34 protein-coding genes and 1 pseudogene (1 of these 35 running past the window's edge) are annotated in these 57,671 nt (G+C 44.8%); 17 read left to right on the forward strand and 18 right to left on the reverse strand.

Annotation, left to right across the window (positions count from 1 at the left end):
• Positions 1-151: 151 nt before the first annotated feature.
• From RIC07_RS10045 to RIC07_RS10065, 5 genes and pseudogenes are all read left to right on the forward strand, one after another.
• Positions 152-277, forward strand: a pseudogene (locus RIC07_RS10045) (DUF6798 domain-containing protein); the annotation flags it as partial.
• A 693-nt stretch (positions 278-970) separates the two neighbouring features.
• Entirely contained in the window at positions 971-2,734 is a 1,764-nt protein-coding gene (locus tag RIC07_RS10050; protein WP_446394392.1) for a hypothetical protein, read from the forward strand.
• 279 nt (positions 2,735-3,013) lie between these two features.
• Positions 3,014-4,702, forward strand: coding sequence for a hypothetical protein (locus RIC07_RS10055; protein WP_446394393.1), 1,689 nt, complete (start codon positions 3,014-3,016; stop codon positions 4,700-4,702).
• A gap of 164 nt (positions 4,703-4,866) precedes the next feature.
• The gene (locus RIC07_RS10060) at positions 4,867-6,450 is read left to right on the forward strand and encodes a glycosyltransferase family 39 protein (RefSeq protein WP_446394394.1); all 1,584 of its coding nucleotides are present in this window, start codon (positions 4,867-4,869) and stop codon (positions 6,448-6,450) included.
• A gap of 226 nt (positions 6,451-6,676) precedes the next feature.
• On the forward strand, positions 6,677-8,380 hold the full coding sequence (locus tag RIC07_RS10065; RefSeq protein WP_446394395.1) for a hypothetical protein: 1,704 nt from the start codon (positions 6,677-6,679) through the stop codon (positions 8,378-8,380).
• 225 nt (positions 8,381-8,605) lie between these two features.
• On the opposite strand, the gene RIC07_RS10070 is transcribed toward RIC07_RS10065, so the two are convergent.
• Complete coding sequence (locus RIC07_RS10070) at positions 8,606-10,147, reverse strand: DUF6798 domain-containing protein (protein WP_446394396.1); 1,542 nt, start codon at positions 10,145-10,147, stop codon at positions 8,606-8,608.
• Between the two features lie 93 nt (positions 10,148-10,240).
• On the opposite strand from RIC07_RS10070, the gene RIC07_RS10075 reads away from it, so the two are divergent.
• The gene (locus tag RIC07_RS10075; RefSeq protein ID WP_446394397.1) at positions 10,241-11,854 is read left to right on the forward strand and encodes an ArnT family glycosyltransferase; all 1,614 of its coding nucleotides are present in this window, start codon (positions 10,241-10,243) and stop codon (positions 11,852-11,854) included.
• Between the two features lie 290 nt (positions 11,855-12,144).
• On the opposite strand, the gene RIC07_RS10080 is transcribed toward RIC07_RS10075, so the two are convergent.
• Positions 12,145-12,282: a hypothetical protein gene (locus RIC07_RS10080; protein WP_446394398.1), complete on the reverse strand. Its 138-nt coding sequence runs from the start codon at positions 12,280-12,282 to the stop codon at positions 12,145-12,147.
• A 461-nt stretch (positions 12,283-12,743) separates the two neighbouring features.
• On the opposite strand from RIC07_RS10080, the gene RIC07_RS10085 reads away from it, so the two are divergent.
• The 4 genes from RIC07_RS10085 to RIC07_RS10100 all read left to right on the forward strand — a co-directional run bounded on the left by RIC07_RS10085 (position 12,744) and on the right by RIC07_RS10100 (position 19,325).
• A complete protein-coding gene (locus RIC07_RS10085; protein ID WP_446394399.1) occupies positions 12,744-16,493 on the forward strand; it encodes a PAS domain S-box protein in 3,750 nt (1,249 codons plus the stop codon).
• A gap of 168 nt (positions 16,494-16,661) precedes the next feature.
• The gene (locus RIC07_RS10090) at positions 16,662-18,014 is read left to right on the forward strand and encodes a hybrid sensor histidine kinase/response regulator (protein ID WP_446394400.1); all 1,353 of its coding nucleotides are present in this window, start codon (positions 16,662-16,664) and stop codon (positions 18,012-18,014) included.
• Between the two features lie 341 nt (positions 18,015-18,355).
• Positions 18,356-18,955 (forward strand): hypothetical protein, encoded by a 600-nt coding sequence (locus RIC07_RS10095; RefSeq protein ID WP_446394401.1) that lies wholly within the window; start codon positions 18,356-18,358, stop codon positions 18,953-18,955.
• 211 nt (positions 18,956-19,166) lie between these two features.
• Positions 19,167-19,325: a hypothetical protein gene (locus RIC07_RS10100; protein WP_446394402.1), complete on the forward strand. Its 159-nt coding sequence runs from the start codon at positions 19,167-19,169 to the stop codon at positions 19,323-19,325.
• Between the two features lie 125 nt (positions 19,326-19,450).
• Here RIC07_RS10100 and RIC07_RS10105 read toward each other — a convergent pair whose 3' ends face one another.
• Complete coding sequence (locus RIC07_RS10105; RefSeq protein ID WP_446394403.1) at positions 19,451-20,221, reverse strand: hypothetical protein; 771 nt, start codon at positions 20,219-20,221, stop codon at positions 19,451-19,453.
• Positions 20,222-20,470: 249 nt separating this feature from the next.
• On the opposite strand from RIC07_RS10105, the gene RIC07_RS10110 reads away from it, so the two are divergent.
• Positions 20,471-21,718, forward strand: coding sequence for a DUF3747 domain-containing protein (locus tag RIC07_RS10110; protein ID WP_446394404.1), 1,248 nt, complete (start codon positions 20,471-20,473; stop codon positions 21,716-21,718).
• A 702-nt stretch (positions 21,719-22,420) separates the two neighbouring features.
• On the opposite strand, the gene RIC07_RS10115 is transcribed toward RIC07_RS10110, so the two are convergent.
• A complete protein-coding gene (locus RIC07_RS10115; RefSeq protein ID WP_446394405.1) occupies positions 22,421-23,518 on the reverse strand; it encodes a hybrid sensor histidine kinase/response regulator in 1,098 nt (365 codons plus the stop codon).
• Positions 23,519-23,702: 184 nt separating this feature from the next.
• On the reverse strand, positions 23,703-26,981 hold the full coding sequence (locus tag RIC07_RS10120) for a PAS domain-containing sensor histidine kinase (protein WP_446394406.1): 3,279 nt from the start codon (positions 26,979-26,981) through the stop codon (positions 23,703-23,705).
• Positions 26,982-27,206: 225 nt separating this feature from the next.
• On the opposite strand from RIC07_RS10120, the gene RIC07_RS10125 reads away from it, so the two are divergent.
• Together RIC07_RS10125 and RIC07_RS10130 are read left to right on the forward strand one after the other, a co-directional pair.
• Entirely contained in the window at positions 27,207-27,872 is a 666-nt protein-coding gene (locus tag RIC07_RS10125) for a class I SAM-dependent methyltransferase (protein WP_446394407.1), read from the forward strand.
• A 363-nt stretch (positions 27,873-28,235) separates the two neighbouring features.
• On the forward strand, positions 28,236-29,537 hold the full coding sequence (locus RIC07_RS10130; protein ID WP_446394408.1) for an NAD(P)/FAD-dependent oxidoreductase: 1,302 nt from the start codon (positions 28,236-28,238) through the stop codon (positions 29,535-29,537).
• 756 nt (positions 29,538-30,293) lie between these two features.
• Here RIC07_RS10130 and RIC07_RS10135 read toward each other — a convergent pair.
• The 4 genes from RIC07_RS10135 to RIC07_RS10150 form a co-directional block, all read right to left on the reverse strand.
• The gene (locus RIC07_RS10135) at positions 30,294-34,553 is read right to left on the reverse strand and encodes a CHAT domain-containing protein (RefSeq protein WP_446394409.1); all 4,260 of its coding nucleotides are present in this window, start codon (positions 34,551-34,553) and stop codon (positions 30,294-30,296) included.
• A 329-nt stretch (positions 34,554-34,882) separates the two neighbouring features.
• Positions 34,883-35,839 carry a succinylglutamate desuccinylase/aspartoacylase family protein gene (locus RIC07_RS10140; protein WP_446394410.1) on the reverse strand — a complete coding sequence of 319 codons (957 nt, stop codon included), beginning with the start codon at positions 35,837-35,839 and terminating at the stop codon, positions 34,883-34,885.
• Between the two features lie 270 nt (positions 35,840-36,109).
• Entirely contained in the window at positions 36,110-37,015 is a 906-nt protein-coding gene (rimK, locus tag RIC07_RS10145; RefSeq protein WP_446394411.1) for a 30S ribosomal protein S6--L-glutamate ligase, read from the reverse strand.
• A gap of 7 nt (positions 37,016-37,022) precedes the next feature.
• Positions 37,023-37,487, reverse strand: coding sequence for an ATP-dependent zinc protease family protein (locus RIC07_RS10150; RefSeq protein ID WP_446394412.1), 465 nt, complete (start codon positions 37,485-37,487; stop codon positions 37,023-37,025).
• Positions 37,488-37,871: 384 nt separating this feature from the next.
• Here RIC07_RS10150 and dapB point away from each other — a divergent pair, with 384 nt between their 5' ends.
• Both dapB and RIC07_RS10160 read left to right on the forward strand, forming a co-directional pair.
• A complete protein-coding gene (gene dapB / locus RIC07_RS10155) occupies positions 37,872-38,699 on the forward strand; it encodes a 4-hydroxy-tetrahydrodipicolinate reductase (RefSeq protein WP_446376268.1) in 828 nt (275 codons plus the stop codon).
• Positions 38,700-38,792: 93 nt separating this feature from the next.
• A complete protein-coding gene (locus RIC07_RS10160) occupies positions 38,793-39,491 on the forward strand; it encodes a phosphate ABC transporter permease (protein ID WP_446394413.1) in 699 nt (232 codons plus the stop codon).
• Between the two features lie 214 nt (positions 39,492-39,705).
• Here the strand turns inward: RIC07_RS10160 and RIC07_RS10165 are convergent, their stop codons facing one another.
• From RIC07_RS10165 to RIC07_RS10195, 7 genes are all read right to left on the reverse strand, one after another.
• Entirely contained in the window at positions 39,706-40,335 is a 630-nt protein-coding gene (locus RIC07_RS10165) for a precorrin-8X methylmutase (protein WP_446377989.1), read from the reverse strand.
• Between the two features lie 339 nt (positions 40,336-40,674).
• On the reverse strand, positions 40,675-40,959 hold the full coding sequence (locus RIC07_RS10170; protein ID WP_446394414.1) for a hypothetical protein: 285 nt from the start codon (positions 40,957-40,959) through the stop codon (positions 40,675-40,677).
• A gap of 304 nt (positions 40,960-41,263) precedes the next feature.
• Positions 41,264-41,542, reverse strand: coding sequence for a hypothetical protein (locus RIC07_RS10175; protein WP_446394415.1), 279 nt, complete (start codon positions 41,540-41,542; stop codon positions 41,264-41,266).
• A gap of 193 nt (positions 41,543-41,735) precedes the next feature.
• Positions 41,736-43,886: a PAS domain S-box protein gene (locus RIC07_RS10180; RefSeq protein ID WP_446394416.1), complete on the reverse strand. Its 2,151-nt coding sequence runs from the start codon at positions 43,884-43,886 to the stop codon at positions 41,736-41,738.
• Positions 43,887-43,978: 92 nt separating this feature from the next.
• Positions 43,979-44,374, reverse strand: coding sequence for a response regulator (locus tag RIC07_RS10185; RefSeq protein ID WP_446377999.1), 396 nt, complete (start codon positions 44,372-44,374; stop codon positions 43,979-43,981).
• A 3-nt stretch (positions 44,375-44,377) separates the two neighbouring features.
• Positions 44,378-44,674: a hypothetical protein gene (locus RIC07_RS10190; RefSeq protein WP_446394417.1), complete on the reverse strand. Its 297-nt coding sequence runs from the start codon at positions 44,672-44,674 to the stop codon at positions 44,378-44,380.
• Positions 44,610-50,288 (reverse strand): protein kinase domain-containing protein, encoded by a 5,679-nt coding sequence (locus RIC07_RS10195; protein WP_446394418.1) that lies wholly within the window; start codon positions 50,286-50,288, stop codon positions 44,610-44,612. Before RIC07_RS10195 ends, RIC07_RS10190 begins: the two co-directional genes overlap by 65 nt.
• A gap of 506 nt (positions 50,289-50,794) precedes the next feature.
• On the opposite strand from RIC07_RS10195, the gene RIC07_RS10200 reads away from it, so the two are divergent.
• Together RIC07_RS10200 and RIC07_RS10205 are read left to right on the forward strand one after the other, a co-directional pair.
• The gene (locus RIC07_RS10200; RefSeq protein ID WP_446394419.1) at positions 50,795-52,519 is read left to right on the forward strand and encodes a hypothetical protein; all 1,725 of its coding nucleotides are present in this window, start codon (positions 50,795-50,797) and stop codon (positions 52,517-52,519) included.
• 5 nt (positions 52,520-52,524) lie between these two features.
• Complete coding sequence (locus RIC07_RS10205) at positions 52,525-54,249, forward strand: hypothetical protein (protein ID WP_446394420.1); 1,725 nt, start codon at positions 52,525-52,527, stop codon at positions 54,247-54,249.
• A gap of 525 nt (positions 54,250-54,774) precedes the next feature.
• Here the strand turns inward: RIC07_RS10205 and RIC07_RS10210 are convergent.
• Positions 54,775-55,638: a formylglycine-generating enzyme family protein gene (locus tag RIC07_RS10210; RefSeq protein ID WP_446394421.1), complete on the reverse strand. Its 864-nt coding sequence runs from the start codon at positions 55,636-55,638 to the stop codon at positions 54,775-54,777.
• A 113-nt stretch (positions 55,639-55,751) separates the two neighbouring features.
• Positions 55,752-57,671: the 3' portion of an SAV_2336 N-terminal domain-related protein gene (locus RIC07_RS10215; protein WP_446394422.1), read on the reverse strand. Its footprint extends 1,092 nt past the window's final position; the window shows 1,920 of its 3,012 coding nt (coding positions 1,093-3,012); its start codon lies beyond the right edge, outside the window; the stop codon is at positions 55,752-55,754.

Genomic DNA, 57,671 nt, shown 5'->3' on the forward strand with positions numbered 1-57,671 from the left:
CGAGTTCGTTATCGACAAGAAAAGGAGGTCAACCCGATTGGATTACTGCACACCGATTCACCGTAAGGATGGTTATAGCTATGCATTTTGATTAGGTTTGCGTAGATGTCTATAGAGATTTGGTTACAGTTCTTTACCCCCCGCAGAACTTACCCCCTTTACTTGGGTAGCAGAACGCCCCACTGTCGCCAAATTTAAGTTTATCCCCCCGACGAAGGTGGGAGTGTTGGACTGGTATGAACGTCTCACTGACTTGAGTGGTACACTCAACCCGTAGCCCCAACCGGGTGAACGAGTCACGTTTAGTAAGATGAAGCAGGCGCTGAGGGCTGGTTATAACAGCTTAACCACTGACCAAGCTCAGGCTGTGATGAATAAGTATGGCGCTGATTATCTGCTCACGAGTACCACTCATATCATGTCCTGACGATTACCCATAATTGCAATGCTGTAATAACAAGGTTTTCAGGCGTTTTTATTCGGGGTGTTTGACCGGACATGATATCACTCTCTAGATTTTTCGATCGCGTATCGGAATTCGCGTTATATTCTCTATGCTAAGTCTTCAGATAGGCAATAGGCAATAGGCAATAGTACAGAATGTCTTAACCTGCCTTTGTAAGGCTATAACGGTTTAATTTTAGGCAATGGTTCATGTCGATTTTTCTTGGTTTTTCTGATACCTGATGCAGGGCGATCCGATAAGGTTTATGGGTGAATTGTGTTCATTGTTGCAGCGGGTCGTCCCTACGGTTCAATTGATATCAATAGAATTGATGGGGTATGCCAAATGTGGCGGTAAATAGTCGGACATTGCTTTACACATAAGACGAATGATGTCATGTCCGGTCAAACACCCCTGAATAAAAACGCCTGAAACCCTTATATTTAAGGCATTGCAATTATGGGCAATCGTCAGCACATGATATGACAAATGACCAATGAACCATGAACAATCAACAAATGACGAATGACAATCCCCGCCCTTAACCTTAACTTTTCCCACCTACTTACTGGCAAAGTCTCTCGCACTCAGCAGGTGTTTTGGTTGAGTTTAAGCTTGACTTTTGCTGGTATTTATGCATATCCGGCACTGCAAGAGGCGTTGAGTCATGAGTATATTGTGCAGGATGATGCGCGGCAGCATGTTTTTTGGATGCGTCGGTTTCTCGATTCACAGGTGTTTCCTGGGGATTTAATTGCTGATTATTTTCAATCGGTTGCACCCTGGGGATATGCTACATTCTACCGCATCTTTGCCACGGTAGGAATTGATCCGATGACGTTAAGTAAGATTTTACCGCCAACGTTGGGATTGGTGGCTACCGCCTACTGTTTTGGCATTACTCTACAACTTTTGCCTGTACCCGTGGCGGGATTTATCGCATCGTTGCTATTGAATCAAAATCTCTGGATGAGAGATGATTTAGTATCGGCTACACCTGTCACCTTTGTCTATCCACTATTTCTCGCTTTTGTGTATTATCGGTTGCGACAGTTGTTACTACCAACTCTTGTCGCGATCGCGCTTTTGGGGTTATTTTATCCTCAGTGTGTCTTGATTGTGGCTCTTTTGTTGATTGTTCAGCTAGGGCGGTGGGAACAAGGGCGGTTTCGCTTATCTCCAGTGCGCTCAGATTATTGGTTCTGTGGGTGGGGATTAGGAGTCGCATGTATGGTTCTCTTCCCCTATTTAAATCCGTCAGAATTTGGTTCTGTAATTACGGTAACACAAGCGAGGAGATTATCGGCTTTTTCTGCTGAAGGATGGTCAAGTTTTTTTAATGATGACCCCTGGAATTATTGGGTTTGTGGTAAGCGCAGTGGTATGCTGCCAACGGAATGGTGTCGGTTGATGGCAAAGTATTCGATTCTTTTAGTACCACCACAGGTTTGGGTAAGTTTTTCTTTGCCGTTTTTGTTGAACTATCCCTCGCGGTTTCCTTTAGTTAAACGGGTGAGTAGGGGGATTAGTTTTTTACCTCAGATGCTGCTGGTATCGATGGGTATGTTTGTCGCGGCTCATCTGTTTCTATTTAAGTTACATCTTCCTAATCGCTATACAGAACATAGTTTGCGGATTGTGGTGGCGTTGGCGGCGGCTGTGGCGCTGACTATTTTGTTAGATACGGGTTTACAGGTGGCTCAAACGAAAGGGAAACCGCTTTGGGGGGTTGGGTTTATGGGGGGTTTGGTAGCTATTCTTATGGTTTATCCCAGTCTTTTGCAAGCGAATGATTACCCGTTTCCGATAAGTCGTTACACGGTGGGAACTATGCCAGAACTTTACGAGTTTCTGCAACAACAACCGCAAGATACAGTGATTGCTTCGTTGACGGAGGAAGCGAATAGTTTACCGACGTTTGCCCAGCGCTCGATTTTAGTGGGGGGAGAGGGATATGCGTTGCCTTATCATTTGGATTATTACCATGAAATGTATCAGCGGACGGTTGATTTGATTGAGGCTCAGTATAGTTTAGATGAGGGAGTGGTGCAAGATTTTATTCGGCGGTATGGGGTGGATTTATGGTTAGTGGAACGGGGGGCGTTTACGCCGGAGTATGTGATGGGTAATCGTTGGATTCAAGAGTATGAAACGGCGGCGACAGGGGCGAGGTTGAGTTTGCAAGGAGGAGGGCTTCCGGTTTTGGCGGCAAAGATGGAACGATGTATGGTGTTTGAGGGGGAGGGGTTGGTTGTTTTGTCGGCGAATTGTTTGGGTATTAGTCATTAGTCATTTGTCATTTGTTCTTTGTTAGGTTAGATTTGTTGTCTCATGATTTTATTTTTAACGCAGAGTGACGCAGAGGGAAGCGCAGAGGGGCGCAGAGGTTTTTGCGGGATGTTAATGGGGCGAGTCGCGGTTTTGGGGAGGAGGATGTTCTTAAGGAATATGGCATGTTTTGATGTAGGGGCGGGTTTTATAGCTGTACTCAGGCAGGTTAGGATATTCGTTACTGTTAAATGTTAACTGAAAAATGACGAATGACAAATGACAAATGACAAATGACAAATGACGAATGACAAAGTATCTCGTTCTCAAATTATCGTTTGGTTCAGTCTCAGTTTGACGTTTTCTGTGGTTTATAGTCTTTTGGCACTTCAGCAGGCGTTTAGTAGTGACTATTTGGTGGATAGTGATGCCAGACAGCATGTGTTCTGGATGCAACGGTTTTTAGAGCCACGGCTATTTGCGGATGATTTAATTGCCGATTATCATCAGTCGGTTGCGCCAGTTGGATATGCGACGCTTTACCAGATTATGGCAGGTTTTGGGATTCATCCCCTGGTATTTAATAAGCTGGTGCCGACTATTTTGGGAGTGATTACCACGGGTTACTGTTTTGGTATTGGTTTGGAATTGTTACCTGTGCCAATCGCTGGATTTACGGCGTCTCTATTGCTGAATCAAAATCTTTGGACAACCTATACTCTGATTTCGGGTACGCCGAGAGCGTTTGTTTATCCAATCGTGTTGGCGTTTTTGTACTATTTGCTGCGGCGCTCACTGTTTCCTTGTCTGGGTGCGATCGCGCTTTTGGGGGTATTCTATCCTCAGTATGTGTTGATCTGTGCGGGAATCCTGATTTTGCAGATGGGAAACTGGCAAGGGGGGCGATGGCGGCTTTCGGGGAATCGCCGGGATTATTGGTTGGGTGGGTTGGGATTGGCGGTGGCGATTCTGGTACTGCTACCCTACACTGTACAGTCTAATGAATTTGGACCTGCGATCGCGGCATCTGTGGCGAGAGGGTTACCGGAATTTATGCCTGAGGGGAGAACCCCTTTTTTTGATGCGAATCCTTGGGAGTTTTGGCTGTTTGGTAAGCGTAGTAGTTTTTTGGGCGGATTGTCTCTACCGCCGTTACTCTATCTGGGGTTGCTTTTACCGATACTGTGGCGCTATCCCTCCCGCTTTCGCTTGGTTAAGCAGGTGACGAGGGGTGTGGCGATTTTACCTGAGATGGTGATAACGGCGGGTGTGACGTTTATTCTCGCCCACGTTTTCTTGTTTAGGCTACATCTGCCGATTCGGTATACCACCCATAGCCTGCGAATCGTCATGGCATTGGCGAGTGCGATCGCGTTTGTGGTAGTAGTAGATGCATTGGTTTATTGGGCAAGGGTTACCTCTCACCGATTTAGAAGAGGCTTCGCCTGGGTAGTTACGGCGGTTTTGGGGATGATACTTATTTTCTATCCCTGTTTTGTGAGTTTCCCGTTTACCCGATATAAACAAGGTCAGTATCCCAGTTTATATGAATTTTTAGCTCAACAACCGCAGCCGAGTCTGATTGCTTCCCTTGATGAAGAAGCCAATAATTTACCGACGTTTTCCCAGCAGCCTGTTTTAGTCAGTGAAATGTATGCGATTCCTTATCATGTCGGGTACTATAATCAGATTCGTCAACGGGCGATTGATTTGATTCAGGCTCAGTATAGTCCAGACTTATCCCAGGTACACCAGTTTATTCAACGCTATGGCGTCACCTTTTTTTTAGTGCATCGTGCCGCGTTTACACCCGACTATATTGCAGGGAGTAATTGGTTGATGCAGTATCCCCCAGCGAAAGCCGCGATTGCTCAGTTGCAGGCAGGAATAAATCCTGCCTTGTCTCAGGTTACAGAACAGTGTAGTGTATTCGAGACGGATGCTTTGATAGTTCTAGACGCGCAATGTATTATGGGGGTTGCTGAATAAAGGAAGCAGGGGTGTAGGGGCGGGTTTTACAGATAACTTATGGCAAAAACGTTGTCGGGGCGGGTTTAGTCATATCTGGGTGTAACCCTGAATGATAGTAGTAAAACCTGCCCCTACCTTAAACCCGCCCTTCTCGGGCAGCGGCAGGAAGTTAGGGTGAGAACATGAAAGAAATTCGTCATCAGGTCATAATAGCTTGTGTGGCAATAACAATCATCTTGGGTTTATTTTTTCGCTTCGCTAACCTAGGGAAAAAAGTCTATTGGACGGATGAAATTTATACATCAGTTCGCGTCTCCGGACATACCATTCAAGAGTATAGTCAGGATAACTTCAACGGCGATATAATTCAAGTTAAAGCCTTACAGGATTATCTACAACCTCGCCCCCAAAACGGCTTAAGCGATACGATGAAGGCTTTAGTCAACAAGTCAGAGCATCCACCATTATATTATTTAATGGCTCATTTCTGGGTGCGCTGGTTTGGCAATACTCCCCCTGTCACTCGTAGTTTATCTGCCTTAATTAGTCTATTGGTATTTCCGGCAATATACTGGCTATGTTGGGAGTTATTTGAATCTCCGATAACCGGATGGGTTGTCGTTTCCCTGATTGCCGTTTCTCCGGTTCATATCCTCTACGCCCAAGAAGCACGGCAATATAGTTTGTGGACGGTAACTATTTTACTATCCTGTGCCGCTTTATTCCGAGCAATGCGAATGAAAACCCCAGTAAATTGGGGAATTTATGCCCTAACCCTGTCACTCGCCCTCTATTCTCATTTACTCTCATTCCTGGTGTTAATCGCTCAAGCCATCTACGTCGCCGCCATGAATCGCTGGCGGTTAACTCAACAGTTGAAGGCATATCTGTTCGCGTTAACCGGAGCAATAGTGGTATTCTTACCCTGGTTCGTCTTAATTCGCGAAGTTCGAGCCACAGGTTGGACATCAAAAGATATCCCACTATGGGTTCTATTCAAGCGTTGGATGTTTAATCTAACCGCCGTATTTTTTGATCCGCAAATTAGCTATGATAAGCAACTATTCGATATTCGCTATGGTGTGGATAACGGACTATTTGGGCTTAACTATCCGTTAACCTATCTCGTCATCCCAATTTTACTCCTAGTAGCTTACGCCATCTATTTCCTGATTCGCACCACGCCGAAACGGGTTTGGTTATTTGTCCTGATTTTAATCAGTATCACCGCACTCCCTTTAGCCTTACCCGATTTACTAGGGCGGGGACAACGTTCAACGATTGCCCGTTACCTTATCCCTAGTTTTGTGGGGATTCAGTTAGCGGTGGCTTATTTACTCAGCGTTAAAATAACTCCCAGTTTTGCCAAAGCTGGACAACAGAAGCTATGGCAAGTAGGAACCGTTATATTAATCTCGCTAGGCATTTTATCCAGTGCGGTAAGTTCTCAATCCGAAACCTGGTGGAACAAATACACCAATTACTATGACCCCCAAGTCGCTCGGATTGTCAATCAATCTCCCACCCCTTTAGTGATTAGTAGCAGTGTCGTGAGAACCACATCGCTGAGTTATTGGCTCAACCCCGAAATCCAATTAATGGTAATCGAAGCCCCCCCACTTCCCGACAATCTCAATCAATTTAGTGATGTATTTTTATTTCAACCCACCAATGACTTACGGGCTGAACTCGAACAGCAATCCCCCTATCAAATAAAACCCGTCTATGAATTAGGATGGCTTTGGCAAATCCTGTCCCCTAATTAGGGTGTGCTGTTGTGAGGTGATGGGGTGATGGGGTGATGAGGGAGACACAGAAATTATCATATATATTTTAAAGTTATTGCCTTGATTAACCGCCCCACAACCCCCCTTCTCCCAATACTACCTGAAGCGCTCCCTCTGCGAACCTCTGCGCTTTCCCTCTGCGAACCTCTGCGTTGAAAAAAATCTACTCTTCCCCTCTACAAACCGTTCAAAAACCCGTCTCTCTATGCCGAAAAACCACCCCCAAAAAACCCAACTCTCCCTAATCACGCATCAATCCCAACCCCTGGTAATTTTCTGGTTATCCCTCAGCCTCATCATTGCCACCAGTTATAGCCTGTTAGCCCTACAAAAAGCCTTCAATTCCCCTTATATTGTCCAAGATGACGCCAGACAACACGTCTTTTGGATGCAGCGATATATAGATTCCCAATTATTCCCCAATGATATCATTGCCGATTATTTCCAATCCGTCGTTCCCGTCGGCTATAAAACAATCTACCAACTCATCGCCAACCTAGGAATCGCACCCCTAACCCTGAGTAAACTCCTCCCTCTACTCCTCACCCTAATCACCACAATTTACGCCTTTGCACTCACCCTACAACTCCTCCCCCTACCCATCGCCGGATTTATTAGTTCCCTCCTCGTCAATCAAACCCTGTGGATGCGGGATGATTTAGTCTCCGCCACACCCAGAGCATTTGTCTATCCATTACTCCTGGGATTCTGGTATTATCTAATCAGGCGATCGCTAATTCCCAGTTTAGGTGCGATCGCGCTACAAGGATGGTTCTATCCCCAAAGTGTCCTCATCTCCAGTGGAGTCTTAATTCTCCAGTTGGGGAAATGGCAAAGGGGACAATTACAACTGTCACGGGAAAGGAAGGATTACTACTTCAGCGCGGCGGGTTTAATCGTGGCATTTTGCGTCATGTTACCCTACGCCATCACCACATCCGAGTTTGAGCCAATTATTACCGCCAGCCAAGCCCAACAAATGCCAGAATTCTGGGCGGGGGGGCGAGCCAGCTTTTTTACCGATAATTTCTGGGATTTCTGGTTAAATGGCGATCGCAGTGGTCTTCTCCCTCGACGCCAATCCCTCCCTATCTTACTATACGCCGCCCTCTTCTTACCCTTTTTGGGTAAAATTTCCAAACACTTCCCCCTAACCCGACAGGTAAAACCCTCAATCATCCTCCTCCCTCAAATTCTCCTCATCTCCCTAACTCTCTTTTTTACCGCCCATGTACTACTCTTCCACCTCCATTTACCCAGTCGCTACACTGAACACACCTTACGACTCCTCCTCCCCATCGCCACAGGAATCGCCCTAACCATTTTATGTCATGGACTCTTCCAGAAAACCAAAATCCTCGCCATTGGTTTCGCCACAATCCTCGCCGGAATCATACTATTCTACCCCCTCCTCGTCCCCAACTTTCCCAAAACCGCCTACGAAATCGGAACTGCACCCAAACTCTACCAATTTCTCACCCATCAACCCAAAGACAGCCTGATCGCCTCCCTATCCCCAGAAACCGATAACCTCCCCAGCTTTACCCACCGTTCAATTTTAGTCAGTTGGGAATACGCCATCCCCTATCATCTCAGCTATTACCTCCCCTTGCGCCAACGCGCCATTAACCTAATACGCGCTCAATACAGCCCTGACGCCAACGAGATCAAAACATTCATCCAACACTATAATATCGACCTTTGGCTCATCGACCAATCCGCCTTCACCCCCGACTACATCAGCCACAACAAATGGATACAACAATTTCCAGATATCGCCACAGAAGCCAGCCAAAGACTAAAACAAAGAACCCCCTTAGCCCTCCCCCCCATAATCCGCCAATGTAGCATCTTTCAAACCCCAAAACTCACCATCTTAGACGCCAAATGTCTAGAGCATAATTTGTAGTTGTTTGTAGTTGTTTGTAGTTGCGCTTGTAGTTGCGCTTGTAGTTGCGCTGTCTTCGCCGGTTCATCGTAACGCCATCCACATAAACCCCATGCCTTATAGACCAACTTAGCCAACTTAAACTAACACATCCTCCCAACCCAAACCAAACCTAAAGCCCTAACCACTAAAATAAACCAGCTAAAACAGCCGAACAGACTTTACCCTTAAAACAGGCGCAAAACCTTACCCCCCAAAAACACGATACACCCCATAATACTGATCACGAAACAACTCCTCCAACCCCTCACAGCCCCAATCAAACTGTTCGCGCTCCAAAACAACATGAGAAATCCCATACCTATCCCGTAACTCCCCCAAAACCCCACACCCCTCTCCATAAAACCCTCGAGCCAACTGCAGCCGACTATACCACTCAATCACCTCCCTATCCTTATACGGATGAGACTTAAAATTAACCAAAATCGGCGCCCCCGTAAACAACCGAAACTTACGTAACCGCTTACTATCCGGCATCACCAAATAAACGTCCCCCGATACCCTCGTCTGCTTAACAAACTCCATCATCGGCGTCGTCTTATCCTTCCCATAAAACGAAATAGCCTGCTCCACCGCCCCCGCCAAAACCAAAACCGATAGAACAAATAACGTCACCCGCGCTACCAACCGCCGATGCTTAAACACAAAATCACCATACTTTCTCAACCCTCCAGCCACCAAACCCGCACCGACAATACAACTCGATAACGGCACCAAAAAGACAGACAATCGCCAAGGCGCAATAAACGCCAACGTATCAGAATTCAACTGAATTTCAGCCACCGTTAACCCTATCGCCATCATCCAAGGTAACAGCAACACCAGAAACAGCCTCGTTTTCCGCACCAAATAAACCGCCAGCGCCACTATCCCCGCCTGAATATAAGGCACCTGATCATCCAACCAAACCTCAGGTAACGAATGATGTGGCGTTCTAAACTCAACAATAATTTCCTGCGCCTTGCGCCAAATCTCCGGATTCGTAGCGCTGAAGGTGAAATACATATAACAAAAAACAGGTAAAACCAAAATCAACGATAAAACACCAACCGATAACGCCTTCCGACACTTCCGCTCCTCCCTTAAAATAACCCCCATATACGATAACGTCAGGATAGCCGCACTCAGCAAATACGTCGGATGAAACGTCGTCGCCAACGCTAACGACGATACCGCCCAAAACGGTTTCCCACTCAGAAACAGCCAAATCGACAACAGGATAAACGCGCCAAAATTACAGGGCTGAAAAACTTGTCCCAGAATAAATTGATCCGCCACACCCGCATGAAAATGCCAACCCGTATCAAAATTGCCCACTTTAATATGTACCGTGTGCAGCGCCACAAACACCGTAAAAAACACCCAATACTTCAACCCGGAATAGCCAATCTTGTAGACATGATTAACAATCCCCAAAATACTATAAGCATACACCCCAAAAATAAGGATATAATACCCATAAAACATCCATTCCGGATGAATATACTGATACGTAAACTGGACTAAAAAACTAAAAGCCGGCAACGGATCAATCGTATTCGCCAGCCAGTCTTCCGACAACAACCCATGACCCGCTTTCGCCAAACCTTGTAAAAACTTAGTATTCTGATTATCGGGTGAATTATAGATAGGATCTTGAGTATAAGCGATACCAAAAACCAGAGCAACCGCCAGAAACCGGGCGATGGATGAACATGACTGGATAGGAGAGACTGTTTTAACCTTCATACTAAAATTGATGACTCAGCCTGTAGGAATAGATCTTTAGCAATCCTATATTATAATGACCCAAATGGAAATCACGACAGGGAGGATAATCCGTTGAAGAGTGCTGTACCCTCAAAAACTATCGATAGAGCCTTTTGCGCCTTAGTGATTTTTAGTCTATTGATTAACCTTTGGGGAATCAACTGGGGGTTACCCAGTTTTAACGGCTGGGCGGCGGACGAACTCACGCCGATACGAGTGTTGGAAGCCATTGAACAAGGATTTGCCAATAGATGGCATTATAAGTATCCACCGTTTCATTTCTACCTGCTTACGCTTTTCTATTCCCCTGTCTTGCTCCTCCATCAATTGGGTGTGGTAAATGTCTATAGTTTACCCACCTATACCCTTTTATTTTATATCGGCAGAGTTCTCAGTCTGATTATGGCAGCCGGGATTTTAGGGATTGTCTATAAAATTGGACAAGAAATCTATGATCAACAGTCAGCCTTCTTTGCCTCCGTCATCGCCAGCTTAAATTTACCCTTTATTTATTATGCCAAAACTATTAACCTTGATATCCCCTATTTATTCTGGTTCATGTTATCATTACTCTTTTATATCCGCATCTTAAAAAAGCAACAAACCAGGGATTATCTATTATTTGCAGCGACAGCCGCGATTGCGGTTGCCACGAAAGACCAAGCGTATGCCTTCTATATCCTAACCCCTGGCTTTATTGTATGGCAGCACTATCGGTATTTGCAGCATCATGATTCATCCGTCACCCTAAAAAACGCCCTGAAAGACCGAAAAATTTTGCTTTCCTTAGGCGTAGGACTTGCGCTCTTCCTCGCTATGCATAACGTTATATTTAACTTAAATGGCTTCTTTGCTCATGTCAATGATATTACATCAGGGGGCGCTACCATCAGTCCTCGATTTGAGCGAAATATATTGGGACACCTGACCATGTTTTGGCAAAGCTTGAGGCATATCCGAGTGTCTTTTGGCTGGTTTTTATACGGAATCTGCATACTGGGTTTGCTCAAGGCTGTTTGGCAACGGAAACATTATTATCTCCTCTATTTACTGATTCCGATTGTCTCGTATTATTTATTTTTTGTCAGCATTGTCATGTATAACGCCCTGCGTTTTCTGCTTCCCGTATGTCTAATTTTGGCGTTTTTTGGTGGCAAGTTAATCGGGGATTTTCTCTCCCAATCTGCCCAGCTAGTTCGCGTTAAATCATTATCGATTATTGCTGTATTTATTTATACCTTTTTTTACACCACATCCGTCAATGTATTAATCACCCATGATTCCCGATACATTGTTGAACAATGGATGACAAAAACCATTACCTCCAACGATTTTATTTTAGGTGCTGGTGACGCTAAATATTTACCCCGATTAGAAAAATTTAGCTCAGAAAGTCTCAAGCGCCCGACTCTGGAAACTCTCAAACAGAAAAATCCAGATTATATTATTGGCACGAGTGCCTACGATAGTCGTCGCTTTGAAGCAGGCACACCTAAGTATGAATTTTTCTCTAAACTAGAAACAGAAGAACTCGACTACGATTTAGTTTTTCAGTATAAAGCTGACCCCCAATGGGATTTACTAAATCATCAAGAATTAGGTTATCGACATATCAATCGCATGTACGTTTACTCCAACTTCGATAAAATTAACCCCCAAATCAAAATTTATAAAAAGAGGAGTTAGAGGGAACAGGGAACAGAGAACAGGGAACAGGGAACAGTAAATACCTAAACCAGCAAGCCTTCATCTTTTAAGTTAAACGTCAACAAGCAAAATGCTTTCATGAAAATGACTAAATTTTTAGCGGAGTCAACCCTTTGTTCTGATCCCCCTCAGTCCGATAAAACCTGAACACTTAGGCGATGCTTAAACAATTATTTTAAATTCGAGATAATTATTTCGCCTAAGCTGAACATTTTTTGAGCGAGTGGGTTAAAGTTTTGCTGATTTTACAAAGAGATTTAATTAACGACCTAGACAACATGGCACAGTTGAGGAACTTGGGTCACTTGTTTGCGTTGGCTACTGCCAACTTTATAAGATTTTACAACAGAAAGCTCGAAAAGCTGGGAGGCATTCAGCCGTGAGTAGGGTTCAAGGGATTCAGGCATGGCTTGGTAACAATGGGGACAGAACCAGTAGACTTGGTGAGAGCGAATGTGCCTGAGTAAGGTGTGTGAACAACAAAGACAAGTATGACTAAACATCTTTTTCCTTCCTATTTGCAGTAGAGTTCAATTCAATTCCGGTACGATACCGTTATTGGCGTGGTTTGACGAGACTGTAGAGTGTGATACAATCTACGACAACTCTGCTTTATCTCTAGACTAAAACCGAAATCTGAGGAAATTCTGAGGATAAAAATCTGTTTCAAAAGTTTAGAGTTTCTGGACTGTGGTGAATCGGGTAAGAGTATTAAAAGAGTATTAAATAAAAGCTATTCAATTTATTTTTGTGGTAGGCAATCAGGCGGATCAGGTGTCACCGTGTCAAACTGGGGCGTCAAAATAGGGATTCGATGACGATCGCACTGTAGATAGGAGTATGCCCCAACCGAGGATCTGCCGCATCAATGGCGGAATACCGGGTTTGGGCAAACCTCACGCACGCGATCGCAAAAAATAGTATGGTTATCTATCAGCAGGCTAGCAACCCCAGTCAAAGCCAACCCGCCAACCCGACGTCATGCCCGTTTCACGAACAAAAGCGGGATTCTGAGGCTTGTGCATTTCTAGCCATCTTCAATGACTCCCTGGATGCTATGGTTGTTGCTGATAGTCAGGGAAAATTACTCCGAGTCAATCGGGCGGCGGGTGAATTATTTAAATTGTCTAAGGATCAACTCCTGCATCACACGATATTGGAAACTACTCCAATTAGTCTTCACCACTGGCATTCCTTTCTCGCCCAAGGGCGAATCACCCACAACTTTTGTCTCTGGCGTGCCGATGGCACTCAACGCGATGTAGAGTTAGAAGGTACCGCCAATATGTTGCCAGATCATCATCTATTAGTGTTGCGAGATGTAACTGAACATCAGCAAGCGGAAAAGGCATTGCGGCAATCCCAGAATGTGATTGAACAAATTAGTCAATCCATTTCCGCTATTGTTTATATTTACGACATCATCGAACAGCGTAATATCTATAGTAATCGCACCATTACTGAAATTCTGGGCTATTCTCCGGAAACAGTACAAGCCATGGGAGAAAGTCTGTTCCCTCAACTGATGCACCCGGACGATTTAGACAAATTATCGTCACGAATTGAACGCTTGGCGACAGCTTCCGATCGAGAAATTATCGAAACCGAATACCGAATGCGTCGTGCCAATGGGGAATGGTGCTGGCTTTATAGCCGAGATACAGTGTTTGCCAAAACTCCCGATGGCAAACCTCAACAAATTTTAGGTGTCGCCACCGATATTACCACGATAAAATTAGCCGAAGCCAAAATATTAAGCTTGAATGCTGAATTAGAACAACGGGTGAAAGAACGCACCGAAGCCTTACAGCAAGCCAATGAAGAACTCAAACGAGAAATTCGCGATCGCCAACAGGCTGAAAAAACGTTACGAGAGAGTGAAGAACAATTCCGGTCTATTTTTGAGAATGTCTCGGTGGGAATTGCCCTACTGGATCTCGACGGGTATATTCTGACCGCAAACGAAGCCAATTGTCGGTTTCTAGGCTACTCCCCCGATGAAATCATCGGAATGCATTTTTCTCTGTTGACTCACCCGGAAGACTTGTCTCTGGATACCGACTTATTTGATTCAATCGTGTGCGGAAAACGCACAAACTACACCATCGATAAACGCTATCTGCGCCAAGATGGTGCTTGTGTTTGGGGTCGGATCACAGTATCGATGATTAAAGATGAAGAGAGTTCACCCCGATATATAGCCGTCGTTTGTGAGGATATCAATGATCGCAAACAAATGGAAGAGGTATTGCGAGAAAGTCAGCAGAAATATAAAACCCTGTTTCAAATCTTTCCGATTGGTATTTCCATTACGGATAAAGGGGGAAATATTATTGAAGCCAATTCCGCCAGTGAGGAAATTTTAGGACTATCCTATCAAGAACACACCAGTCGCACTTATGATGCTCCCAATTGGCAAATTATTCGACTCGATGGTACTCCTATGCCAGCCTCTGAATTTGCCAGTGTTCGCGCTTTAACCGAAAACCGAGTCATTGAAAATATGGAAATGGGAATCGTCAAAGCCAAGGATAAAATCACTTGGATTAGCGTCACCGCCGCCCCCATTCCTCTCGCTGATTATGGCGTTGCTATTGCCTACATTGATATTAGCGATCGCAAGCGCATGGAAAAGGCATTACGGGAAAGCCAACAAAAATATAAAACCCTGTTTCAAATCTTACCCATTGGGATTTCAATCACCGATAAACAGGGGGATTTGATTGAAGCGAATGCGGCGAGTGAGAAAATTTTAGGCTTATCGGTTTCTGACCGAATTAATGCTAAATATGTGACGCCACAATTGAACGTGATCCGACCCGATGGCACAGTAATGCCCCGATCCGAATTTGCTAATGTCAAAGCGTTAATTCAAAACCAAGTGATCAAAAACCATGAAGCTGGAATCGTTAAGCCAGATGGAAAAATTACCTGGATTAGTGCGACAGCTTCACCGATTCCGTTACGGGATTCAGGCGTCGTTGTTGCCTATTTAGATATTACCGAACGCAAGCAAGCCGAAGAAGCCCTCCAGCAAGCGAAAGAAGTGGCAGTTCGAGAAGCCAAACGCAGCGAAATTGCCAACCGTGCCAAAAGCGAATTCTTGACCAATATGAGTCATGAACTCCGCACGCCGCTGAATGGTATTTTAGGGTATGCTCAACTGCTCAAACAAGACACAACGTTAACCAATCCACAGCACCATAATTTGAATATTATTTATCAATGTGGTGAACATCTGCTCACGTTAATTAATGACATTCTCGACCTAGCTAAGATTGAAGCGCAAAAGATGGAACTCTATCCCACAGAGTTTCACTTGCCCAACTTTCTCCATAGTCTGGCTGATTTGTTTCAGTTACGTGCCCAACAAAAAGATATTATCTTTACCTATCAAGTGCTTTCACCCCTTCCTAATGGGGTGATTGCAGATAACAAACGACTGCGACAGGTTCTGTGTAATTTACTCAGTAATGCGATTAAGTTTACGGATCGGGGTGAGGTGACATTTACAGTGAGTGTTGTCAACCGAACCGATGTAAAATCAGCGTCTACAAATTATGCCGTTGAATCAAACCAGGGCGGGTTTTGTACAAACGTTACCAGCAATAGTCAAAATCAAGTCCCTAAACCCGCCCCGACAAACCCGGTTTACTCGAGGGTGGCGAAGGGTCAACACTGTAAAACAATTCGTTTTCAAATTAAAGATACAGGTGTGGGGATTGATTTGAGTCAATTAACCAAAATCTTTTTACCCTTCCATCAAGTCAGTGATCATAGCCATGCGACTGAAGGAACGGGATTGGGATTGGCGATTAGCCAGAAATTAATTCAACTGATGGGGAGTGAAATTAAAGTTAAGAGTATTCCCGGTAAGGGGAGTACATTCTGGTTTGATATTAATTTACCCTTAGTCTCAGGATGGCACGAACCCAATCCTTCTACCAAACGACGGATTACAGGCTTCAAAGGGGACAAACGGAAATTAATGATTGTGGATGATAATAGAGTGAATCGTACTCTATTGCGGGCGATGCTAAAGCCTTTAGGGTTTGAAATAATAGAGGCGGTTGATGGTCTAGACTGTTTGCAGAAGGTTGTCGAATGTTATCCCGATCTAATTTTAATCGACTTAGTGATGCCAGAGATGGATGGATTGGAAACCACACGCCGAATGCTAGCATTACCCCAACTTCAGGATAAAGATATCGTCGCGATCGCGCTTTCTGCCAGTGTCTACCCCCAGATTCAGCAGGAGAGTCTCGCCGCCGGGTGTCGGGGTTTTCTCGCCAAGCCTGTGGAAAGCCAGCAACTTCTCGACGCGATCGCACTCCATTTAAACCTAGAATGGATTTATTCCCTACCCCAATCTCTCTCCCCAACGAAGGCGGCTACTCTGACGCAGACGCCGATTATTTCCCTACCCGCATCAGAAATTACAGCATTAGCTGATTTAGTTAAAATGGGGGATATCCAAGGCATTATCGAACGCGCTGAATCTCTAGCCCAACAAAATTCGCAATTTGAACCCTTAACCAGCCAAATTTGTCAGTTAGCGAGAGGGTTTCGATTGAAACAACTGCGGGAACTGATTCAAGATCATCTTGTTGATGGTTGATAGTTCATGGTTCATGGTTCATTGTATTCCTTCTCCTCTAAGGCAATCCATTATTCAGCCGTCAGGGATATTCCAGGAATTCTTGATTCCATCTTTCTAGCCAAACCATTACCCTATTAATCACTATATGTCTTGGTTGGTTGCTTGTTTCATCATTTATCATTCCTTATGACCCTTCAAGTTCCGGAGAAAAGTAAACTGCTGATTGTCGATGATAACCCCACCAATTTAGGGTTTCTCTTTGAGTATTTAACTCAATCTGACTTCAAAGTCTTAGTCGCCTTAGATGGAGAAAGTGCGATTGAACAAGTGCAATATGCCCAGCCAGATCTGATTTTATTAGATGTAATGATGCCGGGATTGGATGGATTTACAACCTGTAAATGCCTAAAATCTGATCCATCGACTCAAGATATTCCCGTAATTTTTATGACCGCACTCTCCGATACCGTCGATAAAGTCCAAGGCTTTAAAATTGGTGCAGTTGATTATATTACCAAACCCCTACAACCGGAAGAAGTATTGTGTCGCGTCCAAACCCATCTTGCCTTGAGAAATCTGCAAAAGCGACTCATTAACCAAAATAAAAAACTATTGGATTCACAAGATAAAGAACGGCAAAGATCCTTAGAACTTGAGCAGGCATTAAAAAAATTACAACAAACCCAACTTCAACTCATTCAATCCGAAAAAATGTCAAGTTTGGGTCGGATGGTTGCCGGAATCGCCCACGAGATTAATAATCCGTTGAATTTTATCTACAGTAATGCCTCGATTACAAAAACTTATCTAGAAGAACTCTTACATTTACTTCATTCTTATCAACGTACCTACAACAATCCCAGCCCCGAAATTGTTGCAGAAACTGAAGCCATTGACTTGGATTTTTTGCAGTCAGATTTACCCAAAATCCTCAACTCAATGCAAGTGGGGGCGGAACGAATATGTCAGATTATTCTGTTGTTGCGGAGTTTTTCCCATTTAGATGAATCAGATTTTAAATTAACGGATATTCATCAAGGAATTAATAATACACTGTTTTTGTTACAGCACTGTCTTAAGTCTCAGTCAGACCGACCCGCTATTCGAGTGATTAAAGAATATAGCGATCTGCCTAAAATTGGCTGTTATGGTGGTCAGCTTAACCAAGTGTTTACGTCTATTATCACCAATGCCATTGAAGCCATTGATCAGGAGAAAGCGAAATGGAGAACAGGCAACAATGGGTTTGAATCGAATCCGCCAATACCAACGATTTGGATTTGTACGGAAATTAAAGACAATACCAATGTGGTGATTAAAATTGCCGATAATGGTTCAGGGATGAATGATCAGGTCAAACGCCAAATCTTTGATCCCTTTTTTACGACAAAGCCTGTGGGTTCAGGAACAGGTTTAGGTTTGGCGATTAGTTATCAGATTATTGTCGAAAAGCATAAAGGTCAGTTACAGATGAATAGTCAACTGGGGAAAGGGACAGAATTTGTGATTGAGATTCCTCTAGATTTGAAGGAAGAGTAGAAATAAATTCCATTAAATCCCACCTCGTTACACCGCCTTGAAATCAATTTCAAGGCTTATAGCTAAAGTCCGTTAAAACGGACTGGGACAAGTTATAGCAGATTTCACGTTGATCAGGTACAGCCTTAAGCAAGATCCCCGACTTCTTGGAGAAGTCGGGGATCTGTCTGTGAATTCTCCCCCTCACCATAATTATGGGTATTCAACCGGACATGATATTATTAATTTTTACGGAGATCGTCATTTGTCATTTGTCATTTGTAAGGGTTTGAGGCTTGTTTACAAAACTTAGTACAGTGCCGTTTTCTTTTGTCCGACTACTTATGACAAATGAATAACCTATGTCCTACAGCCAGTTTACCCTTGCCAAAGCCGTGGCAGAGTTTAATCTCGTCTTGGTTGAGGTTCCGCAATTTCTGCCGGAGGTGACTCCGGTTACACCGTCACCCATATTAACGGAATTCCTAGAAACGAGTCTACCTTTAACCGCCACAGGGAGTGAAAAGGCACGATCTGAGGGTATTATTTACCCAATTCTCTGGGAAGTCAAACGCCTTTTATTTTCTCAAGTTAGCTTGTTTTCAGGAGAAGAGTTTGATGTCGATCGCACTGTTGGGTTAAATGGGGTGTGTGATTTTATTTTGTCTCGTTCAGTTGAGCAACTTTTTATTCAAGCCCCAGTGGTTATATTAACGGAAGCGAAGAAGGCAGATATTCGCACGGGATTAGGTCAATGTGTGGCGGAAATGGTAGCGGCGCAACGGTTTAATGCGGCGGCGGAACGTTCGATTACAACGGTGTATGGCTGTGTCACCAGTGGTACACAGTGGCGGTTTCTGAAGCTGGAGGGACAAACGGTAACGATCGCGCTAACCGATTACCCGTTACCCCCAGTTGATCAGATTCTCGGATTTCTAATTTGGATGGTGAGGGAAGGTTAATTGTAGGGGCGGGTTTAGCCGTTTAATTGACGGGCGTACCAATAACTTATCAACAAAACCCGCCCTCTTTTTGTTTCGATTCAGGGGAAGCTGGACAAACGGTAACGATCGCGCTAACTGATTATCCGTTACCCCCAGTTGATCAGATTCTCGGATTTCTAATTTGGATGGTTAGAGACGGTTAATTGTAGGGGCGGGTTTAGCCGTTTAATTGACGGGTGTACCAATAACCTATCAACAAAACCCGCCCTCTTGTCGTTTCGATTCAGGGGAAGCTGGAGAAATGGTAACGATCGCGCTAACTGATTATCCGTTACCCCCAGTTGATCAGATTCTGGGATTTCTAATTTGGATGATTAGAGACGGTTAATTGTAGGGGCGGGTTTAGCCGTTTAATTGACGGGTTTACCAATAACTTATCAACAAAACCCGCCCTCTTGTCGTTTCGATTTGAGCTAAATTACAAATGACAAAGGACATAAGACGAATGACAAATTACGCTGTCTTGAAAAAGCGGATAATTTCGCGAACGTGATCCAGGAATTGACTATCTGTGGTTAATTGCGCGATCGCTTGTTGGGCTTCCCGGGCTAAACGCCTGTGTTCAGCCTCATTCTGGGCTTCGAGTTGATCAAAAGAAGCGCGGAGTCGGGCGACATCTTTGCGCGTTTCTTCCCAGTTACGATTCTGTATCGCTACCCAAGACTGCTGATTTTGGGGATCGAGTTGGGGTTGAATCTGTCTGATATCCTGTTCTAAGTTTGAGACGCGATCGCGCAATTGGTACACATCCTCACGGGGATACTTAAACTCCCGGCGAATCATCGCTAAACGGGCGGCTAAATACTCATAGAGTCGAATCGCTGGGCGTAAGGCGGTTAACAACAATGCTGCACCCGAACTAACATACCCTACCGCACTAATCCCCATAGCCGCTAGCGTGTAAAGCCCAATCGCAGATAGAATATGTAAGGCTATCGCCACCCAGAGCGATCGCGTTGCTACCACTTGAGCATAATTCACCTGTTTGGTGTCAATCTGTATCCCCTTTTCCGCCGATTGCGCCGCATCTGCCAAAACCGACTTGGCTTCAAAGTGGACATTCCAGGGAACTGTCACAACCACCAACAGCCACCAAAAACTGGCAACTCCAATCACCCAATCCAGAAAATGTCCGGCGCTGATATGCAACCATTGCAGGATGCCAAATATCAGCAGGGTGATGATTCCCAATGCGCCACTCCATCCGATAAAGTTGAATAACATATCCTGTGACCTGTAAGTGTGAAACGTTTTCCCCGATCATGGGTAAGGGTTCCAGGAACAGGGGTTCAGCTTGTGATAGTTTCTCTTGTTTCACAGGGGTACACCTGATCCGGTTGATTGTTACGAGATATTAAATAAACGCTAAGTACCGAGGAATCTGGGAAACTTTTATATGTCTAAGTCATCACAGACTTTGTGCAGAGGAAAGTTTTGAAGGACTATAAACCTACAAGGATTGAAGCGGACAAGATGAGAAAGCGTGCATTTTTTACACAAGTAGCCACCCTAGCCACAATCGCCCTATCTAGCCTAATCGCCAATAAATCCGTGGCGGCGACATTTGAGCAAATTCCGGTTGAGCAAAATAAATTTATTGCGGTTGCTGCACCTTTTGGCGAGAGTTCCCATCAACTGCTGATTATTGAACAAAAAAACAATGCGCGGCAGTGTTGGAGTGAAAGTGGCAGTAATCCGGTTATCGTTGATCCCCTATTATTAAACTTTGACTTTAGTGGGATTTGCGGACGTAGCACCGATAGTAATGGCTATTCAATCCGCATGGCGGGTGAAGATTTGGGCTTAGATTATTTACTCAGAATCGTTGAACGCAATGGTGAGTTAGTATTGGTGGGAACCAATAGCCGCGATCGCAGCGCCCCAGAGGTTATAGTGGGTAGAACCCAAGGATTAGCGAATGGGTTTGTCAAGATCGTTTTAGAACCCGGTTGGGACTTTGCCCGACGTTCCTATCAAGGTAAACCATTGGGTCATATTTATCTGGCAAATAGTCAACCCTTAAGCAGTATTGGTACAGGTGGCGGTTCCGGTACAGGTTCTAACCCAGGTACAGGTTCCGGTACAGGTTCTAACCCAGGCACAGGTTCAGGCACTGGCAATCCAACGGTGACATTTCCTGATGTTGCCAATGACATTTATGCCAATGAAATTCAGCAAGCCGTAGCAATGGGATTTATTGCTGGATTCAGAGAAGATAACACATTCAGACCCCAAGCGGCTTTAACTCGTGAACAATTGGTTTCGATTATTTTTGAGGCACTGAATCAACTTCCCAACGCTGATTTAGAACTTCCTAATCAAGTTACCTTTGCCCCTTATCCTGATGTTAATCCCTCCCGATGGAGTGCGGCAAAAATTCAATGGGCGCGGGATAATAATATTATCAGTGGTTATGCGGATGGAAAGTTTCGACCCACCCAACCTGTGACTCGTGCTGAACTGATGGCAATGGAACGACGGGCGGCGGAGTTTGCGTTAACCCTTCAAGGTCAGCAACCCACGCTGACAGCCAATCAGTCTGCTTTACAGTTTAGCGATATTCAGGGTCATTGGGCAGATGCGCTGATTACCCAAATGTCGGCTTATTGTCGAGTGGCGTCTCCGTTGAATGAAAGGGGAAGTGCTTTTTCTCCCAATAGCCAAGCCCAACGGAATTATGCGGCGGCGGCGACGGTGCGAATGCTTAATTGTGTGAAATGATTGGTCATTCGTCATTCGTCATTTGTCTTATGTGTAAAACCATTTCCGACTAATTACCGTCACATTTGACATACCCCATTAATTCTATCGATATCAATTGAACGGTAGGGGCGACCCGCTGCAAAAATGAACACAATCGACCTATAAATTTTATCGGGTCGCCCTGCATTAGGTATCAGAAAAACCCAGGAAAATCGACATGAACCATTGCCTAAAATCAACCCATTAATTTTCCCTACATAACCCTGAATCGCCTAGGATTAATTATCGGAAACTGCCCCATCAATTCTATCGATATCAATTGAATGGTAGGGGCAACTGGAATACTGCTCCCCTATTGCTCCCCTCTTGCTCCCTTCTTGCTCCCCTCTCCCACGCTTGGGAGAGGGGCTGGGGGTGAGGGCTGGCGTATCAACGGTGATGTCACGGTAAAGGTTGTGCGGTCTGGGCGGGTTTAGTTACATCTGGGTGAAGTGAAAAACGATAATAGTGAAACCCGCCCCTACACAGACACCTTCATCAAAGGTATGGCTCAACACCATCAACCATCAAAACTATTTCAACGGTGATGTCACGGTAAAGGTTGTGCGGTCTGGGCGGGTTTAGTTACATCTGGGTGAAGTGAAAAACGATAATAGTGAAACCCGCCCCTACACAGACACCTTCATCAAAGGTATAGCTCAACACCATCAACCATCAAAACTATTTCAACGGCAAGGTAACAGTAAAGGTTGTGCCGACATTAACTTCACTGTCTACGCTAATTTCACCGCCATGAATATCCACGCAGCGCTTGACGATGGAAAGTCCTAATCCTGTTCCTTTAATTGTGCCGACATTGCTGGCACGATGGAAGGATTCAAACAGGTTCTTTTGTGCCTCTGGAGGAATGCCAATTCCACTGTCTTGAATCTGGAACGTGACACGGGTATCGCTACTGAATAAATTAAACGTGACGACGCCGCCTTGGGGGGAGTATTTGACCGCATTCGCTAGTAAATTAGAGAGGATGGGGCGCAATAGGTTAACGTCTAGACAAGCCTCGCTGACTTCACCTTGGTGGTTAAAGATAATTTGGTATTGTTCCCCAGCATTGGTCTGGATTTCTTCGACTAAGTTATGACAAAATTCAACTAAATTGATGGGAATGGGTTGCAGTTCAACTTTTCCAGACTCGGCTCTACCAATCAGTAAAACGTCATCCAATAACTGAATCATCTGGTTTACAGATAGTTTAATTTGCCGCAAATGCTTTTCTTTTTTAGCATCCATACTATCTCGACAATACCGTTCCAGCAGATCATTTGAGGAACTAATTGTGGTGAGGGGGGTGCGGAATTCATGGGAGGTGATGGCGATAAACTGACTTTTCAGTTGGTTTAATTCTTTTTCTTTGGCTAAGGCTAACCGCAGCCGTTCTTCGGACTGATGGCGCGAGATAGCAATTTCAATCGTGGTTTGCAGTTCGTCTTCTTGGAAGGGTTTGAGCAGATAACCAAAGGGGGCGGTTATTTTAGCTCGCTTTAAGGTAGGCTGATCAGCATGGGCAGTCAGATAGACGACGGGAATATTCAGACGTTGACTAATCTCCTTGGCGGCTTCAACTCCATCCAGTTTTCCGGGGAGTCGAATATCCATGAGAACTAAGTCAGGTTTAGTTTGAGTCGCTGTGGCGATCGCCTCTTCTCCCGTCGTCACTATCCCCACAACTTCATACCCTAATGCCTGCAAAGTGGTTTCAATATCAAAAGCCACAATTTCTTCATCTTCTACAATTAGCAGCCTCGCATTCGATGTCATGATGATTGTTTCCTTGCTAATAGAGAGTGGGTTGGGTTAGCTCAAACTTGAACGTCCTAGACAATTTTATATCGTTATGGCTATATTTTATGGAATGCTCTTAATGAATAACAACAAATAACCAATGTATTAAAAGATACCGAGCATGGAGCAAGTCAGGCGAGTTCAATGTTGTCTGGGAGGATTAGCAACTCCGGTTAAATACAATTATAAATCGAGTTCCCTGTTTGCGATCGAGTATTATCTCACCTTGTAGTTGCTTAGTCAACCGACACACAAGCTGTAAGCCTAGGGATGAGGTTTGCCTAAAATCCACGTCCTCTGGGAAACCAATGCCATTATCACCGATGGTTAAGTATAACTGTTTTTGGGGAACAGAGGATAGAGAGTCTGAAGTGGCGTTTGTTAAGTTGTTTTCCCCATCTCCTCTATCTCCAATGCCACTGACTTTAGAGTTTGTAGTCAACGCTTCAGCGCTTATGGCACTAAAGTGCCTACTACGAACCCAGCTTAAGTCAGCGACATTCCCCCTATCTCCCTGATCCTCCCCTTCGCCTTCATGAGTTCCTCCTCTCGTCTGGAGAGTGATGCCAATCTCACCATTGCGGGAGTTGGGAAAGGCATATTTTAAGGAATTGGATACTAATTCATTAATAATTAATCCACAGGGAATGGCGGTATCAATTGACAGCGAGACGGGAGCAATCGTCAGATTAAAGGTAATTCCTTTTTGCCTTGCTCCATAGCAGCGAGAGAGAGAGTCAACCAGACTTTGAATATAAGCGCCAAAGTTAATCTGGGATAAATTCTCAGACTGATACAGTTTTTCGTGAATCAGTGCCATTGCTTGCACTCGATTTTGACTTTCTTGCAAAAGGTCTAAGATTTCGGGTGCTTTCAGTTTTCTTGCCTGTAAGCGCAACAAGCTGGAGATAATTTGTAGATTATTCTTGACCCGATGATGAATTTCTTTGAGCAGGGTTTCTTTTTCGATTAAGGACGCTTTAATTTGAGACTCTGCCTGCTTACGTTGGGTAATATTGCGCCAAGTTATGGCTAACCCCTCATCGAAACGAACAGCACGAACATCGAAGGCTTGCCTCAAGTCTTGTGGATGGGATAAATCATCATAGAAGAGTAATTCTTTCACCAACGGTTGACCCGTTGCCATAACCTGACAGTAGGCATCGAATAACTCATCTTGATAAGCAGGGGGCAAAACCGAGTAAATTCGTTGACCTCTTTGTACGGGTTGAGTAAAACAGTGATACTGATTAGTAGCGGCATTGAAATACTCAAGGACAAAATCAATAATTTGACCTGAATCATTGCGAATAGGTTCATACAAAGCAAAGCAATCTAATATACTATCCAGCGAAGTTTGGAATCGGTGTTCACTTTGGGTTAATTCGTCTTGTAACTGTTGCTGGTGAGTAATATCTTCGATCATGGCAACACAAAATACAGGTTCGCCAATCAAGTCGCGCAGCACCGCAACGGTTAGATTTGCCCGGACAATCTCACCATTCTTTTTCAAATAGCGCTTCGGCATCCGGAAACTATTAATTTTCCCCTGATCAATTTGTTCCATGTAGTGTAAATCATGCCCTATATCATCAGGATGGGTAAAATCGTCAAAGGTAAGCGACATGATTTCTGACTCAGAATATCCCAGCATCTGATAATAAGCAGGATTGACTTGAATAAACTGATGGGTATGAAAGTTGATCAGGGACATACCAATGGGAGCATGATCAAAAATTTGCCGGAATTGTTGTTCTCTTTTTTGTAAGGCGGCTTCTGTTTGTTTACGCTCTGTGATATCCTGAGCAATTCCGGCAATGCGGTACATCTCACCCGATTCATTGTAGATGGGAAAGGCGCGATCGCGAATCCAACGCATTTCCCCATCGGGTCGTAGTATCCGATACTCTTCATCATACTCGCCTAACACCTCTTTGATAAGCGCAATGTGAATGCGATCGCGATCATCGGGGTGAATCATATCCAACCATGATAGGCAATCAGTATACCAAGAAGCACAGGGTTTACCCCAAATTGTTTCGTAAGCTGGACTAATGTAAATATTTTGGGTTTTCTCTACATTTGTCATCCAGAAAACATCCTGAATATTCTCGGCAAACTGACGGAATGTTTCTTCGCTTTGGCGTAATGCTGCTTCAGTTTGCTTGAGGTTCGTGATATCGAGAATTGTGCCAAATACACCAATCATCTGGTTGTCTAAGTTTAAAATCGGTTTCCCTTTAGCGAAAATGTGGCGAATTGAACCATCAGGACGAATCAATCGATAGTTTAATTGGTAGGGTTGCTTATATTGGATACTATGGGCAACCGTTTGAGTAAAATGTTTGCGGTCATCGGGATGAGTAATCTGGTGTACCAGTTGAGCATAAGTTGGTTCACCGTGATGGGGATCTCGACCAAAAATCCGGAATGTTTCGGCTGACCAAGTAATTTTATGAGTCGCCATATCATAATGCCAATGACCCAGATGGGCTAGTTCTTCGGCTTCTGCAAGTTTAGCTTGACTTTGGCGTAAATTTTCCTCAACTTGCTTGCGATCGGTGATATCTTCAGCAATTCCTACATTACGGTTAACTTGTCCAAAGTCATCGAGAATTGGCAAGGTACGCGCCCAAATCCAACGCTGTTCACCATTGGGTTGAATAATCCGATATTCTTGCTCAAAGGGTTTGTCCCAGACATGAGTTTGCCATTCAGTCATCACGCGATCGCGATCCTCCGGATGAACGACATCTTGCCAAGAATTTGGCTGTTGATAGAGGGAGTCACAAGAGAGTCCCCAGATTTTTTCGTAAGCTGGACTAACATAAATCATCTGGTCAACCGTGCGGATAAATAAGACTTCCCGCAGGGTTTCGGCAATTTGGCGCAAGTTCTGTTCGCTTTCTTTTAATTTAGTGTTGACGTGCTGACAAGATTGAATTTCTTCGATCAGTTTTTGACTGGTTTGACGTAAATCAAAGGTGCGCCGATTTAGATTAGATATCAGTATTTTGTTGAAAAAATGAGAGAGATTAACTTCTGCTTTTCTGCGTTCGCTAATGTCCAGGCTACTACTAATTAACCGATAAATTCGCGACTCTTGATTGTACAAAGGTGTGAGCGTGGTTAACCACCAACTATCCTGAGATTGGCAATAGGTTTCATAGACAATCGGATGTCCCTCCTGAACGCATCGGGTATAGTTATCCACGATAGCGGCGGCTTCATCCGCCGGAAAAACCTGTTCCGGGGATTTGTCTTTTACTTCCTCTAAACCTTTACCCATCCATTGTTCAGATGCCGGATTCATCTCCACGACACGAAATTCACCAGAGGGTAAAACATCAATTACCGTAATCGGATGAACGACGCCTTGATAAATACTCTCTAAGAATTGTTGTCGTTGTTGAAGTTTGGCGTAGGTTGGTGATTCCATTTTTCACTAAAGTAGCTAGGGTGTAGGGGCGGGTTTGACTACTATTGTGTCTTATCTCACCCCAATGTAACTAAACCCGCCCTGACTTGACCCTTAGGTAGATTGGCACGTATTGGAAAATGTGCTAAAAGTCAACATAACAGAGTTAGATCGGATAGATATCAATATCTGCATCTTGCGATCGCGGCTACCCCAGCCTCCCTGCTTCCCTGTTTCCTATTGCCTATGTCTAACAAAACCCTAGGTTTAGATACTCCACTGTATAAATACCTATTATCGGTGTCCTTGCGAGAACCCGATATCCTGCAAAAATTACGGCAAGAAACCGCCACTCATCCAGATAGCGCCATGCAAATCGCCCCGGAACAAGGGCAGTTTATGGCATTGTTGGTTCAGCTAATAGGTGCTAAGAAAACTTTAGAAATTGGCGTATTTACAGGTTATAGTGCCTTAGCTGTCGCCTTAGCCTTACCTGAGGATGGCAAGATTGTCGCCTGTGATGTGAGTGAAAATTATACCGCCATTGCCCGCCGTTATTGGGACGCCGCCGGAGTCTCGGATAAAATAGATTTGCGATTAGCGCCTGCTTTGGAGACATTAGACGAATTATTGGCAGCAGGGCAAGCGGGAACGTTTGATTTTGCGTTTATCGATGCCGACAAAGTAAATTATCTGGCATACTATGAGCGATCGCTGCAATTAATTCGTCCGGGAGGTTTAATTGCTATTGATAATGTCCTGTGGGGGGGACGAGTGGCTGATCCTCAGATTCAAGATAAAAATACCGCCGCGATTCGGGCATTTAATCAAGCCATTAGTCAAGATGAACAGGTTATTTTAAGTTTAGTTCCTATTGCCGATGGATTAACCTTGGCATTGAAGCGGCGTTAGATTTGCCTGATATTTTGCACCTTTGTCAGTAAATCCTGACATCCGCCAAGCCAAGAACTCAAGTTCTTGGCTAAAAGCTTAAACCCGTTAAAACGGGTTGAATATCTTATCCGGTGGGCTTAGGCTTGCTTTAGCGGAAATAGCACGCTCCTGAAGCATTTTTGGCTCGCCAAAACATTGGATATCCTGTAGGGTGGGCATCGCCCACCAGCCTTAGTTTAATACCATTCTACTGGAGCGTTGGTTCTTGGGTTTTAACCCAAGGCAGTTGATGAGATTGGTGCAAGATGTGCGTTACAGGAGATACAACCAAGGACAAATGATGACATATAATTTTGTCAATTGAGTTAGGAAAGACAACTAATGGTTAATGCCGCAATTGATAATCAATCCCCTAAACATGTAGTAATTATAGGCGGTGGGTTTGGTGGACTTTATGCCGCCCAATCGCTGGCAAGGGCATCGATTCAGGTAACGTTAATTGATAAACGTAATTTTCATTTATTTCAGCCTCTATTGTACCAAGTGGCTACAGGTGGTTTATCTCCTGGCGATATTTCTTCTCCTTTACGCGCCGTACTGAAGCGTCAGAAAAATACTCAGGTATTGATGGGAGAGGTGATGGATATCAATCCTCAAGATGGCTTGATTAAACTTAAGGATGGTAACACAATTAAATATGATACTTTAATTGTAGCGACAGGTGTAAGTCATCACTATTTCGGCAACGATCAATGGGCAGAGAAAGCACCTGGATTGAAAACTATTGAAGATGCGTTAGAAATGCGGCGACGCATTTTATCGGCATTTGAAACCGCAGAGAAAGAAGCTGATCCTGATCAACGTCGGGCGTGGTTAACCTTTGTGATTGCCGGCGGTGGACCTACAGGAGTAGAATTGGCAGGGGCATTAGCAGAACTGGCTCATAGTACATTAAACCAGGATTTCCGCCACATTGACACAACAGAAACTAAGATTATTTTATTAGAAGGAATGGAGCGAGTATTGCCTCCTTATCCGCCCCAATTATCCGCCGAAGCGCAAGCGGAACTTGAGCATTTGGGGGTTCAGGTACAGACAAAGACACTGGTTACCAATATAGACGAGGATCAGGTGACGATTAAAAGCGGCGATCGCACTGAACAGATTACCGCAAAAACCATCCTCTGGGCTGCTGGGATGAAAGCCTCCCCCATCGGAGAGGTACTGGCTAAGGCTACAGGGGTAGAGTGCGATCGCGCTGGACGAGTAATAGTTAATCCTGATCTCACTGTACCAGGACATGCCAATATTTTTGTCATCGGTGACTTAGCCAATTTTCCCCACCAATACGACGACGGCAAACCTTTACCCGGTGTCGCCCCCGTTGCCATGCAAGAGGGGCAATATGTAGCCAATTTAATCCAAAAACGTCTCAAAGGAGAAACATTACCCCCGTTTCATTACACCGACTACGGCAGTTTAGCCGTGATTGGACGCAATGCGGCGGTTGTTAATTTAGGATTTGTCAAATTCTCCGGCTTTTTGGCATGGTTAACCTGGATTTTTGTGCATATCTTTTTCCTAATTGAATTTGATAATAAAATCATCGTTATGGTGCAATGGGCATGGAGTTATTTCACCCGTAATCGTGGCACTCGGTTGATTACTAATCCAGAGGAGTAATCGTCATTCGTCTTATGTAAGTAGGTGGACACAATTAAAGTTAGCGGTGGAGATTAGGGAACAGGGAACAGGGAACAGGGAACAGTAAGGGTTTTGAGGCTTGTTTACATAACTTAATCTAGTTAAGTTTATTTTCACCAACCTACTTATAGCACTACGCATTAAGGTTAGGACATATCAAGAAAAATTTAAATCGCTTTGACCCTGAGCGAAGTCGAAGGGTCAATCCCTTGTCAGGTAAGCGTTTTTCTTCACTATTGCCTATTGCCTATTGCCTAGCGCGTAGCGCTATATAAAACCATGTCCGACTAATTACCGTCACATTTGACATACCCCATCAATTCTCTCGATATCAATTGAATGGTAGGGGCGACCCGCTGCAAAAATGAACACAATTGACCTATAAAATTTATCGGGTCGCCCTGCATCAGGTATCAGAAAAACCAAGAAAAATCGACATGAACCATTGCCTAAAATTAAACCGTCACTTTTCTCTATGTAACCCTAAATTGCGTATAATTAATTATCGTAAACTACCACATTTGGCAGGGCGAGTCGAGAGCAGTTAATCCTAACACCACCCCATTTAAGCAGCGACTCGCCCCTACAGGTGATCACCGACGATCGCTTGAGACAAGCGAAGGGTCAAAACTCAGAGGTTGAATTGGGGTCTTTCGTAGTTAGTGTGCTAAATTGTTAGTTTGATTTGCCTTAATATTAGACAGCAATAGAGCTTAGCGACGGTTCAACACTCTCTCACCACGGACTTCCAACTAAAGTAAACGCACTCCAATAATAAGGATGAGTGAGTTCCTTTTTGGACAAATTAGCTAATTCTGGTGGTAAAGCAATCCGGCGATTTGGCGTAATCAAATAACCCTCTTCCAATCGCACTTGTCCGCGAATCATGGCTAATTGTGCCTGTCGCAAAGCTTCCGCTTTCAGAGGCGATTGCTGTAATTGTTCATAAAAACCTGTCATTAATCCTAACGTGCCTTCATCGCTCACATACCATAAACTCCCCAGGGCAGATTTAACCCCAGCTTGTACCGCTAACCCAGTAAATCCTAACTCCGCTTCTTCATTTCCTAAAGCCGTCCGACAGGCACTTAATACCATCAGTTCCACGGTGGGGTCATGTAATCCCAATTCGCGGATATCACTCAGTTTGAGTTTACGATCCCAAAACTGAATATAAGAAGAACTGGGTTGACCCGATTTAAATTCACCATGGGTGGCTAAATGGATAATTCCAAAGGGTTGAGATGCCCTCGCTGTTTTCAAATTAGCGGCGGTAAAGGTTTCATTCAAGAACGATTTCCCCTGCCATAATTGAGTCGCGATCGCGGCTAATTCAGTGGGTACAGCAGGCAAGGGGTTTTGGTCAGTAAATTGGGACGCACCCATGGCTAAAACCTGTAAATCTCTCACATCTCGATAGCGGGTATCAGTGAGGGAAAGACTAGGCATGAAACCGATACTATATTGTTCAATTATAAATTTATTCCCATCATGCAAAACAGCCAGGGGTAGGGAACGCAATCCCTGATCCATAATGAAAGCTAGATTATTAATCTCTTGCGTCTTTAATTCTGTCTCTAAGGGTGCAATTAGCCATTGATAAAACTGTTGGGCATAACGTTGATAGGGACGAGGAATGCGAGTATCCGTAACGGCGCGACGCAATTTGTTAGCGGTATCCATTACTTTTTCGCGGGTTGCACCAGGTATCGAGCGGCGTATGAGTTCCCCATTCGCGGTGACGAGGATAATTTCGAGTTGATCACTATCTCGTAAGGGAGACTCCTTGGCTGAAGATTGACTGTCTTGGCTGCGAGTTTGGGGCGCTACTGTGGTGGGTACAAAAACGGCGTAGATAAGTGCAGGTTTAGCCCCTGTAGCTTGTTCGATACGATGTAAAGTTGCCCGGGCATCTGCCAGAGTCAAAATGGTAGTATCTTGGAGTCCTAAATAGGTTTCATAGTCACGGGTTAACGATTCCTCCCATTTGGCAACCTGGGTGTCAATTTCGATTTCCGGCGGTTCGTCTTTGTCGGGAGGTAAAGTGGGTTCAGTCAAAGGTTTGAGTAAGTTAACAGGATTGATAGCAGCGTTAGTTTCTGAAGTGGGGGACTCCGGAATCAAAATTGGTGGCGTTACCAGAATCGGAAACTCTGTATCCGGAGTCGGGGGCGTTACCGGAATGGGCGGGGAATCAACGCTGATAATTTGAATATTACCCACCTGATGAGTAAATAGAAAAGATTGAGTTTGGGAAATCGTGAAATCGCCACTGGTAATCGTTCCCCTTGTGCCATTGGTTGTGCCATCACCCACGATAAAGGGAATATCACCATTTCCACCATGTCTGATCGTAATAGAATCTCCACCCAATCCCCCAGCCGTAGAGATGCTGGCGCTAATCCCATCTCGGTCAATAAATGTTCCCGTAGCGCGGAAAAATTGACCGGCGGTGATATCAACTTGACCGCCTTGACCATTATTTCCGCCTTGGGCGTTAATCAATGTCACTTGGATATCGCCAATGGGGTCTAACGTCACATTACCACCATCGCTAATCGTACCGCTACTATTAATTTTTCCGGTTGTAATTGCTGTCGCCGCATCAATTAAAATATCACCGCCACTGAATCCAGAACTGTTGAGATCATTAGTGGTAATTTCTCCATCACGACTGGTTAACGTAATGTTTGCCCCTTGACCATTTCCACCGGAACTGGCATCAATATTTCCCGTGGTAATATCTTGAACAGCGCTTAAACTAATCGTTCCCCCATTGCTGGTTTGAGCATGACTATCGAGGATGCCGCTACGAGTATCAATTGACCCGTTACTGGTTAAAGTAATTGCCCGACCTGGATTAATAATTGTACCTGTCGTAATCCGTTGATTCGCTTGCAGTGTAATCGTGGCATCTTGAGTGCCAGTCAGGGTAAAACCTGTGGTATCAATTGCCCCTGAACCAAAAGGCGATCGCAAAATTACCGGAACCTTAAAGGTGATGTCATCTGCCAACGTAATTTTACCCTGATTATCTTCCCCACCAATCACAACTTGCTCAAATCCATCTTGGAATAGATTCAGTTTCTCGGTATCCAGATTCCAGGTATTACTATTACTATTCGTTGTCTCTCCAATCGTCATATCGACAGTTGGGTCAAAAGGAGATAACGCCACCGTTCCTGTCCCTTGGACTTGTGGCGTTTTCGGGAAATTCGGATCATCAATCACCTGAATTTGATCTGCAATCAAAGTCGTCGTACTCTCTCCCGTTCCTCTAGCTTGAATAAAACCATCTTGCACATTAATTCCGGCTGCACCATTGGCACCGATTCCCTCCAGGGTCATAGTTCCCCCACCTGTTTTCTCTACACCACCCCCTCTTAAATCAATGCCATAGTTATTGTCTCCTGTTCCCTTACCCACACCAATTAGAGTAATCGCGCCATCCCTGGCGGTAATTCGAGAGGGATTAGTCTGGTTAGGATCTATTTCCTGAATCCTAATCCCGTGATTTTCCGTTATTCCCGCGCCAGCAATTCCCTCAATCGTAATATTTCCAGTTCCTGTCGCCTCAACAGTAGAACCCCGAAATAGTTCAACCCCATGATTAAATTGATCGGGTTCAGTTCCCCCCTCACCAATAAACTGAATATCCCCATCTCTGGTACTAACCAAACCCCCTTGGTCAAGTTTGATTCCTTGACTCCCATGTAACGTCCCTTCTCCTCCATTCCCTCCAGTCCCCTCAACAATAATTGTTCCTGTTCCTGTTGACTGGACACTTCCCCCCTGATTACCAATAGAAACCCCATAATGTAAACCATTATCCCCAGAACCTCCGGTACCGATGAGATGAATGGTGCCATCTTGGGAAGACACCGTAGCGTTATTAATCGAGATTCCCCGATTTCCTCGATTATTATCTTCGCTGAAAATTCCCCCGCTTCCTCCTATACCGTTGAGAGTAATTGTTCCTTGTCCAATTGCTTCGACACGGCTACCCTGACTAATTTGAATACCGGGAATACCTGAAGTAGTATTCTCTTCGGTTCCGCCCCTACCGATAATCGAAATATGACCTGTACCTGACTCAACTTTTCCTGACGCGATCGCAACCCCAACCTGATTCGGTATAATTCCCCCAGAATCCGTCTGTATCTCTCCTGATGCCGTTACCTCTACCCCAGTTTCTACCGTATTCCCCGAACCCGTTAACAAAGTCGCTAAATCCAGAGGATTTGTCGGTAACGCTAATCCCCCATTACTCCTCGGTAACTCTACCTCGAAACTTAACACCTGTCCCGGTTGAGAGACTTTCACCAAACGAGAATTCGGCACAGCCGTGATAATAATCGTTCCCCCGGATGACGTCAGCGTTCCTGTATTCATGACTTGTCCACCCAGTAGCGCTAAATCCCGTCCGGGTTCAACTACCAATTCCCCCGCATTAATAATGATTCCTCCTTGGGATAAGTCAAAGGCAAATTGACTGGGATCTCCGACCAAGTTCTGATAATTATTGTCGCCCAATGCATTAAACCAGTTATTGCCAAATCCAATTCCTGTCGCCGTCGTTGCGGTAAAATCAGCCGGGACATTGAGTTGAGCATTCGCCCCAAAAACAATTCCCGCCGGATTCATTAAATATAAATTGGCTGTTCCCCCGGTCACCTGAATTAACCCATCAATAATGGAAGGATTTTCGCCAATCACTCGTCCCAGAATGTTTCTCAAATCCGGAGTTGCCAAAAAATTAGCAACTTGATCTGAATCAATGCCAAATTCTTGGAAACTGTGGAATAAATTCGTTCCATCATTCGACAAACTGCCACCTTGAATATCAAAGTTGTCGCCATTTTGAGTGACAGTTGTACCCGTACCGTCATCGGCTTCGATAATGGATTGAGCCAAAACTGGAGCCGCTGTTACCAGTCTTACCGTTCCAGCTAAGAGAGTCAACAGGCAGATTTTGCACCACTGAGTAGATTTCATCAGGTTAATTGTTCCTGGCACAGACCAACTGAATTTTATCCCAGTGTGCGGCTTTATTTTTCCTCTAGCAACAAAAATCTAAAAAACGCTAACTTGTGTAATCTTTCGGTTGGTGGAAATAAACTCAACCCGATTCAAGGCTGTAAATATTTCTCAAACTCTTACATAAGACAGATGACACAAGACCTAAGATGAATGTCACTGACTTAAGGCTGGTGGGCAATGCCCACCCTACTAAAAAACGCTAAAACCGTTTATTATAATGTAACGGTTTTAAATGAGTTGTGTAATATTTTATTGCCTATTGCCTATTGCCTAATCCCTGTTCCCTAATCACTCAAAACCGCTAAATGCAAAATCCCATCCCCCTGATTCACCAACGGATTCTGCGTGTGACCAATCACTAAGCCATCAAAGGGTGCATACGCTTTAATGCTATTCTCACCAAAGGCATCGGAAATAATGCATAAAACTTGCTTTTTGTCAACTCTCTGACCCAATTTAACAGTGAGGCGCAAAATCCCACTCCGGGGCGCTCGTACCCACTTACTTTGCTTAACTTCTAGTGATGGGTGCAAAGACTCAGGGAACGCCAACTCAATCATATTTAATCCCACCATCATTCGTAGAATACCTTCGACACCAATTGCGATCGCATCCGGGTCAAATCGCAACGCCTCACCCCCCTCATACAAGAGGATTGGGATACCTCGCTTCGTCGCAGCTTGGCGCAACGATCCATCACGCACCATTGAATGCATCAGCAGGGGTGCAGCAAACGCTTTAGCACAGTAATAGGTTTCTGAGTCATCTAAATTCGCCCGTATTTGTGGTAAATTTGTGCGATGTTGAGCCGCCGTGTGCAAATCAATCCCATGGGTACAGCGACTCACTATTTCTGTCATAAACAAATCTGCCAACCGAGAGGCTAAAGAACCACGAGAGGAACCGGGAAACGAACGATTTAAATCTCTGCGATCGGGCAAATAACGGGATTGTTCAATAAAGCCAAAAACATTAACAATTGGCACCGCAATCAGGACACCATGAAGCTGAAACGGATTAATCCGTTCCAAGACTTGGCGAATAATGTCCACCCCATTAATTTCATCACCATGAATCGCCGCACTCATCCACAGTCGTGGACCCGCCTCCACACCATTAATCACAGTAATCGGTAACGAGAGTAGCGTTTGCGTTGGCAGACGGGCAACCGGAATTTCTGTGCGCTTCCGTTCTCCGGGTGCAATACGAATTCCACCAATTGTTATAGATTCATGATTCACAGTTGAGTTTTGAATTTTGATCCTTCACTGCATTTGAGGTAACCGAGTTCGTAGGGGCGGGTTTAGGGACTTACGTTTCGCTATTGATGATAACGTTTGCACAAAACCCGCCCTTTCCAAATGTAGGCGCAGGTTTCACGATTATCATTTCTTCCCTCACCCAGATGAAACTAAACCCGCCCCGACTTGACCCTTCGCGTCGCTATTTAACAAAGGACAAAGGACAAAGGACAAATGACCAATGACAAATGACCAATGACAAATGACCCATTAATACTGAATGCGATCGCGCGTTTTTCCGGATGCTGCATTTTTCTGCAAAAACTCAATAATTTTTCCCGCCACATCCACACCTGTAGCATTTTCAATCCCTTCTAAACCAGGAGAAGAGTTAACTTCCATCACCACCGGACCATGATTAGATCGCAACAAATCCACACCCGCCACCCTCAATCCCATCGCTTTCGCCGCCCGTACCGCCGTACTACGTTCTTCTGGAGTTAACTTAATTTGTTCAGCATTACCACCTCGATGCAGATTAGACCGAAATTCCCCCGGTGCGCCTTGTCGCTTCATCGACGCCACCACTTTGTTATCAATCACAAAGCAGCGAATATCCATACCCGCCGCTTCTTTAATAAACTCCTGCACTAAGATATTGGCATCTAAACCGCGAAACGCTTCAATCACCGACTTCGCCGCTTGATGGGTTTCTGCGAGAACCACACCAATCCCTTGAGTCCCTTCCAGCAATTTAATCACCAGTGGCGCACCACCCACAATTTCAATTAACCCATCAATATCTTGAGTGGAATTAGCAAACCCCGTCACCGGAAGTCCCACACCTTCACGAGAAAGAATCTGAAGACAGCGTAACTTATCGCGGGAACGAGAAATGGCTTGGGATTCATTCGCCGCGAACACCCCCATCACTTCAAATTGGCGCACCACAGCCGTTCCATAGAACGTTTTAGACGCACCGATGCGAGGAATAATCGCATCCAACTCTTCCAAAACTTTCCCCTGATACACCACTTTGGGCTTATGAGACGTAATATTCATATAACAACGCAGGTAATTAATCACCCGCATATCATGACCCCGCGCTTCCCCCGCTTCCTTGAGGCGTCGCGTGGAATATAGCGAAGCATCTTGGGACAAGATAGCTATTTTCATAAAAGGACTATAGAATCATTTGCTTAATTGTGCGCTTCCTGGTTGAACTTTGGACAAAAGACCGACCCGCATCGACTAAAAAGCGTTTACGGACGGCTTGACGCCCTAACAGCATCCGGAATCCCATAACATCTCGGTTCGTCAGGGTAAGTTCAATCAACCAGCGCTCCCCGTTTAGTTCTACCATAGTTTGGATAACAGGTCGTAACTGGGCGTGACCCCCAGAATTGCGAACCTGTCGCTGGTCAATCAGTTCAGCTTCAGCGGAGACTGTGCGATGGGTATCTCGTTGATAGGGATGGACTTTAAACCGAACCATAGTTTTGTCATCCCGTGAGAAGGGTTCGACATCAAAGGCGTGTAAGGCGGAGGAACGCGCCCCGGTGTCAATTTTAGCTTTAATCTGGGCAATTCCTAGATCCGGCAAGGCGACTCGTTCCCGCCAGCCGATAATGGATAAGGACTTGGACATAAATTTTGTTTACGCTTGTTAAAAATTTGGACACTCCTGTGCCTAAAGGTGAGAGGCTCAAGGAGATCAATTGGGCGGTTGAAACCGCAGCTACACAAACGAAACCCGCCTTCGCGGGTTCTCATATCATGTCTTAACGATTGCCCATAATTGCAATGCTGCAATAACAGGGGTTTCAGGCGTTTTTATTAGGGGTGTTTGACCGGACATGATATCAAACCCGTAATTTTTCATGAGTCCGCGTAGGCGGACTTTGTTTGTTTAGCCGCGATTTTAATCGCCACAGCTCAAGCGTAAGTCTTAGAGACATTGCAGGCAACGTCTCTACAACCCTGCAAAAGAAGCTAAAATTCCCTTGACGAGTCTCAAGGATAGAGCAAAACCATGACAAATGCATCTCCCATCCCCGTGGTTGTCAACGGTGCGGCGGGTAAAATGGGTCGTGAAGTGATTAAGGCGGTCAGTCAAGCCGAAGATATGACCTTGATTGGTGCCGTTGATCATAACCCGAACTATATGGGTCAAGATGTTGGCGAAGTCGCAGGTTGTGGTGCATTGGAAATTCCGATTCTGAATGACCTGCAAGCCACGCTAGTCATGGCGACTCAGGAACAAGTGCAAGGGGTGATGGTGGATTTTACCCACCCTGACAGCGTTTATGAGAATGTTCGTACCGCTATTGCCTATGGGGTTCGTCCAGTTGTCGGTACCACGGGACTCACGAGTGATCAAATCAAAGACTTGGGCGAATTTGCCGAAAAAGCCAGCACAGGTGCTTTAATTATTCCCAATTTTTCCATTGGCATGGTCTTATTGCAACAAGCCGCCATCCAAGCTTCCCAATACTTTGACCACGTTGAAATTATCGAACTCCATCACAATCAAAAAGCTGACGCCCCAAGCGGTACAGCGATTCAAACCGCTCAACAATTAGCTGGATTGGGCAAAACCTATAATCCCGCTAAGGTAGAAGAAACCGAAAAACTGGCGGGGGCTAGGGGAAGTGTCGCCAATGACAACATTCGCATTCACAGTGTCCGCTTACCCGGTTTAATCGCTCACCAAGAAGTCATCTTTGGTGCTACCGGTCAAATCTACACCCTACGTCATGATACTAGCGATCGCTCTTGTTATATGCCAGGTGTCTTGCTTGCCATTCGCAAAGTGACTCAGCTCAAATCTCTCTTCTACGGATTAGATAAAATATTGTAATAAATGACGAATTCCCCGTTCCCTATTCCCTATTCCCTGTTCCCTGTTCCCTGTTCCCTGTTCCCTGCCACAAATGACCAATGACTAAAACCCATGCTAGTACCACTTACCCGCCAGAGCTTTGAGCAACTCATTCCGGTAATTGCCACAAGTTCCCAGTATGCTTACTACTGGGGAAAATTCCCCGACTTTTTGAAGCGATTACTGATTTCGGTTGTTGCTGTTGTCGTCGTCTTGCTCTTAAAATTCTTTTTGGGTGATGGGTTTGATCCCTTGCTCTTTCTCTTAGGTATTATCGCCGGGTTGTATTGGTTTTGGAGTCCGGTCTACTGGGCAAGTCGGCGTAATATTGAGATACGCCGCTATAAATATAGTGGCTTCTGGCAAGGTCGAGTCTTGGATGTCTTCGTCACTGAAGAATTAATTGGTACTGAAGAAAATGTCAACAATCGGGGCGAGTTGGTGATTGTGGAAAATCGGGAGCGACGCCTGAATGTAGAAGTCGGTGACGAGAGCGGATTTACCACACTGCTACAAGTCCCTCTGCGCCGCACTCACAAAGGTATTGTTCCCGGTCAAATTGCCCAGATGGTGGTGATGTCGAATCAGCCGGATTTATCCCGTATTGCCACCAATAGTGATATTTATATTCCTCGCTTGAATATCTGGGTAAGTGACTATCCTTACGTACAGCGCACTGTGTTTAATCAGGTTAGTCGCCAGCTAACTCAAGCGGAGGAGGATGATTATCCAGCTAACCGTGTGGTCAAAACTCGGCGTCGTCGGCGTTGAGGAGATGGGGAAGCAGGGGAAGCGGGGGAAGCAGGGGAAGCAGGGGAAGCGGGGGAAGCGGGGGAAGCAGGGGAAGCAGGGGAAGCAGGGGAAGCAGGGGAAGCGGGGGAGGTTTGAGCTGTTCCATGATTTCTGCCAAGCTGTATTAGTCAGGGCGGGTTTTGTACAAACGTTATCATTAAACCCGCCCCTACAACCCATACCCTCGAAAGATTCAACTTACACTGGTACTATCCTGCCCATACGCCTGCCATGCTAAGTCTACCAGTCCATTAACAATAGCCGCCGCGACAACCGATGAACCTTTGCGCCCTTCGATGCGAATATGAGGCACTAAGGAATCTTCCAGTCGAGATTTGGCAACATCTACTTCAACAAATCCTGAAGGTGTGCCAATGACTAAGGCGGGGCGGATTTCTTCAGCTTCAATCAGTTCCACCAAAGCTGTTAGCGCCGTTTGCGCTTGCCCCACCACAAAAATTCCCTCTGGGTAACGTTTGGCTAGGGTTTGAATTCCCCAAGCCGCCTTCGTCTTTTCTTTTTGCGGGCGCGTGATAGCTTCCATGCTGCAATAGACGGGATTGGCAAAGGTTTCCTGGATGTGAGGTGTAATTCCCACCTGTACCATCGGCACATCTACCACAATCGTCGTCCGAGCCGCTAACGCCGCCGCGCCTGCTTGTAACGCACGTTCGGAAAACCGAATCAGCTTTTGATACTCAAAGTCGGCTGTTGCATAAATCACCCGGCGCACAATTTCGTATTCGGCGGGTGAAAAGGTATGAGCGCCAATTTCGCGATCGATAATTGCCAAACTTTGAGCATCTGTTCCGTGCCATTCCATGGTGTCTCTCAATGCCAACCCGATTTTTGAGCCGTGAAAACTTTAGGACTGACCCTAGGTCAGCTTCCTAGATAGCTTATCAGACTATTCTTACATTCAGTAGACTGAAACGGCTTGCGATCGCGCATTTTGCCTCTGAGGGATAATGTAGGGTGTAATACAAATTAGTCAGACCTGTAGGGGCGACCCGCTTGCATTAATTAACACTACCAATCCACTCAATGGGATCGGGTCGCCCTTTCTCTGGAGTTGGTTCATCCTCTGCTTGTATTTTAAACCGCTTCTAACCCCTAGTAAAGACGTAGCCTGATCCGTCTCTACATCACCGCCTGTTACCAATCAACCCGATAGAGACGGTTTGGTTAGATGGGAACAATAACTATCCTCAACAATTTTAGATTTAGAGGACATCTTTATCGATTTATGGTGCGAGGTTTGGGAAACAACCTCTTTTTCCGGATGGATAGTAATCCGCTTACAAACCAAGTGCTGGCTTCCAGGACGCACAAAACCCCAGGTATACACTTGGGAATCAGAGGGTGTTGCTTGCGCTGGAGCTAGTCGGAACGCAGTCAATAATACTAGCTCTGCCACTACTAGAACTACAACTACGATTTTCAGCATCGTTTTCTTTGGGTTGATAGATTAAATTAATCTTGCCACCTGGGATGTCGTCTTGGCAATAACCCAGAAACGATAAACTTGTATCCCAGAGTCAGCAACCGTTCCCGACTAATAGGACACATCTGAACATCAATGAAAAACCTGTAGGGGCGACCCGCCTGCATCAATGAACAATACCAATCCACTTAATGGGATCGGGTCGCCCTTTCTATAGAGTCAGGTTATCCTCTGCTTGTGATTTGAATCACGAGTAAAGACGTAGCCTGATCCATCTCTACATCCCTTGCTATTAAACCAACCAACGCTATAGAGATGGTTTGGTTAAATGGGAACAATAGCGATCCTCAACAATTGTCGATCGAGAGGACATCTTTACCGATTTATGATGCGAGGCTGGGGAAACCACCTCTTTTTCTGGATGAATCGTAATCTGCTTACAAACTAATTGCTGACTTCCGGGACGCACAAACCCCCAGGTATACACTTGGGAATCAGGGGTTGTCGCTTGCGCTGGAGCTAGTCGGATTGTGGTTGATAATACTAGCCCTAAAATAAATAAAACGACAAGTACGGGTTTCCGCATTTATTTCTCTCAGTTGACTGAGTTCAAATTAATTTTGCTCTCTACTCTTTATTATACGAAAAAAATTCAAGTGACATTACAGTCCAATAAGGTATCGGATAAGCTCTATTGACTGTTTTCTCCCTCATCTTCCCCATCTCCCTCATCTCCCCCAGCTCCCCCAGCTTCCCCAGCTCCCTCTGCTTCCCCAGCTTCATCCCTCATCCCTCATCGTCAAAAAAAATTCGTCGTGCTGGAGTTGCGCCAGGGAACGGTTAAGATAGATTTGGGCGATCGTATCTTGGGGATTAATCCTCAACACCTCTTCAAACCGCTGTTTCGCTTGACCAAAGGCTTGCTTGGCGTAGAGGAACAACCCTTCTTCAAAGATGGAGATCGTAGCTAACTTGCCCTCCTTAATCTTGAGCGGATCTCCATCAAACACTTCAAACACCGCTACCGCTTTTGACTTACCCTTAACCTTAACCTGCTCCACAAACCGGAGACTATACTCGGTTGGATTATGTAAACGAGTTAACGTCTGTCCCGAAATTAATAACGACACCTTATACTGTTTCGTTAGTCCCTCCAAACGAGCCGCTAAATTCACATCATCACTAATCACCGTACTGTCTATTCGGTGTTTTCCCCCAACTGTACCCAGCATCAACGAGCCAGTATTAATGCCAATGCCAATTTTGATGGGGGTATACCCTGATTGCAGACGACATAGATTATACTCATACAACCGCTGAACCATAGCAATTCCGGCTTTAAGCGCATCATCAGCAATCCCGCTAAAGAGTGCCATAATCGCATCGCCCATATATTTATCGATAAAGCCTTTATGTTCAATAATCGCTGGCTCCATCCGCTTTAAAAAGGCGTTAATAAATTTGAAATTTTCTTGGGGGGTCATCCGTTCCGAGAGAGTAGTGAAATCCCGAATATCTGAGAAAAGGACAGACATTTCCTGCTGAACTTGGTCGCCTAATTCTACATCAACCACACTTTGCTTATTTAAAATCTGTAAGAATTGACTGGGGACAAAGCGAGAAAAGGATTGATTCAGTTGGAACAGTTCATTCGTGAACTTGATTCGCTCCGCTTCTGCTTGTTTGCGAGAGGTAATATCTTCCACAAACCCCTGATAATAAAGTGGAGTTCCCAACGCATCATATACAGTGCGAGCATTCTCACTAATCCAGATAATTGTGCCATCTTTGCGACAGATCATCGACTCAAACTCGCACACAACACCATGCTGCTGCATCCGTGTCATGAATTCCGGACGCCGACGGGGGTCAACGTAGAGTTGATAGTGAATACTATTAATGATTGTTAGCAATTCTTCCGGGGAATCGTAGCCGTAGATGTGCGCTAAAGCGGGGTTAGCACTCAGATAACTCCCATCCAGCGCAATCTGAAAGATTCCTTCTTGGGCGTTTTCAAAGATAGAGCGATACTTTTGTTCGGCTTTCACCAGTGCCGCTTCAGCTTGTTTGCGTAAACGCAACTCATTATAGACATCGCTAATATCTCGACCTTCGATAATCAAAAACTCAATGCTTCCCTTGTCATTAATAATCGGTTTAATCGAAAAATCAATTGTCGCAATGCGTTGTTGTGCGCCTAAGATATCCACTTCATACCGGATAAACTTACCGCTAGCCGCTTGAGCAATGGCGGATTGTAACTGAGCTTGGGTTTTGCTGGAAATAGTCCACCAGTAACAGTCCCACAAGGGTTTTCCTGCCACATCCTCTAAATGCAATTCACCAAAATTCAGGGCAGTTTGGTTGACTTCTAAGACAATTCCGTCAACACTCAGCATTCCCGTCAACTGAAACGTCTGATTGAAAATCGCCCGAAATTTTAACTCACTAGCACTGAGGGATTTAATCGATTGTTGTAGGTCTCGATTTAAACATTTAAGTTTGGCGTTTTGTTCATCTAACTTTTTTGCTTGCAGATAACTATTAACGGCTTCTTTGACCGTCAAACTCAAGTCTGACGCCTGCCATGGCTTGGCGATATAACGATAGAGTTTGGCATACTTAATCGCATTGCCTACCGCTTCAATATCTGCTTGCCCAGTGAGCATAATTTTCAGCGTTTTCGGTGACAACTCATGGACACGCTTTAAGAGTTCATCCCCTTTCATCCCTGGCATGATATGGTCAGAGATAACCAAAAGAATCTCATAGTTCTCGTCTAAGAGTTCTGCAACTAACTCTAATGCCTCTTCTCCCGCTTCGGCAATTTCGATCAGGTAATTTTTGCCAATCGCTTCCTTAAGCTCAGCTTTTAGACTTCTGAGTACTGTTTTCTCATCATCGACACAAATAATTACCTGTTTAGTCATAGTAGATTGCCCGTAGGATTACGCCGAAGTCACAAGGATTTTGGATGGGGTTGAAATCATCGGATTGAGTGGGTAATTTTCCAATTAGTAGGTTAGAGTTGAGATAATGCTAGTTTAATAGCTTCCACTAATTCCGCTTCTGACCAGGGTTTGTATAAGCAGTGATGCAGCTTTGCTTCCTGTTTGGCGCGTTCAATTGCCTCCTCATCCGCTTGACCGGTCAGCAGAATTTTAATGATATGGGGAAATTTATGATGCACCTGAACCAGAAACTCATCCCCTTTCATTCCCGGCATTAACCAATCCGATACAATCAGAATAATACTGACATTTTCTTCCACAAGTTCATCTATTAATTCTAACGCTTCATCAGCCGCTTCTGCCAGTTCATAGGTATAAGCATCGCCAAAGGCTTCTTTGAGTTGAGTCTTGAGACTTTTGAGAACAACTTTTTCATCATCAACACACAAAATAACGGGTTTAGTCATTGGTTATTTATTAGGGAACAGGGAACAGGGAACGGGGAATAGGGAACAGGGAATGGGGAACGGGGAACAGGGAACGGGGAACAGGGAACAGGGAACAGGGAACAGGGAACAGGGAACGGGGAATAGGGAACAGGGAACAGGGAACAGGGAACGGGGAATAGGGAACGGGGAATAGGGAACAGAAAGTTCTAATCTTATTTTTATCTCATTATCGTATCCTTCTCCTTTGCTTTCTCTAGCCTTCCGTTGTCCGCAAAGGCAGTGAAACAGTAAAAGTAGTTTTACCGGGAACAGATTCAACGTCAATTTTTCCCTGATGCTTTTCAATAATCTTTTTCACAATATCGAGTCCTAATCCACTTCCTTCTCCGGCTGACTTGGTTGTAAAAAATGGCTGAAATATCTTAGCTTTAATTTCTGGAGGGATTCCTTTGCCACTATCGGTAATGCTAACGTTGATCTGTTGGTCTTGCTGCTTGACATCAAGGGTTAATGTTCCTTTATTATCCATTGCCTGTAACGCATTATGAATCAGATTCGTCCAGACTTGATTCAGTTCATCTGCATAACATAATATCGGTGGTAACTCGTCATAGTTGCGGATGACATTAATTCCATGTTTGAGTTGATTCTGATACAGGGTTAGCACGGTTTCAATTCCTGCTGTTAGGTTTGCCGGAATCATTTCCCCCGATTCGTCATAACGGGAGTATGTTTTTAAAGCAAACACTACTTTAGAGGCGCGTTCAGTTGCTGTGTTGATGGTTTGAGTTCCCCGTTGTAATCCCGATAGTTTGTACGCTGTTTCTAAGAGGTGCGAACTATCGGGGCGTTTCAGTAGAGGGAAAAACGCTTCAATGTTGTCATAAATTCCCATATCAACCAACGTATCCGCTAGGGTATCCGCATCCTGAATCTCTTCCGCCTCCAATTGGCGAACTAAGGTTCGCCGCCGTTTGCGTTCTTCTTTTGCGGTTAAATCCGATTCGTTTTGGAGTGAACGTTGTAACATTTTCAGAAAATCGTGTCCTTCTTCTGGCGATAAGGATTGAAACAGAGTGGGTAATTGTTCCAGGGTTTGACTTAAAAACTTAGAAATATTTCCGGCGGAGGAACGAATCGCCCCCAAGGGTGTATTAATTTCATGGGCAATCCCAGCAATTAATTGTCCCAAGGCTGCCATCTTTTCCGATTGAATCAGTTCATCTTGGGTAGCTTTGAGAGAGTCGAGGGTATTTTTTAACTCTTGGGTGCGAGCAGCAACATTTTGTTCTAGAGTGTTATAAAGTCGGGCATTGTCGATCGCGATCGCGGCTTGTCCGGATAGGATTTGTAAGACTTCTAACCTGTCTGGCGTAAAGGTGTCTGTAGCCAGGTTATTTTCCAGATAAACGATACCACTGAGTTGACCTTGATTCAGTAGCGGCGCACACAAAACGGATTGGGTTTGATGGGCTTGAATATAAGGATCGTTGGTAAACTTGCCAATTTTAGCCGCATTGGTTTTAACCACGGTTTCTTGGGTGTGAGTGACATAGTTAATAATCGAGAGAGGGAGGTGATTCGCTACGGGGAGAGATTGCAACACAGTGACGTGATTCGTCTCTACATTCAGCGACGCCTCAATCACCCATTCTCCCGATTGATTTAAAACCAAAACTCCCGTTTGCGCCCCCGTATTTTCGATTAAAATTTTCATCAACGCCGCCAGTAACTTATTCAGTGCAATTTCACTACCAATGGCTTGCGAGGCTTTCATCAGTGTGGCAAAATCTAACACCGAAGCCGACTGATTTCTCTGAGACACACTACTCACCGTTGTACGGCTGTCTGTGAGATAACTGACAGGAGATGATGGCGCAAAAAGCTGGGAATATTGGGCTTCTAAATCTCTAACTTTCGCCGTCGCCCCCCAGCGGGTGTAAGTATAATGTGCCTCTTTAAGATACGTATCAGCAACCTTGTCCATCCCCCTATTCTGATAAAACATGGCAGCTAAATTGTAGGCTAAGGCTTCCTCTTGAATATAACCATTATCCCTCGCCCCTTTAATCGCTTGTTCATACAACTCCATCGCTGTCATCAATTCTCCCAAAACTCGCGCTTTTTCAGCGGCGACTAAATCTAATTTATGCTGCTGATTCATCGCACCATGGTTTGCCCAGATCTGCATTTTTTCTTGATTAGCGTTCACTCGATCAATTAGAATCTGTTTTTCGCTTGGTGTCACCTCAGGAACAATAGCGAGATGGGCAAGAGAATCATAAAAATAGAATAGTGGAATCACGATCATTGCCGTAACTCCATTTAAATACTGTTCCGCTAAAACTGCATGTTCTACCGCTTGCTCAACCTCACCAAATAGATAACAGAGAATCAGCTTATTTAAATAGAATAAATGCAGTTCGGTGCGGTCATTCGCCGCCAGCGCCCGGGGTAAGGATGTTTCTTCATTATATGCCTTACCCATTAACTGGGTGGGATTTTCTCCTTGATCCTGTAAATTCTGCACCGCCTGTAAAAAAATCGCCGTCCAATTAAATGGACTTTCCCGGCGAATTTGCCGCACCGCCTGATTATAGGTGGCGATTTCTTGTTCAACTTGAGTCAGTTCAACTCCACTAAAATAGAGATGATCGCAGGTATAAAAGGCACAATACCCAGCAAACTCAAAATCCCCCGTTTCTACACCACTGTGATAGCCCTCAATTAAAATAGGCAGAGTTTGACTAAAATGCTCTTTCCAATGCAAGATATGAGCGCCCAGCACCTCAAATACCTTACATTTGACTTGCTGGGCATTAAACCGATTCACCAAACTCAGTGCCAATTTACCAAATTGATATCCCGCCTCAAAATTGTGCTGACGATCTAATAAAATAAATCCATAACAGGCATAGCCAAATGCCGACAATGGCGCGTTCCCATACTTGACTGATAACTGAACCATTGATGAGGCAATCAGAACAAAAAGATCAGGTGCAGCGATATAGGCGGCGGCAATTAAATTAGAGAGAATTAGTACAGCAGCTAGGGGTTCGGCGGCAATCATTTCCGGTAGGTTAATTAAGTCTTCAATCTCATGTCCTGCCAATAGTGTAGCCGTTTCATCGAGTCCATTTTGCCACTCTGCCATGCTGGGTTCTTCAGGTAAACATATTCCCAATAAATTCAGCACTTGCAGTCCAAGATGAATCGCTTCCTTGAGATTATTTTGCGACGCGATCGCTTGAATCTTAACTTCATACACATTAACTTTTTCCAGCACCGTTTTAGCCTGGGCGAAGAGAACCTCAGTCAATTCTTCCATTGCCGTAAACTTGCCACCTAAATAGGCGGCTTGGGCGGCTTCTTCATATAAGGCTAAGGTTAAGTCATAGTCCCATTGCCAACTGTCTGCACCCAGAAGTTCTCGTCCCACAGTTAAATAGTTTAGCGCCGCACCATAAGCGGCTGATCCTTTGGCTTTTTGACCCGCGATTAAATTCAACTGGGCGATTTGATGGCGTTCATCTTGACTAATTTCTCCTGATGTGTGATCACAATTATCACTAATTCCTTGATTCAGATGATCAACGATTGCAAATATTTTATCTAATAAGGTTTCCGAATCCGTACTTTGCCAAAGTAGGCGACCAATTTGTAAGTGAACCGCTTTCTTTTGGCACTCATCAATTAAAGCATACGCTGCTTGTTGTACTCGGTCATGTAGAAATTTATACTCGTGAACCAGCAAGTCTGGATTGAGTTCCGATAGGGGAACGATTAATTCCGATTGAACCGCTGTGACTAAGTTCGCGAAAATCACATCCTCTGGTTGTTCACAGACAATTGCCAGCGTGGATAAGTTGAAATTAGCACCGATACAAGCAGCTAACTGTAAGACATGCTGGGTTGAATCCGGCAGCTTTTTTAACCGATTTGTCATCAACTCGACGACGTTATCGGTAATGTTTTTCTCCTTGATTTTATTAATATCCCACTGCCATTGATGATTTTGCAGATTGAAAGTGATTAAGTTTTCCGCATAGAGATTCCTTAAAAACTGATTCACGAAAAATGGATTACCTGCCGTTTTGCTCATCACCAGTTCGGCTAAATGCTGGGCAGATTCTTGTGGGGATTTTAAGGTGTCACAAATAATTTGGCGAATATGGTCTAATTTTAAAGGAGATAAGGTAATACAGTTAACCGTCGCGCCTTGTTTTTGTAATCCATCTACTGTCATCATTAACGGATGAGTAGGGTTGACTTCATTATCCCGATAGGCACCGATTAAAAATAGATAATGGATCTCACTATCGGTCATAATCAGTTGAATCAACTTCAGCGTCGCCAAATCTACCCACTGCAAATCATCGAGAAACATCACTAAAGGATGTTCGGGTGAGCAAAATGCCCGCATGAATTTTTTGAAGACGATATTAAACCGATTTTGGGCTTCTTGTGACCCTAATTCTGGCACCGTAGGCTGTTGACCGACAATTCGTTCCACTTCCGGGATAACATCAATAATCACCTGACCATTTGTTCCCAAAGCGGCTAATAATTTTTCTCGCCACTGATTGAGTTGGGCTTCGCTTTCAGTTAAAATTTGCTGCACTAATTCCTTAAAAGCGTTGACAATCGCTGAGTAGGGAACGTTTCGTTGAAACTGGTCAAATTTGCCGGAGATAAAGTAGCCGCGTAGTCGTGTATTTGGTTTATGAATTTCGGCAACTAAACACGATTTACCAATACCGGAATACCCCGCCACCAGCATCATCTCGATGGGCGAATGAGACGTGGGGAGTGAACCATCGACGGAAGAATCTGCCGATTTCTGAATGTCCTGATCCTCTCGATTCGCCACGCGATCAAAGGCAGCGAGTAAGGTGTCCACTTCCGCCTCTCGCCCATAAAGTTTTTGGGGAATGTGGAAGTGTTCGGAGATATCTTGAGAACCCAGCGGAAAGTCTTCAATTGTTCCCGTTTTGGCTAATTGTCTCTGACAGTTTTGCAAATCAGCTACCAGTCCCCAAGCACTTTGATACCGTTCTTCAGCCGTTTTTGCCATCAGTTTCATGACAATATTGGAAACGGTTGGCGGAATGGTTTTTCCGCGCTGCGCCCCGGCAATTTCTGGGGAAGGTGTCGGCATACCATTCTCCAGACGTTCCACCGGAACGTCTCTACAAGCTTCCTCACCCAGAAGATGGGGAGGTGTCGGGACTTTGGCAATATGACAATGGACTAATTCTATGGCATCGTTTGTCTCAAAAGGTAGCGTTCCGGTTAGGAGTTCATAGAAGGTGACACCTAGGGAATAAAAGTCGGTGCGATAGTCGAGAGAACGATTCATCCGCCCCGTTTGTTCGGGGGAAATATAGGCTAATGTTCCTTCTAAGACATGAGGATTTTTGAGTGCCGGATTTTCGCGGGTAAGCTGGGTGGAGATGCCAAAGTCAATGATTTTGAGTTGTCCGGTTTCGGGGTTGAAGACAATATTGCTGGGGTTAATATCTTTGTGAATGACATCAACGGCGTGAATCTGGGCGAGAATTTCGGCTATCTTGATGGCAATGTTGAGAAAGTCCTGTAGAGGTAGAGGTGAGGAGAGTTTTGTCGGCTGACTCATCCACTGCTTTAAGGATTCACCGCCAAAATCCTCTAAGATGATTACTAAGGTTCTCTGATAGGGTTGGATAGTATACGCCTTAACTACGCTATCAATCGTCAGATTGTGCGTAATTTCATACTCTTGTCGATATCGAGTTAACTCTTGTGGAGTGGGATAGTCTTGTTTGAGAAGTTTGAGGATGACGGGTCGGTGTTCCCCTTCCTGAATACCGCGATAAACTAAGGTGTTGGCACTTTCGTAGAGTTGGGACAAAATGCGGTAGTTAGCAATTTTTAAGGTAGTGTTATTCGTCATTTGTCATTTATTCGTTATTTATCGAAAAGAAGCACTTCTTCCCAAGAAGTTAGCGAAGGGAACCTGTTAGAGACAGCACAAACTGTTCTCGTAGGTTGGGTATAGCGTCAGCGAAACCCAACAGGCTAACGATGACGTTGGGTTTTGTTCCTCAACCCAACCTACAAAGGTGATATACTCCCATCAGCGACAGCCAACAGTCTCCACGTTGGCTATAGAGAGCGATCGCGAAACCCACCTGGCAAAGGTAACGGTAAATGACACCCGAAAATGAAGCGTTAGCGTTGCTTACCCCTATGTGGCACAGTTTTATGTAATTATACTCTGTTAATACTTTATTGGACTCTTAAATCAAGCTTAAGTTTAATTTTTTGATATCATACATTTATATTACTTGTCATACAGTAACCTTGAACTCTTGTCCGTCTAGATGCCAGATGTTGCATCTGCACTGGCTTCCCTGTAGCCTATAAAGGCAGAAAGCAGAAATCCTAGTCCAAATAAATATGTGGGTACACTACCTGTGGCAGTTTCTCTCTGCCACGACTGACAAAAAATCTAGTCCTAAGGTGATCTTTTGGTTTACCCTTAGCCTAACCTTTGCGGCGCTTTACAGTATTTTGGCACTGCAACAAGTCTTCAGGGGTGAGTATGTTGTGCAGGACGATGCGCGACAGCATGTTTTCTGGATGCGGCGGTTTTTAGACCCAGAGTTGTTTCCCCAGGATTTAATTGCCGATTACTTCCAATCAGTTTCCCCTCTAGGCTATACCACTGTTTACAAGCTAATGGCAGGGGTTGGTATTGATCCAATTTGGTTTAGTAAATTGCTGCCCGTGATATTAGGATTGATTACCACAGGTTACTGTTTCGGTGTTTGTTTACAATTATTACCTGTGCCAATGGCAGGTTTTATCGCCTCATTATTGCTCAATCAAAGCTTATGGATGCAAGACGATCTAGGCTCAGCAACACCAAGAGCTTTTTTGTATCCACTGTTTTTTATGTTTTTATACTATTTGTTGAAAAAATCATCAGTTTTAGTCAATCTAAGCTTGGCTCTAATAGGATTGTTTTATCCATCATTTGTATTCATTGCTGTGGGAATATTAGTATTGCGGTTGTGGGATTGGGAGAGTTGGCAGCCTCGCCTTAGTTCTAATCGCCACGATTACCTGTTATGTGCCACAGGCATTGGTGTTGCTTTGCTAGTGTTATTACCTTATGCCCTCAGTTCTTCAGAATTTGGACCGGTGATTACCGTAGCTGAAGCCAGGACATTACCAGAGTTTGAAGCTGGAGGACGTGCCAGCTTTTTTCACGACGATAAATTTTGGCGGTTTTGGTTCAGTGCTCGCAATAGTGGCATTCGGTTATCATTAAATCCAGCTAGTTTAGGAGCTAGTTTTTTGTTGTTTATGATACCGCTATATCCGCGCCAGTTCCCCTTAGTTAAACAAGTAAACCGTGAAGTTAGATTATTGCTTCAAATCCTGGTGTGTTCCCTGATCATGTTTTTTATTGCCCACGCGCTTCTATTCAAGCTTCATCTTCCCAGTCGTTATACAATGCACAGCTTGAGAATTGTACTTCCCCTCGCAGCTGCACTAGCGCTGACTTTAATACTAGATGGGCTTCTCTACGCTGGCTTAAATAAAAAGCGTTCGTTGTTAGCTGTAGTAATCGTAGCGATAATCAGCACTGTAACCGTTTTTTACCCCAGTTTGTTTTGGCAAAAATACTTTCCTAACCCCGGTTACAGAATTGGTACAGTATCACCTTTGTATGAGTTTTTTCAGCAGCAGCCTAAAGATATTTTGATTGCTTCTCTAGCCGAAGAAGTCAATAATCTACCTGTTTTTTCTCAACGATCCATCTTAGTCGGTAGCGAATATGCTATTCCCTATCATATAGGTTACTATCGCCCATTCCGCCGAAGAGTGTTTGAGCTGATTCAAGCTCAATACAGTCAAGACTTGGCAGACGTATCGAATTTTATTCAAAAGTATGATATTGATTTCTGGGTGTTAGAGCAAGGAACATTTACAGCCAAGTACATTGCTGATCTGCGCTGGTTCAGAGAATTTCCGCCCACCCAAGACGCATTGGCAAATCTTACACAGGGAATAACTCCCGCCTTGTCAAAGGTAATTGATAAGTGTTCAGTTTATGAGACAGGAAGGTTCACTGTGCTACAGGCAGATTGTATTTTGAAAACGCCACCCAATTAGGAACGATGCGTTTTGAGCAATTTCTTGCTGATATGATAACTTATAAGTCAAGCAATACTATCCGATTTTGGTTGACTCTAAGCCTTCTCGTTGCTACACTTTACGGCACGTTAGCCTTTCAACCCGCCTTCAGCAGCGAGTACGTGGTGCAGGATGATGCGAGACAACACGTCTTCTGGATGCGGCGATTTTTAGATCCAGAGTTATTTCCGAATGATATAATTGCCGATTATTTCCAATCGGTTGCACCGTTAGGATATCGCGCCCTGTATCATTTCATGGCAAAAATCGGGATTGATCCGATTGTTTTGAGTAAAGTTTTGCCTTTGGTTTTGGGATTAGTTACCACGGGTTACTGTTTTGGCGTGGCGGTGCAATTGTTACCCATACCTCTGACTGGATTTATCGCCTCTGTACTCCTCAACCAAAATCTGTGGATGCAAGATGGGTTGATATCGGGAACACCCAAGGCGTTTATTTATCCTATCCTGTTGGCGTTTTTGTATTATGGGATGCGCCAGTCACTCATAGGCACAGGAATCGCGATCGCGCTGTTAGGATTATTCTATCCATCATTAGTGCTAGTCTGTGCGGCGTTTCTGATTTTGCAGTTATGGCGGTTTAACCGGAAATTTCCCTCTCTGTCTCAAAGTCGCCGCGATTATGTATTCTGTTGCACGGGTTTGGCGGTGGCGTTTGCGGTGTTATTACCCTACACGATGAGTCTGTCAGAATTTGCCCCAGTGATCACGGCTGCACAAGCCAAAGGTTTACCCGATTTCTTATCGCAAGGGCGAACCCGATTTTTTGTCAACGACGCTTGGTCATTCTGGTTTAATGGACGCAGTGGTATCCGCATTGATACCGCCTTAGCGCCGCCTCTGAGTTATTTGGGGTTGCTATTACCTGTTGTGTTATGCTTTCCCTCTCGCTTTCCCCTCGCCAAGCAGATAACTGGGAAGATGGGAGTCTTAGTCAAGTTCTTAGTCGCGTCAGCTATTTTATTTTTAGCCGCCCATGCCCTGCTGTTCAAACTGCACCTACCCAGCCGTTATACTCAGCATAGCTTACGGATTGCGATCGCGCTGGCGGCGGCAATCGTTATTACCCTACTCCTAGACGCTGTTTTCGCGTGTAGAGACGCGCCATGGCGCATCTCTACGGTCAAATTGGGATCAGTTTTTGCATTAGGTTTAACCAGTTTAATCGGAATTACTCTTGTGGGATATCCTCACTTGGTTCTGAATACATTTCCCTGGACGGCTTATATTGGTGGCAATGTGCCGACGTTATATGAGTTTTTTCAACAGCAACCGAAGGACATTAAAATTGCCTCCTTAGTGGAAGAAGCCAATAATTTACCCACGTTTGCTCAACGGTCAATTTTAGTGGGTCGCGAATATGCAATTCCCTATCATTGGGGCTATTATCGCCAATTTCGCCAGCGGATGTCGGATTTAATTGAAGCCCAATATAGTCCAGATTTGGCAATTGTTCAGGAGTTTATCCAAACATACGGGATTGATTTTTGGCTGCTACCGACTACACCGTTAACAGCCGAATCGATTGCGAATGATTCTTGGTTGATGCAGTACCAACCTGCGGCAAATCAAGCCATCGCTCAACTTAAAGCTGGGAAACAACCTGTTTTGGATTTGTTGAGAAGCGATTGTGCGGTTTGGGAAAAGCCGGGATTGATGGTTTTAGAGGCAGAGTGTATTTTACAATAAAGCATCATTTTTAATAGGGCGGTTTCAACCGCATCTACACAAACAAAACCCGCCTGGCCTTCGGCAAGCTTCGCTAACGCGGGTTCCAAAACTCTTAATTTTTATCGATTTCCGCGTTAACTTTAGATTTTATGTAGGGTGGGCAATATCTATAAACCTTAAATCTTTATATTATCATTTGTTGCTATTGCCAACCACACGGTAACTTGGGATTGATTACAAATGTTGCCAGATCTCAGTTAGGATTTACTTCTAACAGTATTAAACTTAAAGCCACTGACGACGACATTAACGCGATCGCAGTTTTATCAACTGTGTGTAGCCAACCCTGATGTACCATTATAGCGTTCGCCCCAGGGATAGTTAATTATCATCAAGATGTGGAAGTTGTGGCGATGCCTATTGTATTGTCAGGGGAGGAAGTATTGCCCGGGTTTAGTTTATAAATTCTGTAGGGGCGGGTTTAGGGATTCAATAAACGATATCACCGATAACTTTTCAACAAAACCCGCCCTTTCCCTAGTGTCAAGGGGGCAAAGGAGTCCACACCGCACCACAGACGACCCGACACCCGACGGTGTTGTTCCCGTAGTCTGGGGTATTCCTGAGGCGATACGCACAACGGCATTCCTGTGGAGTGATGTACCACGAACCACCGCGCAACAGTCGAGAATGATTCTCATTTTTATTATCATCTACTAGCCAAGCTTGACCATCCGACGGCGCACTTTCATAACTATCATGCCAATGATCAGCACACCATTCCCACACATTTCCATGCATGTCGAATAAGCCAAAGGCGTTCGCTACCTGAAAACTCCCGACTGGGGTAGTCTCCTCACGATACTTACCCTTAGCCCCCGCCGCATAAGTATAGTTGCCGTCGTAATTAGCTAAATCCGTAGTAATCGTTTCGCCACAATGAAAAGGAGTAGTAGTTCGAGCACGACAGGCATATTCCCACTCGGCTTCACTGGGAAGTCGGTAGTCTCGTCCTGTGTACTGTGACAGACGCGCACAAAACTCCAGACAATCATACCACGATACTTGTTCAACCGGTCGATCTGATCCTTTAAAATTAGACGGGTCAGGGTCAAGTTCTTGATCAATTTGAGGCAAATTAGCAACCGCCTGCCATTGCGCCTGAGTCACCGGGTATTTCCCCATGAAAAAGGATTGAACTGTTACTGGATGCTGGGGACTTTCATCATCAGAATGCCCCTCTTCTGTCTCTGGGGAACCCATCAGGAATGTCCCTCCTGGAATCGCCACCATATCCATCGTGATGCCATTGCCCAAGTCTTCGCTGAAATATTGAGCCTGTCGCTGCCGACGCTTAACAATAAACCTAGTCTGCTGTCCTTGATTACTGATTGGCGGTGTTGCCATAGTTTTGTCACCTTAGATTCAATATGCTTAATAGTTGAACAACAGAGGCAAGAAAATTTAGCTAACGCTACGTATAAGTAAGAAGGACAATAAAAGGGCAAAGATTACAAACTCTACTCGGCGGCGCATACAACTCGAAAACCCATAACGGGGACGTTCCTGTCATTTGAAGAATAATGGAAGCGACACGCGCAACGGCAGTTTACAGGAAAGTCAAACCAGGAACCGCCCCGCAATACCCGATGCTCATTATCATGATCATTATCATCCTTCCACACCCTGCCATCTGTTGGCGCACCTTCATAGTTTTCGTGCCAAGGGTCAGCACACCATTCCCATACATTCCCATGCATATCGTAGAGTCCAAAATCATTAGCCACCTTAAAGCTACCTACAGGAGTTGTTTCTTGACGATCAATCCCTTTGGGACTTTGACCATAGGAACCTGACCAACCCCTTCTTTTGTCATCCGTACCTCGGTAATTCGCCAAGTCGATTGTAATCGTTTCTCCAAAATGAAATGGGGTGGTTGTTCCCGCACGACAGGCATACTCCCACTCGGCTTCACTGGGTAGGCGATAGAGTCGTCCAGTTTTCTGAGAAAGGCGATCGCAAAATTCCATAGCATCATACCAGGACACATTCTCTACAGGGCGGTTTGCACTTTTAAACTCAGATGGATCAGGTTCAAGTTCACGATTAACTCGCGGTAGATCAGCTACGATTTGCCATTGTGCCTGGGTTATGGTGTATTTACCCATAAAAAAGGAATTAACTGTGACCGTATGCTGAGGAGATTCAGAGTTTTCCCGTCCAGTTTCGTCCTCTGGTGCCCCCCTGACAAAGCTACCTTCGGGAATGGCTACCATCTCTAGTTGAATTCCTTTACCTAAATCCTCGGTAAAACTCCAAGCTTGTTGCTGAAAATGGTGAATCGTTAATCCCTTGCCTAACACAGCATTCAGATTAGTTTTACTAACTTTTTGATTCAACGCTTCTGTCAGTAATTTCCATAACTTAGCGCCTATAGATTTCACATACACTGAGCTGTATAATCCTGAAACCGCTATTTCTTCGTAGGTTTTATTTTTTAATGCTCCTCTTAGGATACCTTTTTGAATATCGTTAAATGATCGTCCTGTCATAGCAAAAACGGCTTCCTCAGCAGTTTTAACAGCATTCTGTATCTGTATCTTTGCCACTTTAAAATCAAATGCTTGCAGATCAAGGGCGGTTTCTGTCTCAGCTTTAAGGGAGATAGTTACCTCTTCAAGCGTAAAGGTTTGTAAGGGAGGAAACCCAGAAACCGCATCATCTGAGATATCAGGAATAACCGGAGAACGTCGTTCCAACTGCTCCGCTAACGCTGCATACTCTCCTCCCAACCGCCGCAGCACCTGACGGGTAACCTGAGCGAAGGGCGCAATCTGTTTTTGCACTGTTTCATCCCATTTAGCATAAGGCGATAGGAATGCGGTAAAACTCTTAATCGAAACCCCGGCTTTACGGGCGATAAACTGAGACACTTGTTCCAACACTTCATCGGTATCGGAAATGGGAATAGAATCCAGCAACAATTCCCGCACTCCGGGTTGAAAATCATAGTAAATAGGTTCAGATTGATGGGAAAAACTTAACCCCCCAGCCCCCTTTCCTGCGTAGCTTGCTTCCACGAAGGGGTAGGAAGGGGAAGCATTCAAAGCCTCTCTCCTTGCAGGAGAGAGGTTTGGAGAGAGGTTTTCCCCATCTGGTGAATTACCATTCCCTTCTAAAATGGGACGCAATAACCCACTCATAAACACTTCAGCAATATGAATCTGCCCCGATTCTGGCAGCATGGTTTCCTGAATCAGACGCACCACAGGCAAGGTTACCGGAATCGCCGCCATTAACCCTGCCAAGCGTCGGGCGGTGGAAGACGCCGTTGCCCGAAAGTGCTGGACTAACTCTGATGCTGAACGTGAGGCGATTGTCTGTTCCATCTCCTCAGCCATCGCCTCCATTAACGCCGGATCAAATAATACTCCCGGCAT

The organism is Coleofasciculus sp. E1-EBD-02, from assembly GCF_040218245.1.
Taxonomy (GTDB): Bacteria; Cyanobacteriota; Cyanobacteriia; order Cyanobacteriales; family Coleofasciculaceae; genus Coleofasciculus.

What these genes read in the sequence shown, in the direction of transcription:
- RIC07_RS10050 (WP_446394392.1), top strand. Translation starts at nt 971, where the DNA reads ATGACAATCCCCGCCCTTAACCTTAACTTTTCCCACCTACTTACTGGC.
- RIC07_RS10055 (WP_446394393.1), top strand. Translation starts at nt 3,014, where the DNA reads ATGACGAATGACAAAGTATCTCGTTCTCAAATTATCGTTTGGTTCAGT.
- RIC07_RS10060 (WP_446394394.1), top strand. Translation starts at nt 4,867, where the DNA reads ATGAAAGAAATTCGTCATCAGGTCATAATAGCTTGTGTGGCAATAACA.
- RIC07_RS10065 (WP_446394395.1), top strand. Translation starts at nt 6,677, where the DNA reads ATGCCGAAAAACCACCCCCAAAAAACCCAACTCTCCCTAATCACGCAT.
- RIC07_RS10070 (WP_446394396.1), bottom strand. Translation starts at nt 10,147, where the DNA reads ATGAAGGTTAAAACAGTCTCTCCTATCCAGTCATGTTCATCCATCGCC.
- RIC07_RS10080 (WP_446394398.1), bottom strand. Translation starts at nt 12,282, where the DNA reads ATGCCTGAATCCCTTGAACCCTACTCACGGCTGAATGCCTCCCAGCTT.
- RIC07_RS10085 (WP_446394399.1), top strand. Translation starts at nt 12,744, where the DNA reads ATGGCGGAATACCGGGTTTGGGCAAACCTCACGCACGCGATCGCAAAA.
- RIC07_RS10090 (WP_446394400.1), top strand. Translation starts at nt 16,662, where the DNA reads ATGACCCTTCAAGTTCCGGAGAAAAGTAAACTGCTGATTGTCGATGAT.
- RIC07_RS10095 (WP_446394401.1), top strand. Translation starts at nt 18,356, where the DNA reads ATGTCCTACAGCCAGTTTACCCTTGCCAAAGCCGTGGCAGAGTTTAAT.
- RIC07_RS10105 (WP_446394403.1), bottom strand. Translation starts at nt 20,221, where the DNA reads ATGTTATTCAACTTTATCGGATGGAGTGGCGCATTGGGAATCATCACC.
- RIC07_RS10110 (WP_446394404.1), top strand. Translation starts at nt 20,471, where the DNA reads ATGAGAAAGCGTGCATTTTTTACACAAGTAGCCACCCTAGCCACAATC.
- RIC07_RS10115 (WP_446394405.1), bottom strand. Translation starts at nt 23,518, where the DNA reads ATGACATCGAATGCGAGGCTGCTAATTGTAGAAGATGAAGAAATTGTG.
- RIC07_RS10120 (WP_446394406.1), bottom strand. Translation starts at nt 26,981, where the DNA reads ATGGAATCACCAACCTACGCCAAACTTCAACAACGACAACAATTCTTA.
- RIC07_RS10125 (WP_446394407.1), top strand. Translation starts at nt 27,207, where the DNA reads ATGTCTAACAAAACCCTAGGTTTAGATACTCCACTGTATAAATACCTA.
- RIC07_RS10130 (WP_446394408.1), top strand. Translation starts at nt 28,236, where the DNA reads ATGGTTAATGCCGCAATTGATAATCAATCCCCTAAACATGTAGTAATT.
- RIC07_RS10135 (WP_446394409.1), bottom strand. Translation starts at nt 34,553, where the DNA reads ATGAAATCTACTCAGTGGTGCAAAATCTGCCTGTTGACTCTCTTAGCT.
- rimK (WP_446394411.1), bottom strand. Translation starts at nt 37,015, where the DNA reads ATGAAAATAGCTATCTTGTCCCAAGATGCTTCGCTATATTCCACGCGA.
- RIC07_RS10150 (WP_446394412.1), bottom strand. Translation starts at nt 37,487, where the DNA reads ATGTCCAAGTCCTTATCCATTATCGGCTGGCGGGAACGAGTCGCCTTG.
- dapB (WP_446376268.1), top strand. Translation starts at nt 37,872, where the DNA reads ATGACAAATGCATCTCCCATCCCCGTGGTTGTCAACGGTGCGGCGGGT.
- RIC07_RS10160 (WP_446394413.1), top strand. Translation starts at nt 38,793, where the DNA reads ATGCTAGTACCACTTACCCGCCAGAGCTTTGAGCAACTCATTCCGGTA.
- RIC07_RS10165 (WP_446377989.1), bottom strand. Translation starts at nt 40,335, where the DNA reads ATGGAATGGCACGGAACAGATGCTCAAAGTTTGGCAATTATCGATCGC.
- RIC07_RS10170 (WP_446394414.1), bottom strand. Translation starts at nt 40,959, where the DNA reads ATGCTGAAAATCGTAGTTGTAGTTCTAGTAGTGGCAGAGCTAGTATTA.
- RIC07_RS10175 (WP_446394415.1), bottom strand. Translation starts at nt 41,542, where the DNA reads ATGCGGAAACCCGTACTTGTCGTTTTATTTATTTTAGGGCTAGTATTA.
- RIC07_RS10180 (WP_446394416.1), bottom strand. Translation starts at nt 43,886, where the DNA reads ATGACTAAACAGGTAATTATTTGTGTCGATGATGAGAAAACAGTACTC.
- RIC07_RS10185 (WP_446377999.1), bottom strand. Translation starts at nt 44,374, where the DNA reads ATGACTAAACCCGTTATTTTGTGTGTTGATGATGAAAAAGTTGTTCTC.
- RIC07_RS10195 (WP_446394418.1), bottom strand. Translation starts at nt 50,288, where the DNA reads ATGACGAATAACACTACCTTAAAAATTGCTAACTACCGCATTTTGTCC.
- RIC07_RS10200 (WP_446394419.1), top strand. Translation starts at nt 50,795, where the DNA reads ATGTGGGTACACTACCTGTGGCAGTTTCTCTCTGCCACGACTGACAAA.
- RIC07_RS10205 (WP_446394420.1), top strand. Translation starts at nt 52,525, where the DNA reads ATGCGTTTTGAGCAATTTCTTGCTGATATGATAACTTATAAGTCAAGC.
- RIC07_RS10210 (WP_446394421.1), bottom strand. Translation starts at nt 55,638, where the DNA reads ATGGCAACACCGCCAATCAGTAATCAAGGACAGCAGACTAGGTTTATT.